The sequence below is a fragment of the Vibrio sp. 10N.261.51.C6 genome, from assembly GCF_041471785.1.
GTDB classification, from domain to species: domain Bacteria; phylum Pseudomonadota; class Gammaproteobacteria; order Enterobacterales; family Vibrionaceae; genus Vibrio; species Vibrio crassostreae_C.
On the sequence record NZ_JBFRPB010000023.1, the window covers coordinates 1 to 51,240 of the forward strand.

Sequence of the window (51,240 nt, forward strand, 5' to 3'; positions counted from 1 at the left end):
CTATTGGGGGTCAGTTCATAGTCATTTGTGGCTCTTTTAGTTCTTGGCTCTTAGTTATTAGTCTAGGTGCTCGGTTCTAGTTATTAGCGGGTATGAGCTTATGCGTTCAATTCGTGCTGAATAACGTAGTCTAAAGCACCAACAACAGCAGCAACTTGAGCATCATTACACTCTTCGTCTGTTACTTTGTCACTGTCTGGGTAAACCTCTGTGGTTGTACCGTACTTACAGTCAGTCACGCCGCCACATAAGCCAAGCTTCTTCATTGGGTAGTTGATCACGCCGTGTTGAGTGACGTCTGAACCAATGATCTTGCCTTCGTCATCCGCAGGCGCAATGTGGGTTACTTTTTCAACTGAAGCGATGACAGCAGCTTGGAATTCAGGTTGTGGGTTTTCAGTATCGCCAACAGTGTAGAAACCGTCTGGGATCATACCTTCGATGTACTCAATGCCATCACGAGCTGCGAGTGCAGGTCGGAATTCAGTTTCATCAGAGTCAGTCGTCTCATGCAGGTCAACGTGAACCAATACTTCTGGCAGAGACGCTACTAGAGCTCGTAGGTTTGCTGATTCTTCTGCTGGCGTACCGTCGTAGAAAGAGCGGTTTGGATCAACAGCATTTGGATTCCAGCGGTTGATCACTTCGTATCCCCAAGGGCTCACACAAGGTGCGACAACAATGTTGAAGTGCGCCGTGTATTTTTCTGCTTGAGTCGCAGCGAATTTGATCGCGCCATGCACGCCACTGGTTTCGTAACCGTGAACACCACCTGTTACCAGAATCGTCGGCTTTGACTCGTCCCAGTTTTTGCTCTTGATAGCGAAGAGTGGGAAGCGAGCTTCGTCGTAGCTCAGTGCGCCGTATTGTTCGATGTCAAAGCGGTCTGCCAGTGCTTTAATCTTTGGTACAACTTCTTGCTGGTATTCACGCTTAACCGTTCGTTGAGCTAACCATGCTTCACGTTCTGCTTCTTGCCATCTTTGTCCTGGCTTACCAATTGGGTAGGAGTATTCACTTTTCATCTATACTTCTTCTTTTATGTTCGCGAAAGATGAGGACAGACTAGTCCTGTCTAGCTGAGACGGCAATAGAAAACACAACTTGTGACTCTATTTTTTACAGACTCATAACTTTGACGAGTGAATTGATGGTGTTACATTTTATCAATTGTTTAATCCCTTAAAAGAGACCATAAAATGGCTGGAGCAAGTTTATTAACGCTACTGGATGACATTGCAACCGTATTGGATGATGTCGCACTGATGTCTAAGGTCGCAGCGAAAAAAACAGCTGGTGTGTTGGGGGATGATTTAGCGCTGAATGCCCAGCAGGTATCCGGTGTTTCTGCTGAGCGAGAAATCCCAGTGGTATGGGCGGTTGCCAAAGGCTCATTTAAAAACAAGCTGATTTTGGTGCCCGCGGCATTATTGATCAGTGCCTTTATTCCTTGGCTGATCATGCCTTTGCTTTTGATTGGTGGTCTGTTTCTTTGTTTTGAGGGCGCAGAGAAAATCTTAGAGAAGCTCTTTCCTCATGCTCATCATGATGATGAAAAGGGGGAAGATACGAGTACTGGTGAATCCATAGAGGAATACGAGAAGAGAAAGGTCGCTGGCGCGATTCGTACCGACTTCATCTTATCGGCGGAAATCATCGTGATAGCACTGGGTACTGTGACGGGTACAAGTATCGTGACTCAGATTCTTGTGGTGAGTTTGATAGCGGTTGTGATGACGATTGGTGTTTATGGCTTAGTGGCAGGGATCGTTAAGCTGGATGATTTAGGTTTCTATCTCCAACGCACATCAAATGGGAGTGCCATTAAAACCCGATTGGGTAATGGGTTAGTCGCATTTGCACCAAATCTAATGAAGATGCTTGCGGTTGTCGGCACGGCTGCGATGTTCTTGGTTGGCGGCGGTATTGTGGTACACAACGTTCCAGCAATTCATCACTTAATTGAACCGATTATTATGGACTTCAGTGGACATACGATTGCGACTGCGGTGGTACCAACGCTATTAAATGGTGTGATTGGGGTTTTATCTGGATTGATTGTCGTTGCTATTTGGACTGCTATCGGAAAAATTCGCGGTAAGTAATCGTTAAATTACTGCTGGGAATAAGACAGTCTTTCATCGAAACAAAAAAGGGTCACCATAATTACTATGGTGACCCTTTTCGCTAAATGGAGGGTGTTTATTTAACAGCCCAAGTGCTTATTTTACAGACCAAGCAATCGCCTCGCCGCCACGGATTGGCACAACAATGTCTGAACCGAAAGGCATTGTCTCAGATACATTCCACTCTTCTTTTACTAGAGTGATGGTGTCTGTGTTACGTGGGATACCGTAGAAGTCAGGGCCATTGTGGCTCGCGAAACCTTCTAGGTTCTCAAGCTTACCTTCTAGCTCGAATACTTCTGTGTACAGCTCTACTGCAGCGTGCGCAGTGTAAGAACCCGCACAACCACATGCTGATTCTTTAGCGCCTTTCGCGTGTGGTGCTGAGTCTGTACCCAAGAAGAACTTCTTGCTGCCGCTTGTTGCCGCTTCGATAAGCGCTAATTGGTGAGTGTTACGTTTAAGGATTGGTAAGCAGTAGAAGTGTGGCTTAATGCCGCCAACCAACATGTGGTTGCGGTTGTAAAGCAGGTGGTGAGCGGTGATAGTCGCAGCAACGTTGTCGTTCGCGTTCTTCACGAAAGTCGCAGCATCTGCAGTTGTGATGTGCTCTAGAACAATCTTCAGGTTAGGGAAGTCGTTCACAATCGGTGCAAGTACTGTGTCCAGGAACTGCTTCTCACGGTCAAAGATATCAACATCGTGAGTCGTTACTTCACCGTGTACCAAAAGTAGCATGCCAACTTCCTGCATTGCTTCTAGTACGTGGTAGATGTTCTTAGCAGAAGTTACGCCTGAATCAGAGTTTGTTGTTGCGCCAGCAGGGTATAGCTTCGCTGCTACAACAGCGCCAGATTCTTTTGCTTTACGAATTTCATCAGGTGTTGTGTTGTCTGTTAGGTAAAGTGCCATCAGAGGCTGGAATTGTTCACTTGGCTGCTCTGCCATGATGCGTTCACGGTAAGCAAGAGCCATTTCGGTATCGGTTACCGGTGGGATGGTATTTGGCATGATTAACGCTCGACCATTGTAACGACTGATATCGCGAACTGTATCTTTTAATACTTCGCCATCGCGTAGATGAACGTGCCAGTCGTCAGGACGAGTAATCGTAAGTTGTGTCATTGAAGGCTCCCACCATTTGAAGTGTTATGTAGTTGGAGCCTAAACTCAGCGAAATCTGTGAAAGCAATCGCTTACGTTTAGGCGACAGGATGATAGTGGAAAAGTACTTTCATTTCATCCTATTTTTAACTCTTCATGGCTAGGAGCTTGTTTTTATGGATATTTTATTCGGTATCTATTTGTTAATAAGGGTTAGCGGGTGGCTACCCACAGACCATGGATCATTCCTGGAACCCAGAAGAAGAAAGTAAGAATGATATTAATCACCAAATCTTTACCTGCGCCACGAGCGAAGAACACGCCAACAGGCGGAAGCAGTACACATAAGATGATAATGACGAGTTTGTTCATGATAAATCCTTTTTATTCAATGAAGGTTCAATGCGATAACCGTGTTTAAATTATAGAACGTATGGCGAAAGCTAATGCATTGGTGTCTTTATGTATATAAGACAGTCGTTTAAACATCTCAAGATATTAGCTTAGTATCAAGTGTTTAATGCCTGCCAGTTTATCTATTTATAACCATTTGTTAGCATTGGGACAAACAACAAAACATTGGAATCGTTATGTCGCAGTCACCTATAGATCGAAAGGCTTCAGAGCAAGCTCCTTCCTTATCTCAAATCAACGTGTTTCCGGTTAAATCAGTAGGTGGAATTGCACTCTCTTCTGCTTGGGTCGAAAAACAGGGCCTTACCTTCGACAGACGTTTTATGTTGGCCTTGGCTGACGGCTCAATGGTGACGGCGCGTAAGTACCCTAAAATGGTCAAGGTGTCTTCTAGCTTGCAGCCAGACGGTTTGATTTTTACTTACGAAGGCAAAGAACCGCTGCGCCTAAAATATGCAAACTTCAAGATGCAAGAAGCGCCTGCAACAGTGTGGAAAGATAGCTTCACTGCCTATACCACCAACGACGAGGCGGATGATTGGTTTAGCGATGTGCTTGGTGTTCGCGTAGAACTTCTGTTCTGTGGTGAGCAATCTAATCGTGTTCGAGAAAAGCTTGGTCAGAATGTCAGTTTCGCCGATGGTTACCCGATGTTAATCATCAGCCAAGCTTCGCTTGATGAGTTGAATCGCCGTAGTCCTGAAACGCATTCCATGGATCAGTTCCGCACCAATTTTGTCGTCTCAAACACTGAAGCGTTTGCTGAAGATGGTTGGAAGCGCATTCGAATTGGTGAGGTTGAATTCGAAGCGGTGAAGCCTTGTGAGCGCTGTATCCTAACGACAGTCGATGTTGAGAGCGGCGAATTCAGAGCAACAAAAGAGCCACTCAATACCTTTTCTACGTTCAGAGCTAATGAACGTGGTGGCGTTTTCTTTGGTCAGAACCTAGTCGCGAAAAATGAAGGCTTGGTTAGAGCAGGTGATGTGGTTGAAGTACTCGAAACCAAAGAAAAAGAGCACTACGAAGACACTTGGGTAGAATCACTGCACTTAACTTGCGTCGAGCGTGAAGAGATTGCTCGCGACTTCACAACCTTTTGGCTAGAGCCAGCGAAAGAGAACCATTCATTACCAAGCTATCAGCCAGGGCAACATTTACCGATTGAGATGGTGATTGATGGCGAGAAGTTTTCTCGTCGTTACACGTTATCTTCTAGCCCTTCACGAGCGGGTCGTTTAGCGATTTCAGTGAAGCGAGTGGACGATGGCCAGATCTCTAATTGGTTGAATGATCATTTCCAAGTGGGCGATACGCTAGTTGCTCAAAACCCAGATGGTGCGTTCTACTTAGAAGCGAATCCAACTCACCCATTACTGCTGTTGTCTGCAGGCAGCGGCATTACCCCTATGTTGTCGATGCTTCGTTACTTGGCAGACCATGGTCAAATTGATGATGTGGTGTTCTATCACCAATGCAGCAGTGAAGAAGATATCCCTTATCAAGCTGAGATTGATAAGATCGCTCGCGAACATGCTGGTCTAAGTGTGATTTATTCACTAAGCCAACCAACGAAAGAGTGGGATGGTTTGTCAGGTCGTTTGAGTGTGTCTCATGTCGCCAAAATTGAGGACCTTCATAAGCGCCAAGCATTCGTGTGTGGCCCTGACGGCTTTATGGATAATGCTAAGAAATTGCTGATTCAAATGGGACTGAACCCTCAGCATTACCACCAAGAAGCATTTGGTGTTGCTCAGTCGACTGAAGAAGCTGTGAAACAACTGCAGTTGAGTGTCAACGGCTACCTATTCGAAGGTAATAACCAATCAACACTACTAGAGCAAGCTGAGTCGGCATGCGTGTCTATCGCATCAAGCTGTCGCGCGGGTTTCTGTGGTGCTTGTAAAGTGACCCTTGAGTCTGGGCAAGTTCATCAACCTGATGTACCGGCGTTGCAAGAGCATGAACGCAACATGGGGCAAATACTGGCGTGTTGCAGTGTGCCTCAAACTGATATCGAAGTTGTAGACTAACTCGGTAGGTCGGAAGGCCAGAAAGAAAAGCACATTGAATAGAAAAGGCCGGAAGTTCACTGAAATGAACTTCCGGCCTTTTTGATTCTAAGATTAATTCAAACAATTAATCGTAGATCGTTGGGATCGGTTGACGCTTGTGCTGTGTTGCTTTGTAGATGCCTACTAAGCGGTCTGACACGTCTTGAGGGACTTCTTTACCTTCAAGGAAATCATCGATTTGGTCGTAAGAAAGGTTCAATGCTGCTTCGTCGGCTTTCTGTGGGTCAAGCTCTTCTAGGTCGGCAGTAGGCACTTTCTTAACCAATAGCTCTGGCGCACCCAGCGTTGCTGCAAGTTCACGAACTTGACGCTTGTTCAGGCCAAACAAAGGCGCTAAATCACATGCACCGTCACCGTGTTTGGTGTAGAAGCCAGTGATGTTTTCTGCTGAGTGGTCAGTACCAATCACAAGACCACCAACGTAACCCGCAATTTCGTATTGCGCGATCATGCGAGCGCGAGCTTTCACATTACCTTTAACAAAGTCGATTTTTGCTGAGTCTGTTGGTAGTAAACCTGTACCTTCAAGTGCAACGTGAGATGCTGCGTGAAGCCCATCAACACCCGCTTTGATGTTTACAGAAACAGATTGAGAAGGCTGGATGAAAGAGAGAGCAAGTTGTGCTTCATCTTCATCTTTTTGTTCGCCGTAAGGTAGGCGAACCGCAATGAATTGGTAGTCGTTGCTGCCAGAGTTTTCATTCAGGCTATCCACGGCCATTTGTGCCAAGCGGCCACAGGTCGTTGAGTCTACACCGCCACTGATACCAAGGATCAGAGACTTGCAGCCTGACTGCTGAAGTTTCGTTTTAATAAAGTCCACACGACGAGTCACTTCGAAGTGAGGGTCAATTGAAGGTAGTACGCGCATTTCGTCACGAATTAACTGTTCCATTCGTATTCCTTTCCTGCAAGCAAATTAAAAATCTAGTGTTATCATACCTAAATCATCCGATTTAAAAACCTCTTTGCACAAGCTTAGAAAGAGAAGGCAGTAATAAACAATGGAAAAAATAGCCATTTTCGGTAGTGCGTTTAATCCACCGAGCCTAGGGCATAAAAGTGTGATTGATTCGTTGGCTCACTTTGACAAAATTCTACTCGTTCCAAGTATTGCCCATGCTTGGGGAAAAGAGATGCTAGACTTTGATACGAGATGTCAGTTAGTTAATGCATTTATCAGTGATCTTTCACTGGATCAAGTTGAGCTTTCGTTGATCGAAAAGAGCTTATTTACACCCGGCGAAAGCGTGACGACTTTTGCTGTACTCAGTGAACTGCAAAAGTTACATCGTGACGCTGAACTGACGTTTGTTATTGGCCCAGATAACTTCTTTAAGTTCTCATCTTTCTATAAATCAGATGAGATTACCGAGCAGTGGTCTGTAATGGCTTGCCCTGAAAAAGTGAAAATTCGCAGCACAGACATACGTAATGCACTGATAAGTGGAAGCGATGTTGCAAAACTGAGTACAAAGTCAGTTACAAAGATGTTGCAAGATAGTGGACTGTATCAGATAATGTGAGTTCACTAATCAAGAGGTCAGAGGACTATGCTAAAGAGCGCGATACCAGCGACGTTGATCATGGCAGCATGTAGTATGCCTGCGTATGCTGAGTGTGATTTTTTTAGCTTAGATTCAATCATGCTGACTTCTGATGAAGATGACAATTGTCTAGATTTCTCGACCAGCATTGAGTCTTTTGGCCAACGTATGATGGAAATCAGTGGGCTGAGCGATGATGAACCGGAAAGCACACCGGACTATTGGTCTGACTGGGTTCTTCAAACCAAAGACTCGCCATTGCTGACACAAAGCATTGAGTCAAACTATGTTGGCTTGGGTATGTGGTTTCCAGAAGACCTTGAAGATGAGCAGTATGATATGTCGACTGAAGAGTGGTTGATGAATCATGGTCTTCAACTCAGCATCGGTTTTGGCGAGAAAGTCGAAGGGCAGCCGCGTATGCGCTTTGATTATCGTTGGCACGACTCACGTGACGCCGACCTAATGATGCAGGTTGAGTTGCCATTTTAGACAGGCAGATACACAGATAGATTGCTATCTACGTCTAAATAGTAAGAATTAAAAAAGCCGCAAAAACTCAGTTTTTGCGGCTTTTTAGTATCTGGCTTGCTAGTTTAAATACCAACACTCACTTACTGCCAAGCTATAGATCTTCACCAAAAACAAGCATACACAGTTGTTCGAACTCTTCTTCTTTACCTGAGAACAGGTCATCAATCACAAGTGAACGTTTCTGGCCTGACTGCATGCGTTTCTTCGCTTCTCGCATCACCATCACCAGAGTGTGCTCTTGTGGCAGGTTTGAATCATCAATGTTCCATTGATTGAATCGCTGAGAAAGAGCACTTTCGCAAAGCAGTGGTTTAAACGACAACACTTCTTGCTTCAATACAGAAAGCATATCTTTAAACGCTTGTTCCGTATTATTGGCATTGGAAGCGCGAGCTTTGGTTTGTTCTAACTTTTCTAGTAGCGCCGAAGAGAGGTTAGTTTGCGTAATGTAACCCGCTTGTCTTGGGAATGAATCCGTCAAACGAACAGAAAAATCGACGCGGTTAACCTGAGTGTTTGGAAAGTAGGTCAGTGACGTTAGGCAGTCGTATGGAATCCAGACGCTTTGTCCTGGTTCAACGGCATACTCTTGTTTGCCTAACTTAATCAAAACCAAGCCACTTTGAACCGATACAAGGCTATGTTTAAGTACTTTCTTGCGTGGTGTGATCACCAAGTGTGAAAAGTAAGCCGATGTATATTCAATAGCGAAGTTCATAGATAGTACCTTAATTTTGGGGCGTCAAGATTACCGTTAATCTTAAAGAATGCCAACAATAACAGGGGATTTTCAATGTTTCTGGTCTGACCTTGTCAAAAGTATGGGCTCTGTAGCTGCGAGAAGTCAAAACAACGCGTAGAATGAGCCAGCTTTTTATTATATGAATTAAAAAATGACCTCTCCAACCGATCCATATGTTGATATTCGTCCTTACGGCGATGATGAAATTCCAGCGGCACTAAACCGTCTTATTAATGATGAAGAATTTATCAGTGCAATCTTGCACTACCGTTTTTCAAACCATGCGTCTTGGTTCAAAGCATTAATGAGCCCGATTTTGCGTGTGTACTTAAAAATGAAGTGGAGCAAGCTGACTAGCGTTGAGTCCATTCAGATTGAAGTGAAAAAGTACTTACGCGACACGTTAGCGAAAACCACCAACGGTGTGACGTACACTGGTGTCGAGTCACTGGATGCGAACCAAGCTTATCTGTTTGTATCAAACCATCGTGACATTGCTATGGATCCTGCGTTGGTAAATTACGCTCTGCATCAAAATAATCATCAGACTTGTCGTATCGCTATTGGTGACAACCTGTTGAAGAAGCCATGTGCGACTGAATTGATGCGTTTAAACAAGAGCTTCATCGTAAAGCGTTCTTTGAAAGGACCGCGTGAGATGATGAAAGCGCTAGGGCAGTTGTCTTCTTACATTAAGCACTCTCTAGAAACAGGCAACTCAATCTGGATCGCTCAAAAGGAAGGTCGTGCGAAAGACGGTAACGATTTTACTGAGCCAGCAATTTTGAAAATGTTCCACGTTGAAGGACGTAAGCAAAAAATTGCTTTCCCTGAATACGTGAAGTCATTGAAGATTGTTCCTGTGGCTATTTCTTATGAGAACGACCCATGTGACACGGCTAAAGCGATAGAGCTTTTCGAAAAAGACGTAAACGGCAGTTACGAAAAGGGTGAGTTTGAAGATATCGAAAGTATCATTCAAGGCATCATCGGTAATAAAGGACGCGTTCACGTTGGTTTCGGTCAGGTTATCGATCAAGATTTTGATACCCCTGAAGCGCTTGCTGAAGAGATCGATCGTCAGATCCACGATAACTACAAACTGTTCCCAGTAAACTTGCTGGCAGCTGAAAAAGAAGATGAGTCGATTACAGCGACTGTTAAGCAAGAATTTGAAGCTAAACTGTCGAGCCTGCCACAGGGTGCGCGTCAGTACTTGATCGATAGCTACGCGAACCCAGTGAAGAACATTGGTTAACGAGTGTTAGCTTGCTAGTTGATTAGCAACTTGATTGAATTGAAAAAGGAGCCTTGGGCTCCTTTTTTTGTTTCTGAATCGCTACTTGCTGCTGTGACCGAGTATTAACGTATTAGAGCAATAGAGCAATAGAGCAATAGAGCTTTAGCCTGAATTAGCGAGCGACTGCGCCACCGAGCTCTAGATTGGTTGGCCATGTGGTTACAGTGTTGCCGCCCAGATAGATGTTGCCTTTGACTGTCATGGTCTCGGGGAATGTTGTAATCCCAGAACCGCCTATATATAAGTCGCCATCAACCACGATCCCGTTGGGTAGCTCAGTCAAAGGAGTGCGGATCACGCTCAGATCGCCTTTCACTCTAAAGCCATTCGGTAGCCTTTCCAGTGGAGTGTCGGTGAGGTTGATAAAGCCGCCCACTCTTACACCTCTTGGCCAACTGGTGATTTGGCTGCCAATCAAGTCGACGTAACCTTTTATCTTAACCCCGCTCGGGACTCGAGCGAGTTGGCTGTTAGAGCCTTTTAGGCTGCCGTTCACTTCTAACCCTTTGGGCAGGCGTGTGATCGCAGTATTCTCTATATTGAGATTACCATCTACCACCAAGCCCGTTGGAAGTGATGTATAAGGCTTATTTCGTAGATATAAGTTTCCGTAATTATCGAGATGGTTCAATATTTGATAGTGATCGAGTGGTTCAGCACTGACATTTGTTATGGTTAAGGAACCAATAATAAGTGCAATTATTCTGAGCATAACAGGCTTCTTATTACGATAGACGCTTACACTATAATGGAAAAATTAATCTCGCATAGTGTTTTACCCATTTGGCGGTAGATTAACGAGGAATGGAGCAAAGATGATAGGTAAATTAATGATTAGAGTAAATATACGAATTATTAAGGTCTTTCTGATAGCCGCTTCAGTGTTTGGCTCAATGTCTGCGAGTGCCAACAAAGTAATTTCAACGCCCGGTAAAGCTGCGGTGGTGGTGACACAAGGCGGTCAACAGCAACGAGTTTGTTATTACGATGGCAAGGCTTATAGCATTGGGGCAGTGTTAGAGGTGGGGGGCGTAGTGATTCAGTGCGCTGCAGAAAACGATTTTGAGCAAAATGGGTCACTGGCTTGGGTTCAATTAAAAAAAGACGAGTAATTCACTCGTCTTTTAATAAGCATATAAATGCTTATATTAACGCGCTAGAGAGCGAGTCTTAAGTTCAAAAATAATCTTCTCAGCGCTAACTTCAAATTTAAAGCGAGCGTGCAACTCTGTGCTTTCTTCAGTCATCTCTGATGCTTCGAACTCAACGTTGCTAGACACTTGTTTAGCAAGTTCAACATACTTAGCAAACTCAGCTTCAATCAGTGCTTTTGAGTTTCCGTAAACCGTTACTTCAGCAACATCGTCGCCTTCTTTAATGATGAACCCGATTTCGCCTGCACAGCCGCAAGCCTCACATACATCGTTGTTACCAATATCTTGGCTCATAAATAATCCTCTTACAAAGTCTGAGGTTATTCTAACGAGCAATTTGAACTGTATCTACAAAAATTAAAACCTTTGAACTAATTTATACTGGTATGCTATGTTGTTTGTTAAGGTGTTTAATGAATATCTACATTCGCGCCGATAAATATGTATGTGATTTACCTCACGTTTTGTTGAAAAGGAATGTTATTAATTTGTCAGAATATCATTCACTTAGTTGCGCCAGAAATGATTTTATAAGACTATCTATCGCTTGATAAGTATTTATACAATGAATTTTTCGTTGGGTATTTCATATTCGAAGTCGTTATTTAAACTTATCGACTTAGGATTGTAAGGTGATTTTCGAAGAATAATTAGACAAAGTGTCCAAAGAGGCATCACTGTAAAATTGTTCGTACATAGTATTTGTGTGAATTTAGTTATAAATACTTGCGAAAAAATACCTTGCTCACATAATGCTGATAACGATTTTCATTCTGACTTCATTTGATTGAGTTAGATGGATTTACAAAGAGAAGAGCCTGAATATGCCAAAGCGTAGTAAAGAAGATACAGAAATCACGATCCAGAAAATCATGGATGCCGTTGTAGACCAGCTACTAAGATTGGGTTACGACAAGATGTCATACACGACGTTGAGTCAACAAACGGGTGTTTCTCGTACAGGTATAAGTCATCACTTTCCAAAGAAAACGGATTTTACTGCTGCTCTAGACGGTCGTATTTTCAAGATGTTCATGGAACACATTGACTTCGAAAATGGCCTTGACGCATTTTCAGCTAGCTGGGTTGCAGCACTTGAAGACGCTGAGTTCCTAGCAATTTTACGTTTACTTTTCCATCATATCGTTACTGCTGAGAGCGCTCATGAGTTCGCTGCAAACGGTATTGACCGTCTATACAAGCTGACTGAAACTCAGTTTGGTGATACTAGCGGTAAAGAACTAGAGTGGTTGATTGGTAAGTCATTGATTCGCATGAGTCAGTAATCAACACTCGATAAAAGAAGCTCCTACGGGGGCTTTTTTTGTGCCTGCTGTTTCACTTTTTGTGCGTTTTTCTCTTCAGTGTTAAAAGCTAAGTAACCCTAACAAGTAGAGTTCATTTCTAGAGCCTCAAATGCTCAAGGTGAGTCGTTTTGGTGCTTGCTGTTGTGGTTATTAATAAAATTGAGTTTAAGCCGAGAGAGTGGCTGTGAGCCAATAAAAAGCCCCGAACAAATCGAGGCTTAGGATTACGTCATTGTTATCAAGAACGAATACTCAAAACGAGTCGCTCCTTAATCGGACTTATTGTGCGGGGTGAACCTGAGGGAAGCTCATGGTTGGGTGTTTTTCTACGATACTTTTGTAACCATACACATCTTCTATCATCGAAGGTTTCAGTGCATCCCAAGGCTTGCCATCACACACCAAATTGCCATCTTTCAATACCACCAATCGATCGGAATACTGCGCGGCTAAGTTGAGATCATGCAAAACCACGATAACCGCGGCATTGTGGTTATCGGCTAATTCTCTCGCAATCTTTAAGGTGTTGTGCTGGTGGGCAAGATCCAGTGCAGAGGTTGGTTCATCAAGCATCAAAATACATTGGTCACCAGAGTGGTGAAGCTGAGTTAATACTCGAGCCAAGTGCACTCGCTGCTTTTCACCGCCTGATAGTGAAGGGTAAAGCCTTTCACTCAGGTGAGTCACATCAGCAACATCCATTTTTTGGCTAGCAATGCTAGTTAGTTTTTTGTTGGATTCTTGCAGAGGAATCCCACCAAGCTCGACAACTTCATGTGCCAAGAATGGGAAGGTCAATGTGCTGTGTTGAGGAAGCATAGCAAGGTGCTTCGCTAACTTTTGAGAAGGCCACTTGTCTTTGGTGTGTCCAAAATATTGGATATCGCCGTTGCTTGATATCTCTTGGCACAAGGCTTTAAGTAACGTGCTTTTCCCTGCGCCATTTGGCCCAAGCAGTGTGGTTACCTTTCCAGCCTCAATCTCAATAGAAACGCCATCTAATATCACTTTGCTGCCGAACTTCACTTCGATATCGGTCGCTTTTAACGCTGAAGGAAACATTAAAGGATTCTCCCTTTCTGTTGAAATAGTAGATACAAGAAGAAGGGGGCACCGATAATCGCAGTGACAATACCTACAGGTAGCTCTGCCGGAGCAAGTACCACACGTGAGAACATGTCTGCGGCGGTTAGCAGTAGTGCGCCTAGTACCGCTGATAGTGGCAACAGAACTCGGTGGTCCGGGCCTGCTAACATGCGACCTAAATGTGGGATAACCAATCCAATAAAACCAATCATGCCAGACAGGCTAACCGTGATACCAACGCCCGCAGCCGTCAGTAGAATCAGCTTTCGTTTAAGCTTTTGAACTGGGATACCAAGGTGTTGTGCTTCTGACTCGCCCAGTAATAGAGCATTTAGAGACATCGCTTGGCGGTAGAAAACAACAAACAATCCAACGAGCGTGACAGCAGCCAGCAAAATGCCTGACCACTTAGCGCCTGCCAATGAACCCATTGACCACAACGAAAGATCACGCAGCATTTGGTCATCAGCGATGAAGTTCAAGAACCCAATACCAGCCCCAGAGAGCGCACTGATCGCCACACCCGCCAACAACATGATGGTTACTGAGGTTCCGAATTTACCCGTGCCCAGTTTATAGACCAAGAGTGTGGTTAAAGCGCCACCTAAAAAGGCAAACACAGGAACCGCAGCAAAGTTCATGAAAGCAGGGTATTGAAGCGATAGCTCAGAGAACAAAACGATAGCCAGTGCAGCACCTAATGCTGCGCCCGCAGACACACCTATGATGCCAGGTTCTGCAAGTGGGTTTCGAAACAAACCCTGCATCACTGCACCACACAAGGCGAGGATCGCACCAATCAGCATGCACAAGATGGTTCTAGGTAAGCGGATCTCTTGAATCACTAAGTTGATGTGAGGTGCTAAGTCATTGTTTGGTTTAATTAAGCTTGTGGCGCTGTCCGCTAAGCTAATGTTCATTGGCCCAACAGTGATCGAGTACAGCGCGACAAAAGCTAGGGTTGCACCTAGAGCTAACATCGACGTTTTCAGTGGGACGGAGCGTAACAACATAAAGGGCCTCAATATCTATCGCTAACTTCGACCTCCTTCAACAACAGCGTGAGTCAGTTGGTGAGGGAAGCGAATTAGCGATAGCAGAAATAGGGTGGTTGAGTTATAGCGGGTAGATAAGTGCGTTTAGACGCTTTGCTTCAGAGAGGCTTTCTAGGCCAAGCCCGCCAACCAAAGCACTGCCATTTACGGTAATGATTTGCTTGTTCATACCTGCAGGCGTTGCCGCTAGCATAGGCAGTGATTTCAGGATGGCATCTGCGCCGCCCATTTTTTGATAACTACGGCCGCTTACTAAAATGACATCAGGTTGCATCTCAACGAGTGATTCCATTGAAAGTGGCTTGTAAGACGTTAAGCTCTGAGCGGCAGGGTTGATACCGCCAGCTAACTCGATGATTGCGTTTGGTGATGTTTCACCGCCAGCAACGTTGGCAGGGCGACCTTCATGCAGCAACAGGAATAGAACTTTCTTCGCTTCGTTGCTTGGTACTTGGTTCGCTTTCAGTGCTGCGATCTTTTGATTCACATCGGTTTTCACTTGCTGCGAGTGGTCTTCGGTATGGGTGATCTTTGCGATTTGGTCGATACGCTTTAATAGCCCTTCCACGTTTGCTTCAGTGTTAACAATCTCTACATCGACGCCTGCCGATTTTAATTGAGAGATAGCGTTGTCTGGTCCCATTTCATCCGAGCCAATCAATGTGGTTGGCTCTAGGGCGAGTAGACCTTCAGCAGACAGGTTTCGGTGATAACCAATCTTTGGCAGGTTTTCTCCTTGAGGGAAGTGGCTGGTCACATCAATCGCGACTAACTGCTCTTCGGCACCTAATGCCAAAACCAATTCAGTAACGGCACTACCAGCACTGATGATTCGAGGTTGTTCAGCGTCGTTGGCCATTGCGGGTGCGCTAAGTGCCAGGCTGATTGCAGCTAATGAAAGAAGAGGTGTCTTGGTCTTTAATTTATTGAGCACGTTTAAGTTGTTCATAATAAGTTCTTTATATTTTCTTTTTGTATCGCGAAGATACTCAGTGAGCAGTCCGTTCGCATTGTGAGTTCGAATCGATAGAGAGGCTTAGTCTGCTTGTTTAGTTTTATCAACCAGAAGCCAAACCTCGTGAAAATTGAGTGTCGCTCTAGCCATCGTCCGTGAGCAATTGAGTCGCTGGTATTCCGTTTTCTTGAAGGAATGAAAGCAACTTCACTAGGTTCTCCACGTTAGCGGCTTTATCTGCGCCAATGATGATCGGTTTTTTATCCGTTGAACCAGTCTCTTCTAACAGCGCAATCTTGAAGTTTTCCCAGTCGATGTATTCTTGGCCGTTAATTGCCCAGTAGGGTTCGCGGTCTAAAATATTGACGCTAATTGAATCCTTGTGGACTTCAGAAACGTTTTTAACATCCGAGCTTGGCAGCTCAACTTCTAGCGATTCCAGCTTTACCGATGCCGTAAGCAATAGAAAAACCATCACGATAAAAATGATGTCGAGCAGCGGTGTTAAGTCCGGCGCTAGGCTCTGTGTGTGAGATGAGTGGGGCGTTTTAATCATGCTTGGCTCACATCACCGATAGAGGTTTTGTTGACAGGCTTACCTTGAGTATCATCGGACTGATTGGTTTGAATCGACATGCCTTCTAGCCACACATTCACATAGTTCAATGTATGCTCCAGTTGAGCTAGCACTCGATCGGCCCATAACCCTAGTAGCTGCGCCCCTGAAATAGCAGGAAGCGCAATCATCAAACCTGCTGCTGTGGTTCGCATTGCTAATCCAAGACCGTCTGCCAAATCATTAGGCGTGATGCTGCCTGTTGTCGCGGCAACGCCTTTAAACATCTCAATAAGACCAAGTACCGTACCAAGCAAGCCGATGAGTGGGCTGATCACGCCGATCAAACCAAGCAGTCTTAAACCTGCATGAAGCTGGTGGCGTTTTTCTTGTAGCCAGATCCCAGCGGCATCTTCACGTAACCCTTTTGAGAAAGAGTGGTGAGCAAGCAACATTGACACGCCCTTGTACAAGAGCGGGCGTTTACCTGAAATCGACTGAGCAAGCGCTTCAATCTCTTTGCTGTTGGTTGGTGAAATTTGGTTAAGCTCACGACGAATGGCGCGTTTGCCAACACCAATGCTTAACATCACTTGGAAGATACGTTCAGCGATGATCATTGCTGTTAATGCAGAACAGATGAGAAGAGGCCAAGTCATTAAGCCAAGTTGATCTTGTAAGTAACTGATTTGTTGCATGATTAATCCAACCTAAAACGAACAGGTATTTGTACACGGTGAGCAATCGCTCGACCATTGACAGTGTGAGGTGAGAATTTCCATTGTTTAATGGCATCTAATGCGGCGTTATCGAGCATTAGCGCGCCTGATGAATTTACTAATGCTTGTTTAATTTGTTTGCCTTCAGCGTCTAGCCAGATCTCATAAGTCGCGACACCTTCAACGCCACGACGTCTTGCTTGGCGAGGGTAATTCGGTGGGGTAGGACGCGCAGAGAACGAAGGCTTAGTGACTAAAACCGGTTCTTGGTTTGACACGCCTTGGTTTACTTCCTGAGGTTGGTTGGCAGATTCGTCCATATTCTTATCGACTTTCTTGTCGGCCAGTTTCTCTGGTTGAGTGGCTGGTTTGGACTTTGGTTCTGGTTTTAGGTCTGGACGCTCTTTCTTAACCACCTTTTTCTCAGTCACTGGTTTCTTTTGAACCGGCTTTTTCTCGACAACCTTCTTCTCAATAACTTTTTTCTCAACTTTCTTTGGTTGAGGTTTATTGGTGATCGCTTTTTTCTTTGGGGTTGGCTTAGCTTGCTTTGGCTCAACCGTTTTTGTTTCGACTGGTTTAGGTTCGGCTTGTGAGACGGTTTCTTTTATTGGCTCAGGTTCAACTAGCTCTGTGATTGTTTTTTGCTGAGCTTGTGAAGGAACGCTCTTAGGAGTGAAGTTGATCGATACCGTGTTCGATTGGCTACCTGCAGGCATCGCAAATACTTTGGATTCTTGAGCGACAAACAATAACGCTGCATGAATCACTAACGATGCACCGCCTGCAATAACATATCTAGGAACGTTCACAATCAATCCTTTACCAAATCAAAATTCTGTATCGGATTATTGCTTAGAATCTAAATAAGATCAATTATCAATTGCATTATCATTTGCGTGTATTTATGATTCTCTCAGTTTTTAGCGAATAGTCTTCCAGGCTTTGCTATGTAAGTGTTTAGAGAGATTATATGAGTCTTGATATTTATAAATTTGACGAATCAATTTTGGGTGTTTCTAGCCCTGATCCGCTTCGTTTTGCGTTTGCGAAAAAGCATTCTGCACACGCCGGAGGAAGTTCAATTCCGGTCGACCCCAGTAAGAAGTTAGAACTCTTTGACGAACTGATGCTGAGTGAAGGGAAAAAACAGGATAAGCGTTGCCTGTATATTCACATTCCTTTCTGCCGTGTGCGTTGTACGTTCTGTAACTTCTTCCAAAATGCCGCAAGCCGTAAATTGGTGGATGAGTATTTCGATGCACTGATGGTCGAGCTAAAGCAGAAAGCCAAAACACCTTGGGCTCAGTCTGGACTATTTCACGCCGTCTATATTGGTGGCGGAACTCCCACCGATTTGTCGCCTCAACAAGTTGAGCAGCTGGGTAAAGCGATTCGTCAATATTTCCCACTAGCAAACGATGTTGAGATGACATTGGAAGGGCGCATCAATCGATTTGGTGACGAGATGTTTGATCGTGCGCTTGAAGGTGGCTTCAATCGTTTCTCGTTCGGTATTCAAAGTTTCAATACTCAGGTTCGACGTAGTGCTAAGCGCCTAGATGACCGAGAGGTTGTGCTAGAACGTATCAGTTCACTAAGCCGCACCGAGCAAGCGCCAATCGTTCTTGATCTGATATACGGATTACCACACCAATCTATGGAAGTGTTCCAACAAGATTTAGAAGACTACATGTCTACTGGCGCACACGGCATTGACCTCTACCAACTGATTGTTGCGGGCAATGCACCTATGCTTAATCTTGTTGAGAAAGGAAAAATCCCACCGCCTGCGAATACGCCAGATAAGGCGAGCATGTATTTGGCGGCTGTGGAGTTCATGGCAAAAAATAAGGTCAAGCAACTGAGCGTAAACCACTGGACTCGTGATAACCGCGAACGCAGCATTTACAACAGCTTAGCGAAAACTTATGCCGAAGTTCTACCCATTGGTTGTGGCGCTGGTGGCAACATCGGCGGTCATGGTGTGATGCAGCATCGAACTTTAGACAGCTACATGGAGTCTATAAAGCAAGGTCAATTACCTATTGCCATGATGACTAAGCAAAGCTCATTAGAGCCTATCTTCTCAACATTAAAGGCAGGTTTCGATTCTGGTGTTGTTAGAAGAAGTACGCTACCGAGATTTATGGGGCAAGATACGTTCGACTACCTCAAACCTTTGTTCGCGCATTGGGAAAAGAACGGTTTAGTTGAGCTTTCGGAAGATTATCTGAGCCTGACTATTGCTGGCAGCTTTTGGGCGGTAAGCCTAGCGCAGAGTGTGATTCAAGTGCTTAACGCTGAATACCAAGCTATGCACCCAGCGCCTAAAGCGTCAGGTTCGGGCGTACACCCGTATGCAAGTTTGAAGCACGCTTAATATCGAATTTTTAGTTTATAACTTACTCGTTTATACGGAACATATTCAATGACAGATACAACATTAGAAATGACAGAAACTCTAGAACAACGCGTAGCTCTAATTTTAGAAGAAGAGCCAAAACTACTGCCAACAGCAATTGCTGAGAAGCTAGGTGTTTCAGAGGTTGAAGTGGTTGCTGCTTTTCCAAACGACATGGCGGTAATGCTAGATGGCAGCCGTGCTCAAGAGATTCTAGAAGGTTTAGTGGGTTGGGGCCCTGTGACCACTATCGTGCATTCATTTGGTTCTATCTTTGAAGTTAAAGCGCCATTCCCGAAAGGTAAGGTAGCGCGTGGTTACTACAACCTAATGGGCAAAGAGGGCGAGCTTCATGGTCACCTTAAACTTGATAACGTTAAACATATCGGTTTGGTGAGCAAGGCGTTCATGGGTCGTGAAAGTCATTACTTCGGCTTCTTCAGTGAAACCGGTGAGAACATTTTTAAGATTTACCTAGGCCGCAACGAAAAGCGTGAGCTTATTGCCGACCAAGTAGAACGCTTCAAAGCGCTAAAAGAACAAGCTTAAGTTCAATTTACAGTAAATAATCAGCAGCAATCTTACATAGGGTTGCCAACTGGCTTAAACAAGACATCAATGCTCGAGGATCGTTTAGTTCGCTAATGATCGCTCAACCTTGGGCAAAAATAATAAATCAGAGAAAGTGAAGAAAGGAATTACCCATGGAACAGCAAGTAAAACAAGAACGTCTACAAGGTCGCCTAGGTCCAGAAATTAAAGAGTTTCGCCAAGAGCGCCGTACCCTTCAACTTGCAACGGTTGATGAAGAAGGTCGCCCGAACGTAAGTTACGCACCTTTCGTTCAGAACCAAGAAGGTTACTTTGTTCTAATTTCTGATATTGCTCGTCATGCTCGCAACTTGAAAGCGAACCCTCAGGTCTCTTTGATGATGATTGAAGACGAAGAGAGCTCGAAGCAACTTTACGCACGTAAACGTTTAACGTTTGATGCTCAAGCAAGTGTTGTGGAGCGTGAAACGGAACTTTGGACTCAAGTGATTGGCCAGATGCAAGAGCGTTTTGGTGAAATCATTGATGGTTTGAGCCAACTTCAAGACTTCTCTCTGTTTAACCTTAAAGCTGAGAACGGCCTGTTCGTTAAAGGCTTTGGTCAGGCATACCAAGTGTCAGGCGACGATCTGGTGGATTTCGTTCACCTACAAGAAGGTCACAAAAAAGTATCTAACGAGTAATCTCGTTTAATCGATTTCTTTAGGAGCCCTCCAATGTGAGGGCTTTTTTATGTCTAAATCAAAGAGTTTGGTATATTGGCGTTTGATGACTATTTATATGTAAGGATCGGTACGTGAAACCAGTAAGTCGAGATTGGGACGAGTTCTGTTACCCGTTTATTTATGAAGACAGTCCTATCTGTGATTTTGAGATTTTGTCGGATGAACTTTGTTGCCGAGTTGGATTGGTGTTGTCTTTAGAGCTAGAGCCTCAGGTTCGTGAGATCCTGCAACGCTTGCAGCCAAACATCTACCATTTGAATGGCTCTGTGCGCGGTAAGCTTGCCATCACCGAGTCTGAATTGGTCGAGCTCAAGCAAGATTATCATCGTATCCGTGAGCAGTTAGAAGGGGGGGTTAAAGGCTTTGTCTTACCCGGTGGACACCGAGTGTCTAGTGAACTTCACTTGTGTCGTTGTCAGGCTAAGAAAGTTGTGCGAGCTTTGGTGAGTATTGAACATCATGAAAGCAAAAAGTCGCCAGACCCGATTCTTTTTAAATACGCCAACCTAGTCGCGAACACTCTCTATGCATTGGCCTCTTTTACCAATCATGTGAATGAAGTCGAGGAAGTGGAATTTGTGAGTAAGAGCTACTCTATGCCGAAAAAGTCTATGCCAGAAAACAAAGACTAACGGTTAGCTCTATTCTTATTAAGATTTGAAGAAAGAAGAGACTAAGAAGCTAAACCATTGAGCACTATGCCAGGTTTAGCTTCTATAACAGAGCCTAAGCAGCCGTAGAGGCGCCGTTTAAGACTTTTGCGCCGCGTAGCATAGCTTCGATTAATTCACCCGCGTTGAACTTCTCAAGCGCTTCATGCGCCCCCACCTGATTAGCACGGTCGACACAGATCTCACTGGACAGTGAGGTATGCAAAATACAGTAAGCGTGACTTAAAGCGCTGTCGTTTTGCACTTCAAATGCAAGCTCATAACCATCTAATCCCGGCATCTCGATATCACTCACCAGAAGATCAATGGCATTGCCAGCGCTGGCTTGGCGTCGCATTAGGTCGATGGCATCTAAGCCGTTGTTACATATGCTGTAAGGGATGTTGATGCTGTCTAAGGCATCAGATAACTGTTTACGTGCAATCAAAGAGTCATCCACTAATAAGATGTTCAATGCTTTGAGGCGTTCCCTTTCTACATCGGTCAGCATCGGGATATGAGCATTCTCATAAGCTGGGTAGATCTTAGAAAGCAGCAGTTCCACATCGAGCATTTGCACAATACGGTCTTCAAAACGTGTAATACCCGTTACAAACACATTGCGACCCACACTGGTGGGTGGAGATTCAATGCTCTTCCAGTCGCATTCAATGATTTTATCAATTGAACGAACCAAGAACGCCACAACTGTTCTCAAACAGTCAGTAACGATGAGTACACAATCTTGGTATTCAGCGGGTGTTATCGGACGGAAGCCAATCGCAGCGGACATATCAATCACAGGAACTGTAAGGTCGCGGATAGTCACTGTACCAATCACGTGATGATGGGAGTAGGGGATCTGAGTCATCGGCTGAAAAGGGACGATTTCTCTGACCTTAAGCGTGCCAATCGCAAAACTTTGAGTGAGGGACAACTTGAACATCAACATTCCCTGTGACTGACTCGCTTTACTGATCGGTTTGGCCATAAGTGGCTCCTACTTAATACGCGCTTAATTTATAAGGATTAATTTAAAGGGAAATGGAAGCCGCAGCAAGTCGCGATGCGGTTTTTAATGGCCTTTAAGGCAGTTGTTTTCGGTTATAGAGTGAAGAATAGCGGTTCTTGGGTTAAAATCACGCTAAACGCTGGCTGTCGATGAATTTATGTCGATAAGCCGTTAGCGGCAAACAGATTTACAACAGTCAGTTCATTCGCGATGTTCTAAGTAATCGTCGTAAGTAAACTGGCAGCAACAAACTGAGAATTATCATGGCAAGAACAGCAGCAGCGCTTCATATTCTGGTGAAGCATAAAGAACTAGCAGAAGACATCATGACGCAGCTTAAAAAGGGCGCTAAATTTCAAACGCTAGCGAAGAAACATTCAACCTGTCCATCTGGTAAAAAGGGCGGCGACCTAGGTGAGTTCAAAAAAGGTCAAATGGTGCCTCAGTTTGATAAGGTTTGTTTCTCTGGCGAGACGCTTGTACCACACCTTGTGAAAACAAAATTTGGCTGGCACGTCGTGAAGGTTCTTTACAGAACTTAGTTATAAATATGTGTTAGATTGAATAAAAGGAGCGTATATACGCTCCTTTTTTGTGACTTTTGTGCGCGTTTTAAAGCACTACGGTTGAGTGTTCATCCCAGACGTTATGCGATAATTGGTGCTACGCCCTCAACCATCCACCGTGAGTAATTGGTAGGAGGAGGAGGGTTTTTAATGAGTAACTCATATAATAAATGCCATTCTTGAGGAAATTTATTGCAGCTTTGCCTTTTAGCCTTTGCCTTTTCTAAAAAGCTGTAAACGAGTTTGGTAGGAGAACAACATGGAGAGTTCAGCTATGTTAAGCAAACCAGCGACAGATGTCATATTGCATGCCTTTGACTGGTGCTACGCTGACGTAATGAAGAACGCCCCACTGATCCAAGAGTTGGGTTATAAATCTGTTTTAGTATCACCGGCGATGAAATCGCTGCGCGGCCCTAAAGGTTGCGATCGAAATTCTGGCACTCAATGGTGGCAACGCTATCAGCCCCAAGACTATCGTGTGATCGATAATCAGTTGGGTGACACACAAGATTTTAAAGCGATGGTCGACACGTTAAAGCGACATGGGCTTCGTACTTATGTGGATGTGGTGTTTAACCACATGGCCAACGAATCGGGTATCCGCGGTGATCTAACGTATCCCAATCAGCAAGACATGGCGTCTTATCAAAAAGATGCTGACTATTATGAATCCATACGTTTGTTTGGTGACCTTTCTGAGCCTCTATTTGATGAGAACGACTTCGTGGAGGCGTTTGGCATCAAGAACTGGAAAGACACTTGGGAAGTGCAAAACGGGCGTATTACCGGTGGCGCGAGCGACCCTGGCCTGCCAACGCTGCTTGATAACGATAATGTGGTGGCACAGCAAAGAGCCTACCTAAAAGCACTGAAAGAGATTGGTGTGAAAGGGTTTCGCATTGACGCGGCAAAGCACATGACACTGGCACATCTACGCAAGGTGTGGACTGATGACATCTGCGAAGAAATGCACATCTTCGGTGAGATCATTACCGATGGCGGCGCGACAGAAGAAGAGTATGAGCTGTTCCTTGAGCCTTATCTTAAACACACTCGCTTAGGCGCTTACGATTTCCCGTTGTTCAACACCATCTTCAAAGCATTTGAAGAGCAGGGCAGCTTTAAGTCTTTGATTAACCCATACTGTTTTGGTCAGGCTCTGTCGAATATGCGAGCGATCACGTTTGCGGTCACTCATGATATTCCCAATAACGAGGTGTTTTTGGAGCATGTGATGGATGAAGTGGATGAGCGATTGGCTCATGCTTTCATTCTTGGTCGAGATGGCGGTGTGCCGCTTGTTTACAGTGAACTGAGCACAAGCGGTATTCTGGACAAGAGCGGTCAGCCTCGTTGGCTTAACGACTGGCAAGCGCCTTACATGAAAAGCATGATTCAATTCCATAACCATGTTCATGGCGAAGCGATGCGTGTGGTTGAAGCGAATGATGATTTGTTGGTGTTTGTCCGTGGCGATAAAGGCATTGTGGTGATCAACAAGTCGAAGCGAAGCAAAACAGCCTCATTAAATTGGACTGGTGCGGTAACCGATTTACTGTCGGATGATGTGTTTGAATGTGTTGGTAAGGATTTAACCATCAAGGTGGAATCGAACCAATGCATGATGTTAACGACGAATGAATTGAAGCCTGTCACGAGTTAACTTGGATAGACTAGAAAGAGAAGCCCCGCTTACTGGCAATCAGTAATCGGGGCTTTTTATTTTAAGCTATTGCTCGGTAACTAAACCAAATGGCGACTCAGCCAAACGGCAACTGAGCCAAACCTTGGTTAAACCGTAAACTTATTCAATAGCTCGTCTTGTTGGCGAACATTGTCAGTTTGCTGCTGCATTGCGGTATTCGCTTCTTGGGCCGCTGTTGATACTTGTGTTGAAAGGTCTTTGATCTTAACAGTGTTGTTATTGATCTCTTCCGCTACTAAGCTCTGCTCTTCTGCCGCTGAAGCAATCTGGATGTTCATATCTGAGATGCGTTGAATCGCGTCACGGATACGGTCAAGTGAAGAGTTCGCTTGCTGAGCGCGTTCAACGGCGTCAGTGGCTGTGTCTTTACTTTGGTTCATCGCGTTCGATACTGAGCTTGCACCCGCTTGGAGCTGCTCGATCATGTTGCGGATTTCCGTAGTTGATTCTTGAGTACGTTGTGCCAGAGTACGAACTTCATCGGCAACGACTGCGAAACCACGGCCTGATTCACCAGCACGCGCCGCTTCAATAGCCGCATTCAATGCCAGTAGGTTGGTTTGGTCTGCAATATCGTTGATTACTTTTAGAATTGTTTCGATGTTGGCTGTTGCTGATTCAAGTACTTGTACTTCGGCAACCGCTTGGTCGATACGTGCTGAAAGGTTATCAATCGCTTGAGTGGTGTCACTTACGACAGATGTGCCGTCTAGCGTTGCTTCGTCTGCTTCACGGGCTGCCGCTGCTGCGCCTTGAGCATTGTTTGCAACTTCAGTTGCAGTAACCGCCATCTCGTTCATTGCAGTCGCTAACTGTTCAAGCTCTTCCAGTTGGGTATTCATCGCTTTCGCTGATTCGCCTGCACCTTTAACCGTGATTTCAGTACCACGCTTAATTTCAACACCAATCGCTTTCGATTGAATGATCTGATTTTGCAGGTTTTCAGTAAAGGTGTTGAAACCTTTCGCTAGGTCAGAGAACTCTTGGTCTGTGTTGGTATCTAGGCGCTTAGTTAAATCACCTTGACCGCTCGCCACATCTTGAATGGCTTGGTTAAGCGCATCCAGTGGACGCATTAACACACGAATCAGAACAGTCAGTGCAATGATGCTGAGAATAACTGCAATCAACGAGTAGATCATTGAGCTGTTCTTCAATTCTTCAACGGTTTGGAACGCGATCTCTTCATCGAGGATTGCACCTATATACCAATCTTCACTAGGGATGTGGGTGAAATTAACTAGGAACATTTTGCCGTCGACTTCAATTTCTTGAGAGCCTTCACGAATAGTCGCTTGTGGCATGTAGCTTGATAGCGTTTCACCGTTGTTTTTCGCATTTGGGTGAGCAATCGTGGTGCCGTCGGCTGTTACTAGGAACAGGTAACCCGCATCAAACAAGTTCACTTGGTTGACCAAGGTAGCAAGGTTCGTCAATTCTAGGTCGTAGAACATACCCGCAGTAAAGCGGCCGTTGTCTTTAACTGGAGTACCTACTGATATGATGACTTTCTTACTTGATGCATCCACATAAGGAGCGGTAACAACTAAACTGTTTTTGGATTTAGCATCAATGTACCAAGGACGAATTCGTGGGTCGTAGTCTGGACCGGCATCCCAACCATCATCATTTTCAATAACGAAACCGTTTGCTTCATAACCAAAACCAACCGCTAGGAAGCTGTTTTTAAGCTTTGGCTTTTCTAAGATTTCTTTAACGTAAGCGCGATCTTCAGGGTTGATCTCGATGACTTCAGTCGTCGATTGAGCCAACGCTTTCTTGGCGTTCATCTCCGATACGACGGTATTTTTCACGCCCGAGACCATCTCTTTCAGGCTCGCATTGACGTGGTTTTCTACTGCACTTCTTACAGTGTAAAGTTGTTGTATTGAAAGCAATGATACTGTCACTAGCAGCAAGGCTGATGATGCAGCAACCACCTTATGGCTAAATTTCATTGAGTTTTCCCCTTCTCACAGGCTTTGCGAAGACTAAAGTTAATCGTGTTTTTGTAATTATATATATCGACTAGATTGGGTTTTACTTGAATGTAATTTCACAAAATAGACTGCAAAAATACAACAATCTAAACAATACAAAATTCACTAAATCACATATTTGTTACTTTTAGTATTTGGTTCAATGAGTTGGGGAATGGGGCTAGACAGAGTTTAAGGAGGGATTAAGAATGTATTAATTTGACGATTATGCGTTCAGTTTTCTATTAACAAGAGGCGGGGTGAACAAACGATATGAAATCAAATGACATGCGGAGCTTATAAATTAATTGAACTCCAAATAATACTGTGTATATATTATTCGCAAATAAAAAGCCCCACAAAAGTGAGGCTTTATAAACTGAATCTTTATTGAGTTACATAAGTAGTATCTAATTTAGAATATTAGATGCGCTACACCAGCGATAACTGGAAGCGTAATTAACGTACGTAGAATAAAGATAATAAACAGTTCTAAGATGTTCACTGGAATCTTACTGCCTAGAAGCAGAGCGCCCACTTCAGACATGTAGATCAGCTGAGTTACCGACATTGCTGCAATAACAAAGCGAGTCATCTCGTTGTCGATAGAAGCCGCAAGGATTGCTGGGATAAACATGTCCGCAAAACCAACAACAATCGTTTCAGATGCTGCAACCGCTTCAGGAACACCAAGTAGCTCTAGGAATGGAATGAAAGGCTGACCTAGGATTGAGAACACAGACGTGTATTCCGCAATAACCAGTGCCATTGTACCTAAACCCATAACAACAGGCAGTACGCCAAATACCATATCTACGGCGTTACGAACGCCTTCGCCAAATACAGATTTAGCCGACTTTACTTGAGATGCTTTATTTACCGCTAGCTCAAGACCCCAAGAGAACGTTGAGTGACCTGCTGGGATCGCGTCAGCGTCTTTGTGCGGCTTGCTGCCATCAATGAAAGTATCTTTCTTCATGCTTAGTGGTGGAAGGCGAGGGATGATCACCGCTGCCACAATACCCGCTAAACAGATTGCTGCGTAGAAAGGTAGGAACAGGTGCTCTAGTTCTACCTGAGCAATAACCACAAGACTGAATGTGATAGATACTGCTGAGAAAGTCGTACCAACAACCGCAGCTTCACGCTGAGTGTAGAATTTCTTCTCGTACTGTTTGCTTGTAAGCAGGATACCAACACTGCCGTCACCCAACCAAGAAGCCATACAGTCAATAGCACTGCGGCCTGGTAGGTTGAAGATTGGACGCATGATTTTACTTAGTAGCGTGCCAAACAGCTCTAGTAGACCAAAGTTAAGTAGAAGCGGAAGTAGCAAACCAGCAAAGATGAATACTGAGAACAGTGTCGGAAGCAGGCCTTCTAGAACCAGACCACCAGTATTTTCTTCCCAAATAACCTCAGGCCCAACTTGGAAGAAAGCCATAACGGCTGCAGCACCACCAATTAAACGAACCAGCAACCACAGTGGAGATGGGTTGAAAAGGCCGTTTAAAAATGAATTTGATGTAATGAATGTAGGCTTAAAAATGGTGCTTAAAACTGAAGCTACAGACATGAAAGCAACGATCGCAGTGATGATAGGAACTAAATATTCACCGAAAACCGCTTGAATTGATTTGGCTAAGATAGCTACAGGGATGGTTAGATCACCTTGATAGCTGATTGGCGCCATGAAAAGGAATAAACCAATCAATGATGGGATTAAGAAAACCCAGAAACTGCCTTTAGATTTCTCTGTTTGAGCAGTATTCGTGTTGTTAGACATGTTATTGTTCTCGAATTTCTACACGTAAAAAAGCCACATCCTTGGCATTTTTATTCACTAAACGTCCGTATTTTCTCATTGGGTGCAAGATTACCCAGTATTAATATCGCTTGCAATACTATTCATCAAATATAGCTAAATATTCATACTGGTTATTCTGCAACGTATTAAGAGTTTAGAATAAAGTGTTGCGGATGTTACGTAGTTTGAGGTTATATTGCCAGATATTTATAAATTGACTGGGGTTTCAGTTCGATAGGTCAAGTATAACCAGTAGCTAAACGCAATAATGAAAGCAAAAGAGGCAGGGAAAGCCAATGCCAAGATTTCGAAGCGTTGGAACAGACAAGCGCCAATTAAGCCGCCAAACAGGAAGCCAACCACAATGAAAATTAGCAGTTTGGCTTTACGGCAGTCAAAAGGCATCCCCTTTAAGCGAGCGCCAATCATGATCCCAAGATCGGTAATGATCCCGCTCATGTGTGTTGTTCGAATGATTGCCCCGCTGTAAGTGGTGATCATCGCGTTCTGCAAACCACACGCGGCTGAAGCGAAATACTGACCTGAAGTATAGCCTTGCAACAGTGTCCACAGCGCCAAAAACAGCAATCCACCCTCAATACATAGTGCAACACCGTAACGGCGTCCTAACTTCAATGCTTGGTTTTCAATAAAGAACCCGCTGAACGCCGCACCTAACATGAAGCTCATGATCACCAATAGGAGGTGAACAGAAGCCGAGGTCGGTGTAAGCAGGCTACTGCCTAGCAAAGACATGGTGCCGGAGATATGGGAGATAGCTTGATGTTGGAAGCCAAGTAAGCCGATAGCATTAACACTGCCAGCAAGACCAGCTAACAAAAGGGCGCCGTATTCAACCCAGCGAGGTAACTTAGAAATCATGTGGTTCACCCTGGGTTAAATAGAGGAGCAAGATTATAACGCTAGACAAAAGATACGCTAGCGCTGTGAAGCGGTGATATTTGATCTTAGGCAACAGTATTGCAGTTTGTTTTAATACTGTTGCTATATAAAGATAACGGTCAATAACGAGATAAAGATAACGCTCAATGACGAACTAGTTGTAATGGCTCATTTGGTGGTCGAACTTAACCCAACCGTGTTTGCGTTCTTCATAAACCGAAAAGCTCGGCAGTGGGAAGTCTTGCTCTTTAAATAATCCGAGCGGGACGATATAAAAATCAGCGGCGGCAACCGACTGCAAAAGCATGGTGGTGCCACACTTGGGACAAAACTGATAGGTCACTTCATTACCCGTATCGCTGATGCGTGAAAAAGAGGTCACTTCACCGCTGAGTGTAACTTGTTCTATTGGGAACTGAGCCTGAATGCCGAACACACTTCCGGTGCGTTTCTGACACTCATAGCAATGGCAGACAGATGTACGTTGAGGTTCACCTCGGCATACTAGGTTGACTGCTCCACAGCGGCATTCGCAACTTCTGATATTTCTATCTTTAATATGATTGATATCCATCCATGCTCCACTTCTGGTTAACCCTGTATTGATAATTATACTAAAGCCCTTTATGGTCTGCACAACTGGATGAAAACAAAAGAATATAATTGCCCATGAAAAAGAAAATCTTACCTATCCCTCTGATTCTACTGATTCCAATTGTCATGCTGGTTGTGGTGATAGTAGCGGGTATTTATCGCTTTAGCTTAAGTGATGAAGAGATCTTGGCGAAGTTTCCTTCTTCTCAAGTCAGTTATGACCCTGTTGTTGAGACCGTTTTTGATTTGAAGACGACCAATCCATGGACAATTAAAGTACCTGAGACTAACGCCTACGCTTTTATCAATGAAGTTGATGAGCCTAGAGCCATCGCGTTTGGACGCTATGACTCAGGTGTTGAGCGCGGTGTGGTAACGGTAGACACAAATAATCTTTCAGCCGCCACGTTGGGCAAGGCGAGTTTCTTTGTCGCGCCGATGTGGATATCTAACCAAGGCAGCGGTGTTTTCTATTATCTAGGCCTGTTTAAGCATGACCAGCAACGAAGCCGTGTGGTGTTAGTCGACCAACTTTTACTGGGTGACCGTATACAAATTCAGACATTGGAGGTCGCTCAGCTGCCAGATTCGCAATCACAGAATAAACTTACTGGGGAAGGTTTTATCGGCTTTACTCAGCATTCTGCGGAACAATCATTTGCAGAACCCCCTTCTGAAAAGGTGTTAATGAGTTTTTCTTTTGATACGCAATCAATTGGTAAGCAATAACGTTTGCGTGAATGTAAGGATCTGTTGTTTATGTGAGCCAAATTACATATTATCTTAGTTAGATGAATGAAATTTAGACACAGTTAGCTTTGTGTCCGCTTATTATTACAAATGGAGCTTGCGAATGATTAATAAACGTTTTTTTAAGACGAAAGATGAAGTTGAAGTGACCTTCGAGCTAGAAGCTCAAGAAGCGAACTCTGTATCCATCGTTGCTGACTTTCTTGATTGGAAAGCCACCCCAATGAAAAAACTGGCCAAAGGGAAGGTTTACAAGTTTAAAACTCGTCTACCTAAAGATGGCGAGTTTCAATTCCGCTACCTAGTTGATGACCAACAATGGGTGAACGATGCTAATGCCGATCGTTACATCCCAAATGAATTTGGTGAAGACAACTGCCTAGTGTCGACGGTAAACGCATAATCTTTTCTTAAAACCAGCGACTAATTCGCTTCGTTTATTAATTATTCGAAACGGAATAACGTCAACCAATAGAAAGCAGAAACTAGCCATTTCTGCTTTTTTATTTTTAAATTTAGCGGTTAATTTTATTTCTTATCTAGTGGCTCTTCATCTACGGCAACTCAATGACTTAGGCTAAGTTGGGAAGATTCACATCATATTATGACAATGCATTGATGATTTATGCGTTTGAAAAGCATATCCTATGCCTTTATATCGTAGAAAGACCTGTTTACCGTGTATTCAAAAATATTTCCCTCTCCGTTTGCTGAGCTTTCACCTGTAAAAAAAGTAGCTATTTTGGGACTGCCACTTATTGCTGCGATTGGTGTTGCTCTGCAATCGTCACAATCGGATCTGACGAAAACGATCGATCTTGATTTGCCCGACTCAACCGTTATTGAGTCAATTCTGTCACCTTCTTCTGTTACTGTTATCGAACCGCCAACGTTTGAGTACCAAATTCAATCTGGCGATAACTTGAGTAGCATCTTCACGCAACTTGGATTTTCTTATAAATCGATGATGAGCGTGATGGAAACTGATTTGAACTTCCTTGCTTTAGATACGCTTCGTCCGGGTAATACATTACGCTTTTGGCGTGATGAAGCGACCGGCGACCTTTCTAAAATGGAACTTCAATTTAGCGTCGCGGACAAAGTGGTTTACCGATTACTTGGTGACGGCAGCTACGAATTCGAAGACATCTCTATTCCTGGTGAATGGAAGCAAAAACCTTTAGTGGGTGATATTCAAGGCAGCTTCTCTATGTCGGCGAACAAGGTTGGCCTGAGCAGTCTTGAGATTGACCATATTGTGACTCTTCTTAAAGATAAGCTGAACTTTAGCCGAGACCTACGTGCTGGCGATCAGTTTGAAGTGCTTCAAAAAGCGCAATATGTTGATGGTGTTGCAACCGGAAAACGTGAAATTGAAGCAATTAAGATCATGAATCGTAACCGCGTTGTGTCAGCATACTTACACACTGACGGACAATATTACGATGCTAATGGCGATAGCTTACAACGTGCTTTCCAACGTTACCCAGTGAGCAGTAGCTGGCGCCAAAGTTCTCAGTTTAACCCTAAGCGCTTACACCCTGTGACTGGCCGTATTTCACCGCACAACGGTACGGATTTCGCGACACCAATTGGCACACCTGTTCAAGCAACGGGTGATGGCAAAGTGATCATGACGCGTAAACACCCTTATGCGGGTAACTATGTGGTGATTCAACACGGTAGCACTTATAAAACGCGCTACTTGCACTTAAGCAAGATCCTTGTTCGTAAAGGACAAACGGTATCTCGTGGTCAACGTATTGGCCTATCGGGTAAAACGGGTCGAGTGACAGGTGCTCACTTGCACTATGAACTGATCGAACGTGGTCGCCCTGTTGATGCGATGAAAGCGAATATCCCAATGGCCGATTCTGTGCCTAAAAAGGAAAAAGCGACATTCACAGCCGCGAGAGATGAAGCCGACAAGCTATTGAAGGCAGCGTTAGAAACGCGCAATCTAGCAATGGTTAATAATGCTAGTAAGTAGCTAGCCATTAAACTGTTTTAAAGCCGCAAGAGCATCACAAAGCACAGTCAGTGTTAAGTGATGCTCTTGCGGCTTTTTAGTTCTCCATAGAAGGTTCGGTAAGGGTTTAAACTAAAGGCTCTGAGTGCGCGACATAGCTAACGATAGCTTCAGGCCGCATTGGAGGTGAGTAGAGGTAACCTTGGATCTTGTCACATCCCATCGCGTGCAGCTTTTCTAATTGCTCACGCTTCTCAACACCTTCCGCAACCAAAGATACATCGAGTCTATGGGCCAGTTGAACAATCAGCCATACTACGCTCTCTGAGGTCGAACTAGTTAACAAGTCTCGAATAAAGGTCGCATCAATTTTAATGTAATCGATAGGGTAGCTGTGGATGTAGTTCAAACTGGAGTAGCCTGTACCAAAGTCGTCGAGTGCAATCGTGAAGCCTTGTCCTCTCAGAAAGTTAAGCGCGGATTTTGTCTCTTGTGTTGGCGATAACAGAACGGTTTCGGTTAACTCGATAACAAACTCATTCGCCTTAAAATGGTGCTGTTCAATGGTTCGAGTCAGGTAGGATATATAACGTTTCGAATCAGTAAGCTCGTGCGCAGAGCAGTTGATTCCAAGTTTAACCTTGTAGCCCAAGCCTTGCTCTAGTGTGGTTTTAGCGCGGCACACCAATTCAATAATGCGTTCACCTAATTCGACAATCAGCCCTGACTCTTCTGCCACTTGAATAAACTCTACGGGTGAGATGTCTCCATGTCTGGCGGTTTTCCAGCGAGTCAGTACCTCGAAATATTCCCATTGCGTTTCACCTTGACCCACAATCGGCTGTACCACTACGTACATTCCATTGCTGTCGGGGATATAGCTTTGTGAAATTGGGTTTTCCAGCTCACTTCGTAGCGCTGCGACTAGCTCGGTTTTTCTTTGGTAACGAACTCTTAAGTGAGTGTCATAACATTGAATATGAGTATCTTGGCTGTGTTTACACTCTTTAAGCGCCAAGCTGGTATTGAAGATGATTTGCTCAACGTCTTTGTTGTCTCCATCCGAACTGGCAATACCGATGCTGACGTCGAAATCTATCTTGATATCAACGCTACTGTAGCCCTGCTTAATTTTGGCCAGTATTTGTTCGCACACGGCTATCGGTTCAGAATGGTAGGTGATGAAGGCGAACTCGTTGCCAGCAGTCCGGAAAGTCAGGTTGCTTTCAGGTAAAGTTCGGCGCAATATTTCTGCGATAAACTGCAGCACCTTGTCGCCAATATAATTACCGTGCATATCATTAATGGCTTTGAAGCTATTGATATCGAGTAAAGCCAATGTAAAAGGAGTGACGCTCTGTTGAGTAATCGACTCTAAGGTATCTGATAAACAGCTTCGGTTGAGTAACCCGGTTAGGCTGTCGTGTGACACCTCATAACTAAGCTGATTTACAAGTTGTTCGGAACGATCGTTAAACCACATTTCACGCAAGGTGTGGATGATGATGTCGGCGAACAATTGATGGTGCTTTACCACGTCTTGTTGCTGATCAGGGCTAAGAGGCGAGGTGAACGTTGAAAACAGCACGCCCATCACTTCGCCACTTTGAGTTTGAGTCGGGATCGCGATGGAGTTTTGTGAGGTGATTTCCTGCCTAAATGCCGATGTTGGCAATGACTGGACGATGTACTGAGAAAATGAGCAATCTGGGTGTCTTTGATTGACGGCTTGTTGGTAGATGTGACCATGGCGCGCATTGATTTTGTCATGTAATACATGATCAGAATGGGCGATCACCAAAGGAACGGTTTGGTCAGGGAAGTACTTCTTCTCAATGATGCTAGTGTATTGAGTATCAAAGGTCTGATGTAAAGTAAGCACAGCTGACTCTAAAAGGTCGATACCTTCCAATTTCAGCAAACGGCCAATGCGCTCTGTGTCTATCATGCTATTGTGCGTATGTTGAGTCATAGCCACCACCCCTAGTTAACCAGATTCACTGTGTAAGCGGTATACGTATTATCTTGTATATGTGCGAACTTGTATAATATATATGCGTCAAGTTTATTATTGGCCGTGTTGTATAACTTTTCAAATTAAAATGTGACTTATTTCACAGAGCTTGCGTGCTACGCTCTTTGTCTAGCCTGTCTTTCAGATGGTCCAAAAAGAGCTTGGTTCGCGTGTGCGAGTAATCAAGCTTAGGGTAGTACGCGTAAACCATCACTTCGTCGGCGGTAATATTTGGCAATACTGGAACTAATGTCCCTTGCTTTAGATCCTCTTTGATCATCGCTTTGATGGTTAACAGTACGCCCATTCCTCGCTTCGCAGCATGAAACAAAGCCTCTGGATTGGTGGTCGCAAAGTTACCATTGAGGGTGATGCGTTGCCCTTTGGTGAGTGTGACTTCTCGGGTAGGGCGCTCTCCCCAAATCAAAGAGTTGTGTTGTTCTAAGTCCTGCTCGTTGGCGGGGTAACCATGTTTAGCTAAATAGCTTGGCGCTGCATAGAAGCTGGCTTTGTGTTCAAACAGCGGTGTTTTCTTGAAGCTTAATGAGTTGAGTTGTTCTAATTCACGACTGATTACCAAGTCCAAGCCCAGTTCAGGTAATTGGCCTGGCGTGGTCGTGATCAGCTGCACCTTAATGTCTGGGTATTTTTCTAAGAAGTCGTCCATGTATTGCACCAGAAACTTAGAGCCAACCGCAATCGTAGCGCCAATCTTTAATAGGCCTGCTGGGGTTTGGTTAACCGAGCGAGTCTCATCAATAATGGACTGCCAATTGTCGAGCTGATCCTTGGCTCGCAGGTAAAAGAGCGCACCTGCTTCGGTTTGGCTAATTGATCGCGTAGTGCGCTTTAACAGTTGGGTGCCGATGCGCTCTTCTAGCCAGTTCACTCTTTTGCTGATCGCCGAGCTGGTGGTGTTAAGTTTTCGAGCAGCACCATTGAAGCTGCCTTCTTCGACTACTCTGACGTAGCTTTTTACGGTAAGAATCCAATCCATATTATTTCCTGTTGGGACTTAATAAAATTCCAATTTAGCTAATTATCAATTATTGGTTTGAATGTAAACTCATCTAATGAACAAATATCAAACGAATAGGGAATTTTTTGAGCCAATCGACCTTTAAAAAAACACCGTTACTCTTAGCAATGATGATTATTGCTACGGGGCAGGTGGGTGTGAGCATCTACTTGCCAGCATTACCGTTAATTGCTTCTGATTTAAGTGCTACTCAAGTAGATGTACAGCTTCTCGTCACGCTGTTTCTGGTGGGTTTTGGCTTGTCTCAGCTATTTTACGGACCGATGTCCGATGCGGTGGGAAGAAGACCTATCTTCTTGTTAGGTCAGGGTGTTTATTTGATTGGTACAGTCGTTTGTGTTGTGTTTTCTGACAATATGACGGCGCTAGAAGTTGGTCGCTTGCTACAAGGTTTAGGGGCGGGTAGTGCCTCGGTTCTTGGGCGAAGTGTGCTTCGTGACAGTTATGATGGTTCACAGCTTACCAAAGCGTTGTCTTATATCTCGATCACCGCGTCGATTATGCCGATCATCGCGCCTGTATTTGGTGGCTGGATTTCATTTCACCTCGGTTGGCAGGCGGTGTTCCTGTTCGTTCTATTGTATTTACTGGCGATATTCACACTGGGTTACTTCGTGTTGCATGAAACTCTGCCATATGGGAAGAGCCGTTTTGAAGTCAGCCAAGTGGTAAAGAACTACGGACGCTTGTTAACGAATCGCCAAGTGATAAGCAGCGCCAGTTATAACTGGATGAGTTATATGGCGAGTTTGGTATCGTTATCTTTATTCCCATTCTTAATGCAAGAGCAATTGGGGCTGACCGCCGCTGAGTATGGTTCATTGATGATTGTCCCTTCGGCAGGCTTACTGATCGGTAGCGTTGCTTTGAACTTGCTCAATCGTAGGTTTAGCACTCCGCAATTGATGAGCCTTGCGATTTTGATTATTTTGGCTTCGGGAACTTGGCTTCTTACTCATGAGTTATCCATCTTTAACTTGGTTTGGGCGTTTACTTGGTTGGCGATAGCACAAGGCATTTCGTTCCCATTATCAATCAGCATGTTATTAGAACCTCATAAGAAGCAAGCGGGCGCAGTATCGGCATTGTCGGGCTCTATTCAGATGTGTTTAGCGGGTTTATTGGGTGGGTATCTAGTAGAGAGTTGGGTCACGACTCATCTACAGTTAGGCGTGTTCTACCTCATTATTGGCGCAGCCATGGGCGGAGTGCTTTGGTCTTCAACCAAAATGAACAACAAAGGCGATACTGTTGAAGTGGAATATAGCTAAACACTAAATTCACTATCGTTTAACGCACCATCGTTAATACGTTGTATTTGTGCTGATGGTTTTCTACAATGCTTCGGTCCATTGAATAGGTAAGAACAAAATGCAGCAAAATGAATTTGAAGTACTGGTAAAAGCTATCTGCGCACTAGATGGCCTGCCTCAAGCGCTTGAGCTATTGAAATCCAATGAGGATACAGAAGTCGCTGAGGCTGCTGCATCACTGACTGGTCAATTTGCACTTGCTGAAGTGGAAGGCGAAAAGCGTATTTACCACGTGACGCTTCAAGAAAATGAACAAGGCGAAGAGCAAGAGTACATCGAACATGTTATGAATGAAGGCGATGACTTAATCAAATTTGCAGCTTGGTTCTTTGAAACGATGTTTGAATTGAAGCAAAAAGACACATACCAAATTGCCGGTAAAACTTACAGACAGCCAAAGCGCAGCTAGGTTTCTCAGTAAAGCATTTTAGAAAGCAGCTCTATTGAGCTGCTTTTTTTATCAGTGTCTAAATCAATGTCTTGGGTTGTTATTAGGAATGGAGCATTAAGCTCAAACCAGAATTTAGGTTAACTCATTGATATATAAAAACAATGCTGATTAGCACAGAGACAAAATTAGGCTAATTGCAAATGAATGCTTAATATTGCATTAAAGTGTGATTTAGATCTTGTTTTTGGGCGTTTTAAGTGTAGAATCCGCGCTAAAGAAAGTTGATTATGTGCGGAGATAAGCATGAATTACGAACTAGGCCACGCATACCTTGGTCAAATGGCAGCAAAAAACATGATGCACGAAGCATTGTACGGCACTTCAAAGCCAAAGAAACCATCGTTCTTTAAGCGAATGATGAAGAAAATGGCTAAATAAGCATTTTCAAAAACGGAATTTTAAAAGGCCTTAAACTCGATGAAGTTTAAGGCCTTTTTCGTTTTAGCGATTGGTGAAAGTTATCGCTTTGTTTTGTTGTGGATGGACACAAAAAATACCAATTAAGCTTCTGACTAATGGCTTTTAATGAACTCAGCCAGCAGATTGATTGGATAAGTCGACCACATTATTAGGGATGCTATCTAAGCCATTCTCTTTCATCCACGCTTCTAAGTTATCGGCACCACCGATGTACTTACCATCAAGCCAGATCTGCGGGACGGTGACCGGTGTTTTCTCACCAATGTGTGCTTTTACCTCTGGAATCATACGGTACAAAGCGGCGCTGTCTTTTACGACATCGTGGTATTGGTACTCAACACCCGCTTCATCCAGCATTTTCTTCGCTTTAACACAGAATGGGCAGGTCGCCTTACCATAAACGATGTTGCCTTTTAGGCTGTCTCGTTTGGTCCACTCTTTGATCACCGATTGGATTAACACACCGCGATTCAGCGCTTCACCTTGGCTGACCACTTTGCCTTCAACAACAAGGATTGGAGCATGCCAAGAGCCTAGTTTTAGCGGCTCCCACCAGTGAGACAACCAATCTTTCACTTCCAGTTCGACATCGACATCGGCCAACTCATTCTCAAAAGTATCCTTCAGAATGTCTTTGGTAAGGGTACATTCTCCACATGGGATGTTAACTTTAAATGGACCCCAGCTGCCTGCCCAACGGTATAGTGTAATCTTGACTGGTTTCTTCATGGTTACGGCCTCGTTTGAATTCTCTTATCCATATAGAACGGACTGTCGAACTATTTATTTCACCAACCTTAAACTTTCTTCACTTTCGAAGGTTTTTTGGTTTCCCAGTGCGTTATAAATGCAACTGACGCAATAATAATAGCAGCCCCTAGCCATAAACGACCCGGTGGAACCCAACTAAACACAATCCAACCTGCTAAAACATTTAGCGGTAATTTGGCGTGGTCAAAAGGTTGCACAAACGAAGCATCAGCGACTGAGTAGGCTTTTACAATCGCCCATTGAGCGAGTGACGTCATAACACCGATAACAATCAAGATAGCCCAAATTGTACCGCCGCTTGGCGTCTGCCAATCTGGCGCGGCAAGCAGGATGTTAAATGGTGTGATTAATAGCAGCAGGTAAACCACCATGGTTGAAGGGCTGTCTTGTGAAGAGAGCTTTTTCACCATCAGTGAGTAGCATGCCCAGAAGAAAGCGGCACCGACTGGTAATAACGTTGCCCAGTTAAAATCTTCAGCCCACGGCTCTAGAATCACCATCGCACCGACGAAGCCTGCTAAGGTCGCGCCCCAGCGAGCAGCCCCAACTTTCTCTTTTAAGAAAAGCCCTGAACCAATGGTTGCAAACAATGGCGATGTCATGAGAAGGGCAATGCCTTGCCAAATTGGTACTGGGTAAGCCAGTGCCCATATCCAAAGTTGAATACCAATAACAGACAAGAAGACACGGAATACGTGCAATTTGAGGTTGTCGGTTTTTAGCGCGCGGCGAATACCCAGCGTTTTTAGGTAAGGAAGAATAGCGAATAACGCGATGGCGTATTGAATGACGGCGACGGTGGTAGAAGTAAGTCCGAAATGAATGCTAGCAATTTGAGTTAGGCTGTTAATAACGGCAAAGGCTAGGCCTGCGGTTAGCATCCAGCTAGCGCCTTGGATCGGATGGTGTTGTGACATGATGCTTCTAATTATTTGATGTGGTTCACCTATGATACGGATTTAGCACCACTTAACCAGAAAAAGCATTGATGAAGTCAGTCAGAATATTTGAATATGAAAAAAGGTTGAGCCATTGCCCAACCTTTTTAGTCTGTATCTAAAGTCGATTTAGATTAGAAGTCGTAACGTACACCTAGGCGAAGAGAGTCTTCACTTTGTGTTTCTAAACCTGCAACTTTTACGTCGTCTAGATTGTTTAATTGGTAAGCAATGTATGTACGGATAGATTTGTTGAACTTGTAAGTACCAGTCAGCTCAAAGAAGTCAGCTGTGTCTACAGTTAAGTTCTGTGTCGCGTCTTTTTCTTGTTTTTGGTACAAAGCAGCCAATTCAAACTGATCTGTTAGTTTGTACTTAGCCGCAACTTCTACACCAGAGAACTCAGTTTTTGCTTTGTCGTCTAGGTCACCCATTGTGTAGGTTGCACCTAGGTATAAAGCATCCATTTTGTAGTTAATACCAGCAATCAATGCTGTAGCTGAACCATTACCAGTACCGTTGTCGTTACCTGAGTAACCAAGACCGAAACCTAAGCCCATCGGTAGTGTGTAAATGCCAGAGATACCGTAACCGTCAGTATCTTTGTCTTCACCAGCAATCAAACTTGCTTTAAGAGAAAGTGCGTCTGCGTCGTAAGCGTATACAAACGTGTTATTGATTTGCTCGTCACCTGCATTGATGAATGCTTTTTGGTCACCAGAGTAGATAGTAACATCCGACATTTCTGAGATTTGAGCTGCAGCTGTATCTTGACGACCTACTGATACTGCGCCGAAGTTACCTTCAAAACCTGCATACATGTAACGTTGCTTAAAGTTGTCAGTTTCATCATTGTCAGCTGAAGAATTTACGCCTTGTTCTGCTTCGTAGAAACCAAAACCAGATAGGTCGCTAGTGATTTCTGTAGTACCGCCAACATTTAAACGTACACGGCTTTTATTTTTCATTGTTCCGTCGATTTCTTTACCGCCTGAACCAATGAAATCACCACGGAATTCCGCACGACCGCCAATTTTAAGTTCTGTACCGTCAGAGCTGTAAACTGTTGCTGCTAGAGATGAACCTGAAACTAGTGCCGCTACCACTGCAGAAGCTAGAACTGCCTTTTTCATAATCACTTACCTTGTATTTTAAAATCCGTGAGCAATGTGCTCTCCGTTTCGATATGAAGCTAATTTAGAGCAGATAAATTAAGCTTTCATTTCCATAAAATTACATTTTCGTGAATGGGGAACTTTTTAAGTGTTGATTTTATTGCATTTTTATTTCATGCGACTGAGTGTTCTATGAATAGTTATACAAGTTGCGTGTATTTCAAAGGTCACATTGGCAAGTTTTACCTTGCAATCACGTATGTCGATGGTGGTGAATTTTGGCTGCGCTGAGAGCTTGTTAATCTGATTAACTGCTTGTACTGGTAAGGATATCCTCTATGATGCAAAAACTTAGAAGAGAATAGATTCTGCTCAACAATATGGAGACGTTGGATGAAAACAGAGTACTTAGGCGATGTTTTACAAGGTAGGCAGGTTATTGGCTCCTTGAATGTTGAAGACCTACCCGTTGGAGAGCACCAGTTTTGGTTTCAAGTCACCAGTGATGGGCTAGGGCAACCTAAGAACATGCCGGTTTCTGTTTTCAAAGGCAGTCAAGAAGGTCCTAAGTTGATGATCACCGCCGGTATTCACGGTGATGAGCTAAACGGAGTGTTGGCTTCACAGCAAATTATCAGGGACTTAGTCGGTAAAACGCTCAAAGGTACGGTAACGATTGTGCCTACTGTGAATTTGTCTGGCTTGCTGAACCATAGCCGTGATTTCATCTCTTCGGATCCGGGTTCTTGCCCTGCTAATCTTAATCGACTCTTTCCGGGTGACGTGAATGGCTTGGCTGCGGAGCGCTTTGTTGCGTCTTTGTGGGAGCGTTTGCTTAAGCATAATGCCACCTTCGCCGTTGACCTCCACACTCAAACTCGTGGCGCAGTTTATCCACTTTATGTGTTTGCTGATTACCGCATAGAACAATGTTTGGAGATGGCGAGGCTGATGCAGCCCGATTGTGTTCTGAATGACCCTGGTGACCCAGGTATTTTGGAAACGGTTTGGAATCGAAGTGGAATTCCGAGCATCACGGTGGAAGTTGGGATGGGGAAATTTACTCAGCCTGACATGATTCAACGAGCGGTAGACGGTGTTTTTAACATGCTATCTTATTATGAAATGTTCGAGGTTGAAATAAATCATCCCGAGAAAATGCAGCTGCCGAGCATGGATTGGATAGAGGGTAATGATGTGGTTTCTATCCGCGCTGATATTGGTGGCTTTGTATTGCCGCAGGTTGAGCTTCTACAGAGCGTAGAGCAAGGTGATTTATTGGCCATTCAATATGACGCTTTTGGTAATGAGTGTCGCCGTTATCACGCGCCGTCTGCCGGACGTGTCCTTAGCTATAACGTGGATGCGCTAAGGGAGCCGGGTGCGCTTGTTTGTCGCTTGCTAAGTTAAGGCTCAGTCGGTTGGACGTTTCCGTGTTAATGCACTGTGTCGCCATTAAAACACGCAAAAAAAAGACCGAGCTAGGCTCGGTCAAAGGACAGTTGTCTAGAGTAAGCACGTCTTGGACTCATCGAGAGAACTGCTTTTAGAGTAGCGAGGCTAGATTAAGAATCCATTGCAAGATAGTGACACTTCGACTGCTTTTCTGTTTCAAAAATAATATTGAAAACATTACCTTAAGCTCATCAAAAGCCGACTGTGAGTTACGCAGGTCGGCTTTTTATTCACTTCTCTTTCGAATTTTTATCTCTATCTACACTCGATTAAAAAGCGTCGTCCACGATCTCTTTTAATCGGTCGTAAGGCACATATCCTGGTAAAACATTTCCGTTCATCATCATGGTTGGAGTGCCCGTTAAGCCGAGTGCACTGAACGTTTGATGGTTAGTGGTTAGAACCTGGTTTTGTTCTTGAGTTGTTTTTAGTTCCGCCTCTGTTCCCGTCTTCTTGGCAACGGCTTCTAGTGAGCTTTTCGAGTGAATACCGCTTTTCGCCATCAGCAATCTATCAACTTCAGGGAATGCTTCTGGGTTATCTTTCCATACTTTCATCGCGTATAGCGCCGCGTTGGTGTCTAGCCCCGCAACTTGTTGTTGCTTAAACGATAAGTACACGTTGATCACTTTAATGTCGCTGTTTTCAGAGGCTAATTGAACCAAGCCTTTTTCCAAGCGCTTACAGTAAGGGCAGTTATAGTCGGTAAAGTTAATGATGACCGATTTACCATCTGGATTGCCAAGGATCGGGTGAGCGTCATTGTTGTATAACCAATCATGGCTTTCCGCTTGGGCTTTCTTCGCTTGCTCTTGACCTGCTACGTACTGCTCTAAACTGGTATGCAACCCAGAGATTGTTGAAGGGTTATCTTTCAGGAATTGATTAATTTCTTCAAGTTGTTGAGTTTGCTCTTTGTTTAATTCTGCGAAGGCATTAGTACTCAATAGTGAGCCTAAAATCAGTGCGCTTATCAGATGCTTTTTCATATTGTCTTTTCTCAAATTCGTGATAATCGTGAGCGCTTATTGGGTTGCGCTCACATTAATGTTGTTTGTTAAACGGGCTGAATCGCTTTATTCACTTAGCTTTGCTCTGTTTTTTCTTTGTGAGCGAGTTAGGCAAAGTAGGTTCTTAACCACAGCCCTATAGGAGAAGTAACGCCTGTTGCGATACTGCTGATCTTTCCGTCTTTGATGATGACGATGCTTGGAGTGACATTAACGCCCCAACTTCTGCTGATTGATCCAGAAAGATCATTGATAACAGGGAAGTCATACTCTTTTGCATCCAAGTAGCGCTGGACACGCTCGTCTGGGCCAGACGATAGAGCGACCGAAACCACCTGATGGGAGTCGTTGAAGCTATTGACGGTTGGGCTCACAAATTTGCAGGCACCACACCAAGTCGCCCAAAAGTAGACAATGACTGGCTTACCATTTTTGCTTAGCTCGATAACATCAATATCTTCGCCTTGGAGCGATTGACCCACAATTGGAATCGCATCGCCCTGAGGCATGCTTCTGCTGTGATAAAAGTCCATGGCAAATGAAACCACGCCAACGATCAATATCATTGAAACCAGTTCCTTTCCCCACTTCTTAAGACGACTTGGCTTTTTGGCCTCACCCTTTACAGCGTCGTCTTCAATCGTGCTAGATTTATCTTCATTGTTGGGAGTCTTCATCAGTTATCTCGCAGCGTCGATGGCTTGAACGACAGTGTCACTGTTGAGAATGACAGGCAGTGGAATACCGCTTTTATAGCTCGGGCCGTAGACGATATTAAATGGCACACCAAATCGCCCATTACTTTGTAAGTATTGAGTGACACTTTCACTTGGTGTTGTCCAATCACCTTTCATCAAAACAATGTCTTCTTGCTGTAGGTGACTGTAGACAGGGTCTTGAAGGATGACGCCGATCTTGTTGGCTTTACAAGTGATACACCAATCAGCAGTCACATCAACAAACACCGTTTTGCCTTCATCAACGAGCTGAGGGATTTGCTTCGCATCCAGCTTTTGCCAAGCGAGATCGTCAACAATCGGAGTCGCCCAGTTATCAGCGGTGACACTACCGACGATCAATGCAGCACCAAACACCAAGGTTGTGGTTGCGACGATAGGAATAAGCACCTTGCGACCCAACTTACGGCCAATCCAAATCAATACTGAAATCACGATAAATAGCGACAGCAGGATAGTTGGGAATTTACCAATGAATGGGCTAAGGAGGCTTGTTAGCCATAGGCTGGTAATGAACATCATTAAGCCAAATACCAGCTTAACTTTGAACATCCACGCCCCAGGCTTTGGAAGCAATTTGGTTAGGCTTGGGAATAGCGCAAAGATCAACCAAGGCGCACTCATACCGATACCAAGCGTGATGAAGATAGCCCATAACTCTTGGTAGCTTGCTCCAAGTGCATACGCGACAGCGGTTCCTAGGAATGGCGCGCTACACGGCGTTGCTAACAGCGTTGCAAACATGCCTTGAACAAAGTGGCCTGAATGTGAGTCATCGCCTTTGGTTGCCATCCAGGTGTTTAAACCTGATGGTAGTCTGAATTCGAATAACCCAAGCAGGTTAATCGAGAACAGCAAAGTGATGATCAGCATGAACCCGATGAACCAAACGTTTTGGAATTGGATTCCCCAACCAATCGCATTACCACCCATTTTTAGAGCAGTCATACCTAGAGCTAACAGCGCAAATGATGTAATGACACCTGAAGCAGAAGCTAAGAATGAGAGTCGAATATGACGATTAGATGCACCTTGGTTTTGAATGATGCTGTTTAATTTCATTCCTAAGACTGGCAACACACATGGCATGATGTTGAGGATCAAACCACCAATTAAAGCGAAGCCTATCATCGCCAAAAAGCCGTTGTTGCTTGTTTGGTAAGCGATCGGTTCTGAGCCAACTTTGGCCGTCATCTCTTCGGCGAAATTAGTGTCTGAAACGGTGACACTCACGTTACGGTCCGTTAAGTCGACTTCACCTATCCAGTTGCTCACATCAAATACGGCCGTCATTGTATTGTCTGTGATGTGGACGCTTGGTTGAGAGAAGAAGTCATCAATCACTTCTTGCCCGTCAATCAACACCATCGGCTTATCCCAGCCATTTTTACTTGTCAGCTGAGTAACCAGTTGCTGCTTGCTCTTGTCCCAAAATAGACCATTGACTGAAGTGCGATTAGATTCTCGTGGAGATTGGCTCATGCCTTGGTTGAACAAGAACATCGCTTCTTCATCGAGCGCTAAAGTTTGTGGGTCAATCGGCAGTTCGATATCGTAATCGGTTAACACACAGATATTGGTACACGACGGAAAGGTAAACGATGCCCTGAATATCGCAGGCTTCGTGTTGTCTTTCAGGGATAAAGTGACAGGAAAGCTGACATGTTTTTTGTAGCCTAACGTCATGACGTCAAGCTGCTCGTAGTATTTAGGTATCGGCCAGTGCCACTCTACTGACTCAATGTTTGTTGAACCAGACCAGTCCCAGCTTGGCGGAATGCCACCTTCGCCTGGGCTGCGCCAATAGGTTTTCCAGTCGCCGTCGAGCACGACATCGAGCACGGTTTGGATCTTAGAGCCGTCATCCGACTGTTCACCCGTCGACATCATTCGCATTTTAACAGGCGGATGCTCAGGCACACTAAGCCAGCCCGTTGTCTGTGCCAAGGCGGTAAATGACGTCATAACCAAAAGGGCAGTGACTAAGGTTTTCGCGCATGTACGCATAGAGAATGCCAATGAATCGACAAACTTAGTTAGTAGTGTGTTGTACACAAATGTATCTCCAAAAAATAAATAAAAGGGTGTAGTAGCCCGGTTATTTACTCTCTAAATATACAGTGCTTTAAATGCAATCGGTGTTTTGTCGGTCGAGTAGAGCGATGATTGTCTCCGGATAATCTCGAGATGTGCGGAGATAAGTTGAATGCAACAGCAATCATCAGAACGAAAGGGATCAGCCAGCCCGTTTTAGGTGCGGCAAAGGTCAGCATTTTCGAACTTAGGCTGCATGAATTTGAATTGGGGGACGTTAACATTTTTGAGGCTTCTAAGCCGAAAACGCTGGCGTATAGAACAGCCATTTTTTCTGAAGAAGCGATGTTGGTTTGGGGATTACTGGTTTCTGTATGAGTTTGTGTGCCAACTAGGACTGATTGGCCATTAGCGGATGCAGATAACGATACTTTCTTGACGGCCAGAGTGCTCGCCAGACAAGTTACGATAACCAGTCCGGTAAGGAAGAGCGCCCAAAGCGAATGCTTTTGTCGGCGGTTCTGTGTGGATAAGAAAAGTAGCGATGTGTTCAGCAAATTAGTCAGTAATCAAATCTGTTAGTCGTTAAAGCAAGCTCATTGAATTGTGGTTAGCTTAGATAAGTTCTCTTCGTGCCACAAGTCATAAAATGGTTAAAGTGAAACTATGTATAAATGCGGGAAACGGCAGATACACGATAAAAGACGCATAAACACCAATTCACGCGAATACGACATTGAGCTGTAGCTAAAGCTCACAACAACTGAAAGTTATCGCTAATTATTCTGTATTGAGTGGTTTATTAACTATCAGGACGGGACAGGCGATACAAAAAAGCCCAACAGATCGTCAGTGAACGTGTTGGGCTTTAATCATTGGTGCTATTGGAAAGGCTTAGTGAGTGCGGCGAGGGCCGTTACGTACCAAGTCTTTACCGTTATCAAACACCTCTTTGGTGATCCAGCGAGCAAGCAGAACTTTATGGCTGCTATTGAATACAGCAACGAAGTGACGACCATCTGAATTATTGGTTGCCATGCCTACACCTTCAACGCCTTCAAGGCCTAAACCGCCAGCTTCCACTGAAATTAGGAATTGCTCTAGTTCTTCTAGAGACTCAATAATATCAAGTTCGTTGTTCATTTTTATGCTCTCTTGCTGTGAGCCAACATCGTATTTAGGGCGCTTTAGTGCTGTGCTCGAATGAAGATATTGGCTGTTGTTCTTTGTTGGATGCGTACTCTACAGGTCATAAGAGGGGATTGGAACTCTCAAATATTAGAAGCAGGCTGATAATTTGCGAATTTTTAACATAACATACGTTTAAATGCTTGTTATCCATATTCTTTTTACTACTATTTATAGGGTCAATTTAGACAGTGATAGGAATTAATATGATGAAGGTTTGGCGTTGTCTATTGTTAATGTTGGCGTTTGTCGCATTTGGAAGTTATGCGCAGAGCGTTGAGAAAATCGCAGAAGTACAAGATCAGTTAATGCTCGATCTAGCAACATTAGAAACGGCGCATGATGCTGAGAAGCCCTTTCTTGAAGATATCTTAAGGCGTAAGAATCAGGGCCTACGCGAAGAGATTTTTTCACAGCTATCGTCAGATAAAAAAGAGGGGCTGGATGTCACTCTTGCTCAGCAGGTCGAACTGCTACAAAAATTGCTGTCGTTGAATGAAACTAAAATCGTTTCAATGAGTAAAGAAAACCGTTCAGCTGAAGGTGACGCTAAAAAACGCCTTGAATTGCGTATTCAAAAACGAATCGGAATGATGGATGTCTATTATCAGCAGCTTGCTAAGACCTTAAATTGGTCGAAAGAGCGTGGTGTTGATGTTGCTGTTCCTGAAGGTGAGCTCAAAACGGCACTTGTTTCTCGTTCTCAATATCTTACTAATGCCATTCTATACACGGATACACAACGTCAAGATTTAGAACGCCGGTTATCTTATGTAAGTGAAGAAGAGAAAGCGACGATTAAAACTGAGCTTGAACGCTTCAGTGAGCGAACTAGCGTTATGGTCGCGAGCTTAGAAGAAACCATCGCGCTAATGGAACCGTTTGGCGTGGATGTGACTTCGTACAAACGTGTTTTGCTAGCGACGACAGGTGACATTAACGCCGATGTGTTGGATGTTGGTGTTGCACTGGAGCTGTTGGATGGTTGGCTTCGTTCGTTCAGTTCATGGGCTTTTGAAAATACCCCTTCTTTTATCGTTAAACTTGCTCTGTTTCTCGGTATTTTGTATGTAACTCGCCTTATTGCTAACGTGGCTCGCAAAACCGTTCGTAAGAGTGTTTCGCACTCTAAAATGGACTTCAGTGTATTGATGCAGGACTTCTTTGTATCCATCGCATCTAAAGCGGTCGTGTTTATTGGTTTGCTTATCGCACTGTCTCAAATAGGGATAGAGCTAGCACCTCTTCTTACTGGTTTCGGTGTAGCCGGTGTCATCATTGGTTTCGCATTGCAAGACACACTATCTAACTTTGCATCGGGTTTGATGATCTTGATCTACCGTCCTTATGACGTCGGTGACATGGTTAAAGTGGCAGGCGTGCAAGGCACGGTAAAAGACATGAGCTTAGTATCGACGACTGTTCAAACCATTGATAACCAACGCTTGGTGATCCCAAATAACAAGATCTGGGGTGACGTGATCAACAACATCACGGCAGAACGTGTGAGACGTGTTGATATGGTTTTCGGTATTGGTTATTCAGATGATATCGATAAAGCGAAAGCGGTATTGAACGACATCATTCTTGCGCACCCTCTAGTACTGAAAAAACCGGAGCATATGATCAAGCTTCATACCTTGAATACGTCTTCTGTTGATTTCGTAGTACGACCTTGGGTTAAGACTGATGACTATTGGGATGTGTACTGGGATGTAACGGAAACCGTGAAGAAACGCTTCGATGAAGAAGGCATCACGATTCCATTCCCTCAACGAGATGTACATATTTACAATCACGAAGAGAACTAAACGAAAGATCTAGTATGAAAAGCTATTACGAAAAAGCTAAGCATGGCTTAGAGCCATCATTCTTAATGTGATATCAAATGGACGCTGAACAAGCGTCCATTTTTATTGGCTGCCGCTTATGTTGAGCTTCATTCTTTTATGTCACTCAACCACCTTAGAATTACGTTATGATGGGGTAGGCTTAATCTGGAAAGTTGAAATCGAATGGACGATTCACAGCAAAAAACGAATACTAGAAATACAACGGTAAGAAAAGCGACGCGAATTGAAAGTGTTATGAACTCTGCGATGTGGCATTTAACTCAGAGAGACATGACGGAAAGCGAGTTAGTGGCGAAGCTCAAAGTGAAAACCGACAATCAAGAATGGATCGATGAAACTCTAGGGACATTGAAAGGCTTCGGGTATCTCAAGTCTGACCAAGTGTTTGCAGAACAATTCGTGGAACAAGCTTTCTCTGGTGAATTCGGTTCTCGATACATTGTCGAAAAACTGAAGAAGAAGGGGCTGACCGATTCAGTGATTTCTGATGCAATCCATAAAGTGTCGTTCGAAAAGTCTATTGATGAACAAACCATCTTGATAGACCGAATCAACCACTACTATTCAAGCTTTACCATGAGCCGTGAAAAGCTGGTTGCGACACTGCAAAAGCGTGGCTTTAGCTATCAACAAGTTAAGGTAGCGATTGACCAGCACCCACAAGCGCATCAACTGAAAAGTAACATTCAAATTAAGGCCGAGAAAGCCGACTTGGAAAAAGAGGTGCTCAAGTACGCTCGTAAAGGCAAGGGCCTGACCGCCATTCAGCAAGAACTTAGACAACGACAAATCGACACAAGTGAGCTGTCATCGCTCATCGACCGATTGATTAATGAAGAGCAGCTAGATTTCTATTCTTCTTGTTTAGAACAGTTGCAGAAGAAGCCTTATGACCTAAACGATCATAAAGAACGCTCTAAGGCTTACGCGATGCTAAGTCGAAAGGGGTTCTCTTCTGACGAGATCAAATTTGCATTGAGTGAAGATAACGAATAACTAAGCCGGAAAAATTTCCTATTGTAGTATGTTGGTTTGTCCTAAGTAACTATTGGACAAAAGTGTGTCAACGGTTTTGCTAAATTAGCAAATTACGGATTAGTCTACGTACTGCAAATTGCTTTTCTAGCTCTATGCGTTTATAGTCTTCACCAGTTTGAGGGAGTAGCTATTTTGCTTTGCTAGCATTGCAAAAGGTTGTGTCAACATATTTGACCAGACGTCATGGTGCAACCAGTAGTTTTTAGTACCTACCCAGCGAGACTCGAACAACTTACACACTTTATGCGAGGGCTAAGTGTGGGGTTGTTCGTGTTTGTTATAAGCCCTCTGAATACTTATTCTATGACTGTTTTTTTACTCCCATCGTTAGCGTTATCAATCGGCTTAGTTTTAGTGGCATTCAGTGCAGATCGGCTTATTTCTGCATCTGCAACCTATGCCAAGCATTGCAACATATCATTGATTTTTATAGGTATGACTGTTGTTGCGTTTGGAACATCGGCCCCCGAATTACTCGTATCCGCCGTTGCTGCTTTAAATAATGCAGGAGAGTTGGCTGTAGGCAATGGTATTGGTTCTAATATTATTAATATTGGTCTTGTGCTTTCCATTGCTGTGTTAATGGCTCCCATCCAAGCTAACAAGCGCTTTATCAAAAAAGAGTTTCCGATATTGGCAGGATCAATGCTGATCTGTAGCGCACTGATGTCCACAGGAAAGCTAAATATTACAGACGGTCTATTATTGGTGATTTTTCTAGCCGTATACTGTTTCTATTTAGCTAAGTCCGTAAGACAAGGTGAGGTTTCTGAAGATGATCTCGAGTTCTTGCCATTAACTAAAAAACGAGCCGGGTGGGAAAGTTTAGTGATGTTGTTACTGCTGTTAACCTCATCGCGGTTAATGGTCTGGGGAGCGGTTAACTTGGCTCAACTAGCTGGTTTGAGCGAGCTTACCATTGGATTGACTATAATTGCATTTGGGACAAGCTTACCCGAACTGGCGGCTGCGATTGCTGGAGTGCGCAGAGGAATGTACGACATTGTATTTGCCACTGTAATAGGCTCGAATATTTTCAATTTATTGGGAGTAATCGCTATACCTTCGATAGTAGGTCAAGAGTTGATCATTCCAGAGCAAGTCGTAAGCCGAGATATTCCTTACATGATTATTTTAACAGGGGTATTAGGTGTAATGCTTGCTGTTCCCTTGCTTAAATCACAATCATCGAGTAACAAACAAGCCACTTACACTCTTCATCGTTGGGGAGGTACTTTGCCATTAATGATATTTATAGCTTACCTAACAAAAGTAGCTAATTCGGCATTTTAGGACCTCGAAGAACATAGTTTCGAATTCTGTTAACTAACATCCGAAAGACAACATTCACCTTTATATCCTCCCCAACAGTTAATGCTGTTGGGAGATAATCTTACTATTTCTGCCAACATGTTTAGGTTCAATACCCAGAGTGTTTATCCGTTTCTAACATTAGAAAATTTTGGATAATCTCAGCAGACTCGCTTAACGAAGAGCAATTACTCTAAGTGAGAATGGGGCAGAAACAAGCTAGTAAAACAGCACCAACCCTTGTGATCACCAAGCGATTC

Annotated in this window: 51 protein-coding genes; 24 read left to right on the top strand and 27 right to left on the bottom strand. The window is 44.1% G+C overall.

The annotated features are described in order from the left end of the window. Positions 1-98: 98 nt before the first annotated feature. Entirely contained in the window at positions 99-1,025 is a 927-nt protein-coding gene (locus AB4375_RS07045; RefSeq protein WP_372051248.1) for a M14 family metallocarboxypeptidase, read from the bottom strand. A gap of 174 nt (positions 1,026-1,199) precedes the next feature. Here AB4375_RS07045 and AB4375_RS07050 point away from each other — a divergent pair, with 174 nt between their 5' ends. Further along, entirely contained in the window at positions 1,200-2,105 is a 906-nt protein-coding gene (locus AB4375_RS07050; protein WP_372051249.1) for a DUF808 domain-containing protein, read from the top strand. A gap of 117 nt (positions 2,106-2,222) precedes the next feature. Here AB4375_RS07050 and pyrC read toward each other — a convergent pair whose 3' ends face one another. Both pyrC and AB4375_RS07060 read right to left on the bottom strand, forming a co-directional pair. After that, a complete protein-coding gene (gene pyrC, locus AB4375_RS07055) occupies positions 2,223-3,251 on the bottom strand; it encodes a dihydroorotase (protein WP_017070686.1) in 1,029 nt (342 codons plus the stop codon). 192 nt (positions 3,252-3,443) lie between these two features. Continuing rightward, entirely contained in the window at positions 3,444-3,602 is a 159-nt protein-coding gene (locus AB4375_RS07060; RefSeq protein ID WP_017059962.1) for a YqaE/Pmp3 family membrane protein, read from the bottom strand. A 218-nt stretch (positions 3,603-3,820) separates the two neighbouring features. On the opposite strand from AB4375_RS07060, the gene AB4375_RS07065 reads away from it, so the two are divergent. Next, on the top strand, positions 3,821-5,677 hold the full coding sequence (locus AB4375_RS07065) for an MOSC N-terminal beta barrel domain-containing protein (protein ID WP_372051250.1): 1,857 nt from the start codon (positions 3,821-3,823) through the stop codon (positions 5,675-5,677). Positions 5,678-5,783: 106 nt separating this feature from the next. Here the strand turns inward: AB4375_RS07065 and nadE are convergent, their stop codons facing one another. Beyond that, complete coding sequence (gene nadE, locus AB4375_RS07070; protein WP_017062768.1) at positions 5,784-6,614, bottom strand: ammonia-dependent NAD(+) synthetase; 831 nt, start codon at positions 6,612-6,614, stop codon at positions 5,784-5,786. A 109-nt stretch (positions 6,615-6,723) separates the two neighbouring features. Here nadE and AB4375_RS07075 point away from each other — a divergent pair, with 109 nt between their 5' ends. Both AB4375_RS07075 and AB4375_RS07080 read left to right on the top strand, forming a co-directional pair. Then, the gene (locus AB4375_RS07075; RefSeq protein WP_017064305.1) at positions 6,724-7,245 is read left to right on the top strand and encodes a nicotinate-nicotinamide nucleotide adenylyltransferase; all 522 of its coding nucleotides are present in this window, start codon (positions 6,724-6,726) and stop codon (positions 7,243-7,245) included. 27 nt (positions 7,246-7,272) lie between these two features. Beyond that, positions 7,273-7,758, top strand: coding sequence for a hypothetical protein (locus AB4375_RS07080; protein WP_017064306.1), 486 nt, complete (start codon positions 7,273-7,275; stop codon positions 7,756-7,758). A gap of 133 nt (positions 7,759-7,891) precedes the next feature. Here AB4375_RS07080 and AB4375_RS07085 read toward each other — a convergent pair whose 3' ends face one another. Then, on the bottom strand, positions 7,892-8,518 hold the full coding sequence (locus AB4375_RS07085; protein WP_017064307.1) for a hypothetical protein: 627 nt from the start codon (positions 8,516-8,518) through the stop codon (positions 7,892-7,894). A gap of 175 nt (positions 8,519-8,693) precedes the next feature. Between AB4375_RS07085 and AB4375_RS07090 the strand changes: the two genes are divergently transcribed. Further along, positions 8,694-9,800, top strand: coding sequence for a 1-acyl-sn-glycerol-3-phosphate acyltransferase (locus AB4375_RS07090; RefSeq protein WP_372051251.1), 1,107 nt, complete (start codon positions 8,694-8,696; stop codon positions 9,798-9,800). A gap of 154 nt (positions 9,801-9,954) precedes the next feature. On the opposite strand, the gene AB4375_RS07095 is transcribed toward AB4375_RS07090, so the two are convergent. Further along, positions 9,955-10,554, bottom strand: coding sequence for a hypothetical protein (locus AB4375_RS07095; RefSeq protein WP_050643301.1), 600 nt, complete (start codon positions 10,552-10,554; stop codon positions 9,955-9,957). A 103-nt stretch (positions 10,555-10,657) separates the two neighbouring features. Here AB4375_RS07095 and AB4375_RS07100 point away from each other — a divergent pair, with 103 nt between their 5' ends. Continuing rightward, the gene (locus AB4375_RS07100) at positions 10,658-10,954 is read left to right on the top strand and encodes a YnjH family protein (RefSeq protein ID WP_372051252.1); all 297 of its coding nucleotides are present in this window, start codon (positions 10,658-10,660) and stop codon (positions 10,952-10,954) included. A 36-nt stretch (positions 10,955-10,990) separates the two neighbouring features. On the opposite strand, the gene AB4375_RS07105 is transcribed toward AB4375_RS07100, so the two are convergent. Continuing rightward, on the bottom strand, positions 10,991-11,290 hold the full coding sequence (locus tag AB4375_RS07105; protein WP_017062761.1) for a YfcZ/YiiS family protein: 300 nt from the start codon (positions 11,288-11,290) through the stop codon (positions 10,991-10,993). A gap of 530 nt (positions 11,291-11,820) precedes the next feature. On the opposite strand from AB4375_RS07105, the gene AB4375_RS07110 reads away from it, so the two are divergent. Next, the gene (locus tag AB4375_RS07110) at positions 11,821-12,282 is read left to right on the top strand and encodes a TetR/AcrR family transcriptional regulator (RefSeq protein WP_004731875.1); all 462 of its coding nucleotides are present in this window, start codon (positions 11,821-11,823) and stop codon (positions 12,280-12,282) included. 300 nt (positions 12,283-12,582) lie between these two features. On the opposite strand, the gene AB4375_RS07115 is transcribed toward AB4375_RS07110, so the two are convergent. The 6 genes from AB4375_RS07115 to AB4375_RS07140 form a co-directional block, all read right to left on the bottom strand. Next, positions 12,583-13,365, bottom strand: a complete 783-nt coding sequence (locus tag AB4375_RS07115; RefSeq protein ID WP_017067953.1) for a heme ABC transporter ATP-binding protein — start codon at positions 13,363-13,365, stop codon at positions 12,583-12,585. Beyond that, entirely contained in the window at positions 13,365-14,402 is a 1,038-nt protein-coding gene (locus tag AB4375_RS07120; protein ID WP_017064312.1) for an iron ABC transporter permease, read from the bottom strand. Before AB4375_RS07120 ends, AB4375_RS07115 begins: the two co-directional genes overlap by 1 nt. Positions 14,403-14,505: 103 nt before the next feature. After that, entirely contained in the window at positions 14,506-15,393 is an 888-nt protein-coding gene (locus AB4375_RS07125) for a hemin ABC transporter substrate-binding protein (RefSeq protein WP_017062757.1), read from the bottom strand. A gap of 148 nt (positions 15,394-15,541) precedes the next feature. Continuing rightward, positions 15,542-15,955, bottom strand: a complete 414-nt coding sequence (locus tag AB4375_RS07130) for a biopolymer transporter ExbD (RefSeq protein ID WP_017062756.1) — start codon at positions 15,953-15,955, stop codon at positions 15,542-15,544. After that, positions 15,952-16,653: a MotA/TolQ/ExbB proton channel family protein gene (locus AB4375_RS07135; protein ID WP_132969242.1), complete on the bottom strand. Its 702-nt coding sequence runs from the start codon at positions 16,651-16,653 to the stop codon at positions 15,952-15,954. The genes AB4375_RS07130 and AB4375_RS07135 overlap by 4 nt, the downstream gene beginning before the upstream one ends. Positions 16,654-16,655: 2 nt before the next feature. Next, positions 16,656-17,486, bottom strand: coding sequence for a TonB family protein (locus tag AB4375_RS07140; protein WP_372051253.1), 831 nt, complete (start codon positions 17,484-17,486; stop codon positions 16,656-16,658). A 161-nt stretch (positions 17,487-17,647) separates the two neighbouring features. Here AB4375_RS07140 and hutW point away from each other — a divergent pair, with 161 nt between their 5' ends. The 4 genes from hutW (at position 17,648) to AB4375_RS07160 (ending at position 20,987) form a co-directional block, all read left to right on the top strand. Continuing rightward, positions 17,648-19,057: a heme anaerobic degradation radical SAM methyltransferase ChuW/HutW gene (gene hutW / locus AB4375_RS07145; RefSeq protein WP_372051254.1), complete on the top strand. Its 1,410-nt coding sequence runs from the start codon at positions 17,648-17,650 to the stop codon at positions 19,055-19,057. 48 nt (positions 19,058-19,105) lie between these two features. Continuing rightward, entirely contained in the window at positions 19,106-19,627 is a 522-nt protein-coding gene (hutX, locus tag AB4375_RS07150; RefSeq protein ID WP_016784265.1) for a heme utilization cystosolic carrier protein HutX, read from the top strand. Between the two features lie 155 nt (positions 19,628-19,782). Next, complete coding sequence (gene hutZ, locus AB4375_RS07155) at positions 19,783-20,313, top strand: heme utilization protein HutZ (RefSeq protein WP_004731858.1); 531 nt, start codon at positions 19,783-19,785, stop codon at positions 20,311-20,313. A 113-nt stretch (positions 20,314-20,426) separates the two neighbouring features. After that, entirely contained in the window at positions 20,427-20,987 is a 561-nt protein-coding gene (locus tag AB4375_RS07160) for an ATP:cob(I)alamin adenosyltransferase (protein WP_017062752.1), read from the top strand. 94 nt (positions 20,988-21,081) lie between these two features. Here AB4375_RS07160 and AB4375_RS07165 read toward each other — a convergent pair whose 3' ends face one another. Further along, positions 21,082-21,996, bottom strand: a complete 915-nt coding sequence (locus AB4375_RS07165) for a chemotaxis protein (RefSeq protein WP_017062751.1) — start codon at positions 21,994-21,996, stop codon at positions 21,082-21,084. 281 nt (positions 21,997-22,277) lie between these two features. Here AB4375_RS07165 and ppiC point away from each other — a divergent pair, with 281 nt between their 5' ends. Both ppiC and AB4375_RS07175 read left to right on the top strand, forming a co-directional pair. Continuing rightward, positions 22,278-22,559, top strand: coding sequence for a peptidylprolyl isomerase PpiC (ppiC, locus tag AB4375_RS07170; protein WP_258185064.1), 282 nt, complete (start codon positions 22,278-22,280; stop codon positions 22,557-22,559). Between the two features lie 283 nt (positions 22,560-22,842). Then, a complete protein-coding gene (locus AB4375_RS07175) occupies positions 22,843-24,249 on the top strand; it encodes an alpha-amylase family glycosyl hydrolase (RefSeq protein WP_017062749.1) in 1,407 nt (468 codons plus the stop codon). 128 nt (positions 24,250-24,377) lie between these two features. Here the strand turns inward: AB4375_RS07175 and AB4375_RS07180 are convergent, their stop codons facing one another. From AB4375_RS07180 to AB4375_RS07195, 4 genes are all read right to left on the bottom strand, one after another. Then, the gene (locus AB4375_RS07180) at positions 24,378-26,249 is read right to left on the bottom strand and encodes a methyl-accepting chemotaxis protein (RefSeq protein ID WP_017062748.1); all 1,872 of its coding nucleotides are present in this window, start codon (positions 26,247-26,249) and stop codon (positions 24,378-24,380) included. A 436-nt stretch (positions 26,250-26,685) separates the two neighbouring features. Next, on the bottom strand, positions 26,686-28,056 hold the full coding sequence (locus tag AB4375_RS07185; protein ID WP_017064319.1) for a YjiH family protein: 1,371 nt from the start codon (positions 28,054-28,056) through the stop codon (positions 26,686-26,688). A gap of 228 nt (positions 28,057-28,284) precedes the next feature. After that, complete coding sequence (locus tag AB4375_RS07190) at positions 28,285-28,959, bottom strand: YoaK family protein (protein ID WP_102427987.1); 675 nt, start codon at positions 28,957-28,959, stop codon at positions 28,285-28,287. A 175-nt stretch (positions 28,960-29,134) separates the two neighbouring features. Next, a complete protein-coding gene (locus tag AB4375_RS07195; protein ID WP_372051255.1) occupies positions 29,135-29,617 on the bottom strand; it encodes a GFA family protein in 483 nt (160 codons plus the stop codon). A gap of 32 nt (positions 29,618-29,649) precedes the next feature. Between AB4375_RS07195 and AB4375_RS07200 the strand changes: the two genes are divergently transcribed. From AB4375_RS07200 to AB4375_RS07210, 3 genes are all read left to right on the top strand, one after another. Then, complete coding sequence (locus AB4375_RS07200; protein ID WP_017062744.1) at positions 29,650-30,303, top strand: hypothetical protein; 654 nt, start codon at positions 29,650-29,652, stop codon at positions 30,301-30,303. Positions 30,304-30,427: 124 nt separating this feature from the next. After that, the gene (locus AB4375_RS07205) at positions 30,428-30,727 is read left to right on the top strand and encodes an isoamylase early set domain-containing protein (protein ID WP_009845720.1); all 300 of its coding nucleotides are present in this window, start codon (positions 30,428-30,430) and stop codon (positions 30,725-30,727) included. 276 nt (positions 30,728-31,003) lie between these two features. Then, positions 31,004-32,314, top strand: a complete 1,311-nt coding sequence (locus tag AB4375_RS07210; RefSeq protein WP_372051256.1) for a peptidoglycan DD-metalloendopeptidase family protein — start codon at positions 31,004-31,006, stop codon at positions 32,312-32,314. Positions 32,315-32,420: 106 nt separating this feature from the next. Here AB4375_RS07210 and AB4375_RS07215 read toward each other — a convergent pair whose 3' ends face one another. Together AB4375_RS07215 and AB4375_RS07220 are read right to left on the bottom strand one after the other, a co-directional pair. Next, positions 32,421-34,265, bottom strand: coding sequence for a putative bifunctional diguanylate cyclase/phosphodiesterase (locus AB4375_RS07215; protein ID WP_372051257.1), 1,845 nt, complete (start codon positions 34,263-34,265; stop codon positions 32,421-32,423). 142 nt (positions 34,266-34,407) lie between these two features. Continuing rightward, positions 34,408-35,304, bottom strand: a complete 897-nt coding sequence (locus tag AB4375_RS07220; RefSeq protein WP_372051258.1) for a LysR family transcriptional regulator — start codon at positions 35,302-35,304, stop codon at positions 34,408-34,410. A 107-nt stretch (positions 35,305-35,411) separates the two neighbouring features. Between AB4375_RS07220 and AB4375_RS07225 the strand changes: the two genes are divergently transcribed. The 3 genes from AB4375_RS07225 to AB4375_RS07235 all read left to right on the top strand — a co-directional run bounded on the left by AB4375_RS07225 (position 35,412) and on the right by AB4375_RS07235 (position 37,488). Continuing rightward, positions 35,412-36,617 (top strand): multidrug effflux MFS transporter, encoded by a 1,206-nt coding sequence (locus AB4375_RS07225; protein WP_017071617.1) that lies wholly within the window; start codon positions 35,412-35,414, stop codon positions 36,615-36,617. Positions 36,618-36,717: 100 nt separating this feature from the next. Then, positions 36,718-37,068, top strand: coding sequence for a hypothetical protein (locus tag AB4375_RS07230; RefSeq protein ID WP_017057980.1), 351 nt, complete (start codon positions 36,718-36,720; stop codon positions 37,066-37,068). 285 nt (positions 37,069-37,353) lie between these two features. Then, positions 37,354-37,488, top strand: coding sequence for a hypothetical protein (locus AB4375_RS07235; RefSeq protein WP_010431176.1), 135 nt, complete (start codon positions 37,354-37,356; stop codon positions 37,486-37,488). Between the two features lie 153 nt (positions 37,489-37,641). On the opposite strand, the gene AB4375_RS07240 is transcribed toward AB4375_RS07235, so the two are convergent. The 3 genes from AB4375_RS07240 to AB4375_RS07250 form a co-directional block, all read right to left on the bottom strand. Continuing rightward, positions 37,642-38,259: a glutaredoxin domain-containing protein gene (locus AB4375_RS07240; protein WP_017062739.1), complete on the bottom strand. Its 618-nt coding sequence runs from the start codon at positions 38,257-38,259 to the stop codon at positions 37,642-37,644. A 68-nt stretch (positions 38,260-38,327) separates the two neighbouring features. Further along, positions 38,328-39,218 (bottom strand): DMT family transporter, encoded by an 891-nt coding sequence (locus tag AB4375_RS07245; RefSeq protein WP_372051259.1) that lies wholly within the window; start codon positions 39,216-39,218, stop codon positions 38,328-38,330. Positions 39,219-39,373: 155 nt separating this feature from the next. Then, positions 39,374-40,372, bottom strand: a complete 999-nt coding sequence (locus tag AB4375_RS07250) for a porin (RefSeq protein ID WP_372051260.1) — start codon at positions 40,370-40,372, stop codon at positions 39,374-39,376. Between the two features lie 375 nt (positions 40,373-40,747). Between AB4375_RS07250 and AB4375_RS07255 the strand changes: the two genes are divergently transcribed. Continuing rightward, on the top strand, positions 40,748-41,764 hold the full coding sequence (locus AB4375_RS07255; protein ID WP_372051261.1) for a succinylglutamate desuccinylase/aspartoacylase family protein: 1,017 nt from the start codon (positions 40,748-40,750) through the stop codon (positions 41,762-41,764). A gap of 314 nt (positions 41,765-42,078) precedes the next feature. Here AB4375_RS07255 and AB4375_RS07260 read toward each other — a convergent pair whose 3' ends face one another. The 3 genes from AB4375_RS07260 to AB4375_RS07270 form a co-directional block, all read right to left on the bottom strand. Beyond that, positions 42,079-42,798, bottom strand: a complete 720-nt coding sequence (locus AB4375_RS07260; RefSeq protein ID WP_372051262.1) for a DsbA family protein — start codon at positions 42,796-42,798, stop codon at positions 42,079-42,081. A 128-nt stretch (positions 42,799-42,926) separates the two neighbouring features. Further along, positions 42,927-43,496 carry a protein disulfide oxidoreductase gene (locus tag AB4375_RS07265; RefSeq protein ID WP_372051263.1) on the bottom strand — a complete coding sequence of 190 codons (570 nt, stop codon included), beginning with the start codon at positions 43,494-43,496 and terminating at the stop codon, positions 42,927-42,929. 3 nt (positions 43,497-43,499) lie between these two features. Continuing rightward, complete coding sequence (locus AB4375_RS07270) at positions 43,500-45,563, bottom strand: protein-disulfide reductase DsbD family protein (protein ID WP_372051266.1); 2,064 nt, start codon at positions 45,561-45,563, stop codon at positions 43,500-43,502. 195 nt (positions 45,564-45,758) lie between these two features. Here AB4375_RS07270 and AB4375_RS07275 point away from each other — a divergent pair, with 195 nt between their 5' ends. Further along, positions 45,759-45,968 carry a hypothetical protein gene (locus AB4375_RS07275; RefSeq protein ID WP_372051264.1) on the top strand — a complete coding sequence of 70 codons (210 nt, stop codon included), beginning with the start codon at positions 45,759-45,761 and terminating at the stop codon, positions 45,966-45,968. A 516-nt stretch (positions 45,969-46,484) separates the two neighbouring features. Here the strand turns inward: AB4375_RS07275 and AB4375_RS07280 are convergent. Further along, complete coding sequence (locus tag AB4375_RS07280; protein WP_017062732.1) at positions 46,485-46,733, bottom strand: hypothetical protein; 249 nt, start codon at positions 46,731-46,733, stop codon at positions 46,485-46,487. Positions 46,734-46,984: 251 nt separating this feature from the next. Here AB4375_RS07280 and AB4375_RS07285 point away from each other — a divergent pair, with 251 nt between their 5' ends. The 3 genes from AB4375_RS07285 to AB4375_RS07295 all read left to right on the top strand — a co-directional run bounded on the left by AB4375_RS07285 (position 46,985) and on the right by AB4375_RS07295 (position 50,962). Further along, complete coding sequence (locus AB4375_RS07285; protein WP_372051265.1) at positions 46,985-48,589, top strand: mechanosensitive ion channel family protein; 1,605 nt, start codon at positions 46,985-46,987, stop codon at positions 48,587-48,589. A 204-nt stretch (positions 48,590-48,793) separates the two neighbouring features. Next, positions 48,794-49,627, top strand: coding sequence for a RecX family transcriptional regulator (locus AB4375_RS07290; RefSeq protein WP_371724962.1), 834 nt, complete (start codon positions 48,794-48,796; stop codon positions 49,625-49,627). Positions 49,628-49,939: 312 nt separating this feature from the next. Further along, positions 49,940-50,962, top strand: a complete 1,023-nt coding sequence (locus AB4375_RS07295) for a calcium/sodium antiporter (RefSeq protein ID WP_241901269.1) — start codon at positions 49,940-49,942, stop codon at positions 50,960-50,962. Positions 50,963-51,240 lie beyond the last annotated feature (278 nt).

What these genes read in the sequence shown, in the direction of transcription:
- AB4375_RS07165 (WP_017062751.1), bottom strand. Translation starts at nt 21,996, where the DNA reads ATGGCCAAACCGATCAGTAAAGCGAGTCAGTCACAGGGAATGTTGATG.
- AB4375_RS07290 (WP_371724962.1), top strand. Translation starts at nt 48,794, where the DNA reads ATGGACGATTCACAGCAAAAAACGAATACTAGAAATACAACGGTAAGA.
- hutX (WP_016784265.1), top strand. Translation starts at nt 19,106, where the DNA reads ATGACAGATACAACATTAGAAATGACAGAAACTCTAGAACAACGCGTA.
- AB4375_RS07200 (WP_017062744.1), top strand. Translation starts at nt 29,650, where the DNA reads ATGAAAAAGAAAATCTTACCTATCCCTCTGATTCTACTGATTCCAATT.
- AB4375_RS07245 (WP_372051259.1), bottom strand. Translation starts at nt 39,218, where the DNA reads ATGTCACAACACCATCCGATCCAAGGCGCTAGCTGGATGCTAACCGCA.
- AB4375_RS07205 (WP_009845720.1), top strand. Translation starts at nt 30,428, where the DNA reads ATGATTAATAAACGTTTTTTTAAGACGAAAGATGAAGTTGAAGTGACC.
- AB4375_RS07185 (WP_017064319.1), bottom strand. Translation starts at nt 28,056, where the DNA reads ATGTCTAACAACACGAATACTGCTCAAACAGAGAAATCTAAAGGCAGT.
- AB4375_RS07250 (WP_372051260.1), bottom strand. Translation starts at nt 40,372, where the DNA reads ATGAAAAAGGCAGTTCTAGCTTCTGCAGTGGTAGCGGCACTAGTTTCA.
- AB4375_RS07065 (WP_372051250.1), top strand. Translation starts at nt 3,821, where the DNA reads ATGTCGCAGTCACCTATAGATCGAAAGGCTTCAGAGCAAGCTCCTTCC.
- AB4375_RS07100 (WP_372051252.1), top strand. Translation starts at nt 10,658, where the DNA reads ATGATAGGTAAATTAATGATTAGAGTAAATATACGAATTATTAAGGTC.
- AB4375_RS07120 (WP_017064312.1), bottom strand. Translation starts at nt 14,402, where the DNA reads ATGTTGTTACGCTCCGTCCCACTGAAAACGTCGATGTTAGCTCTAGGT.
- AB4375_RS07265 (WP_372051263.1), bottom strand. Translation starts at nt 43,496, where the DNA reads ATGAAGACTCCCAACAATGAAGATAAATCTAGCACGATTGAAGACGAC.
- AB4375_RS07090 (WP_372051251.1), top strand. Translation starts at nt 8,694, where the DNA reads ATGACCTCTCCAACCGATCCATATGTTGATATTCGTCCTTACGGCGAT.
- AB4375_RS07095 (WP_050643301.1), bottom strand. Translation starts at nt 10,554, where the DNA reads ATGCTCAGAATAATTGCACTTATTATTGGTTCCTTAACCATAACAAAT.
- AB4375_RS07110 (WP_004731875.1), top strand. Translation starts at nt 11,821, where the DNA reads ATGCCAAAGCGTAGTAAAGAAGATACAGAAATCACGATCCAGAAAATC.
- AB4375_RS07260 (WP_372051262.1), bottom strand. Translation starts at nt 42,798, where the DNA reads ATGAAAAAGCATCTGATAAGCGCACTGATTTTAGGCTCACTATTGAGT.
- AB4375_RS07280 (WP_017062732.1), bottom strand. Translation starts at nt 46,733, where the DNA reads ATGAACAACGAACTTGATATTATTGAGTCTCTAGAAGAACTAGAGCAA.
- AB4375_RS07050 (WP_372051249.1), top strand. Translation starts at nt 1,200, where the DNA reads ATGGCTGGAGCAAGTTTATTAACGCTACTGGATGACATTGCAACCGTA.
- hutW (WP_372051254.1), top strand. Translation starts at nt 17,648, where the DNA reads ATGAGTCTTGATATTTATAAATTTGACGAATCAATTTTGGGTGTTTCT.
- pyrC (WP_017070686.1), bottom strand. Translation starts at nt 3,251, where the DNA reads ATGACACAACTTACGATTACTCGTCCTGACGACTGGCACGTTCATCTA.
- AB4375_RS07105 (WP_017062761.1), bottom strand. Translation starts at nt 11,290, where the DNA reads ATGAGCCAAGATATTGGTAACAACGATGTATGTGAGGCTTGCGGCTGT.
- AB4375_RS07230 (WP_017057980.1), top strand. Translation starts at nt 36,718, where the DNA reads ATGCAGCAAAATGAATTTGAAGTACTGGTAAAAGCTATCTGCGCACTA.
- AB4375_RS07190 (WP_102427987.1), bottom strand. Translation starts at nt 28,959, where the DNA reads ATGATTTCTAAGTTACCTCGCTGGGTTGAATACGGCGCCCTTTTGTTA.
- AB4375_RS07115 (WP_017067953.1), bottom strand. Translation starts at nt 13,365, where the DNA reads ATGTTTCCTTCAGCGTTAAAAGCGACCGATATCGAAGTGAAGTTCGGC.
- AB4375_RS07270 (WP_372051266.1), bottom strand. Translation starts at nt 45,563, where the DNA reads ATGCGTACATGCGCGAAAACCTTAGTCACTGCCCTTTTGGTTATGACG.
- AB4375_RS07075 (WP_017064305.1), top strand. Translation starts at nt 6,724, where the DNA reads ATGGAAAAAATAGCCATTTTCGGTAGTGCGTTTAATCCACCGAGCCTA.
- AB4375_RS07125 (WP_017062757.1), bottom strand. Translation starts at nt 15,393, where the DNA reads ATGAACAACTTAAACGTGCTCAATAAATTAAAGACCAAGACACCTCTT.
- AB4375_RS07285 (WP_372051265.1), top strand. Translation starts at nt 46,985, where the DNA reads ATGATGAAGGTTTGGCGTTGTCTATTGTTAATGTTGGCGTTTGTCGCA.
- AB4375_RS07045 (WP_372051248.1), bottom strand. Translation starts at nt 1,025, where the DNA reads ATGAAAAGTGAATACTCCTACCCAATTGGTAAGCCAGGACAAAGATGG.
- hutZ (WP_004731858.1), top strand. Translation starts at nt 19,783, where the DNA reads ATGGAACAGCAAGTAAAACAAGAACGTCTACAAGGTCGCCTAGGTCCA.
- nadE (WP_017062768.1), bottom strand. Translation starts at nt 6,614, where the DNA reads ATGGAACAGTTAATTCGTGACGAAATGCGCGTACTACCTTCAATTGAC.
- AB4375_RS07085 (WP_017064307.1), bottom strand. Translation starts at nt 8,518, where the DNA reads ATGAACTTCGCTATTGAATATACATCGGCTTACTTTTCACACTTGGTG.
- AB4375_RS07175 (WP_017062749.1), top strand. Translation starts at nt 22,843, where the DNA reads ATGGAGAGTTCAGCTATGTTAAGCAAACCAGCGACAGATGTCATATTG.
- AB4375_RS07180 (WP_017062748.1), bottom strand. Translation starts at nt 26,249, where the DNA reads ATGAAATTTAGCCATAAGGTGGTTGCTGCATCATCAGCCTTGCTGCTA.
- AB4375_RS07215 (WP_372051257.1), bottom strand. Translation starts at nt 34,265, where the DNA reads ATGACTCAACATACGCACAATAGCATGATAGACACAGAGCGCATTGGC.
- AB4375_RS07080 (WP_017064306.1), top strand. Translation starts at nt 7,273, where the DNA reads ATGCTAAAGAGCGCGATACCAGCGACGTTGATCATGGCAGCATGTAGT.
- AB4375_RS07240 (WP_017062739.1), bottom strand. Translation starts at nt 38,259, where the DNA reads ATGAAGAAACCAGTCAAGATTACACTATACCGTTGGGCAGGCAGCTGG.
- AB4375_RS07255 (WP_372051261.1), top strand. Translation starts at nt 40,748, where the DNA reads ATGAAAACAGAGTACTTAGGCGATGTTTTACAAGGTAGGCAGGTTATT.
- AB4375_RS07060 (WP_017059962.1), bottom strand. Translation starts at nt 3,602, where the DNA reads ATGAACAAACTCGTCATTATCATCTTATGTGTACTGCTTCCGCCTGTT.
- AB4375_RS07130 (WP_017062756.1), bottom strand. Translation starts at nt 15,955, where the DNA reads ATGATTAAAACGCCCCACTCATCTCACACACAGAGCCTAGCGCCGGAC.
- AB4375_RS07220 (WP_372051258.1), bottom strand. Translation starts at nt 35,304, where the DNA reads ATGGATTGGATTCTTACCGTAAAAAGCTACGTCAGAGTAGTCGAAGAA.
- AB4375_RS07235 (WP_010431176.1), top strand. Translation starts at nt 37,354, where the DNA reads ATGAATTACGAACTAGGCCACGCATACCTTGGTCAAATGGCAGCAAAA.
- AB4375_RS07135 (WP_132969242.1), bottom strand. Translation starts at nt 16,653, where the DNA reads ATGCAACAAATCAGTTACTTACAAGATCAACTTGGCTTAATGACTTGG.